The sequence below is a fragment of the Paenibacillus sp. MT124 genome, assembly GCF_058792755.1.
In genome coordinates, this window is the sequence record NZ_CM179500.1 from 6331339 (window position 1) to 6389009 (window position 57671).

A 57671-nucleotide genomic window follows, 5' to 3' on the forward strand; every position below is an offset into this window, starting at 1 on the left:
TCCAGTACCAATGTTATCAACAGCGCAGCTAATACAACCATCGCAATGCTCATAGTATTATTTCTTATTCCGAGTATCCGGGACGGCAACACACCTGGCTCCGCACTTATGCGCTTCCGGTATGTTCGCAGGCAGACAGGGAAACCTTCCATGCCGCTGCTGTTTAAACGCTGGCTCGCGCTTTATGTACCTTGGCTCATTTTTACCATGATCCGGCTCGTCAACGATTATGCCTTTGTCAATCATGAATCGGTGCTTGAGCCGTATAAAGTATGGATTTCGATCGGCATGATCGGTCTCTATATGCTTCTGTTCGGAGCACTCTTCATTCACGTCATATTGGTACTCTTCTCTAGAGGCAGCCGTTCATTCTATTGTGATCATGTATCCAATATCAGAGCCTCCCGTAAATGAATTACGCCCTACATCGGACACTTCGGACAGCAGCAGTGTATTGAATGGACACAAGAAAAGGCGTCTTCCATCAAGCATGACGGAAGACGCCTTTGATCTGTGTACCATGACGCTATAATTGCTCGTTTACACGCCAAGCAGTTCCCGCTTGGATGACTCTGGGTCATGCGCAAGTTCAATTTCATGATTGAAGATCAACGTCGCGCGATTCTCCTCATAAGGAGGCCAGTTTACACCAGCCGTTTCCGGACGGCCATTTTTGGCAAAGGAAATCCAGGCATCCTGCACCTTGCCCGCCAGTTCTGCAGCGGCTGCATCCGGTTCGGCGTTCATGGATTTCAACGCATGCAGTGTGTTAAAAGCAAAGAAGATATCAATGCTGTGGATCGACTTTCTCAGCAGTGGGTGTTCTGGCATGACCCAATCGAACCGGTACATCCACACCGGGGCATATTTCTGTTGAGCAGTTGCGTATTGAAGCGCAGAGCGCCAGAAGAACAGATCGGTCATGACCTGAGCCTGTCCATCTGCCGTTTTGGGATAGCTGTCCGCAATCGCTGCTCGGTTCTCCAGGTCAGGCGTCATGAAGTCGACGGCCTGTACCATATCGATCTCTTCCGAATAAGGGACATGCGGCTGAATAAACAGCGCACCTTCATGCAGGGTAGTTCCAATCAAGACAGGGATGCCTTGGGCAGCTCCCGTACGAACAGCTTCAAGTGGAGATTGCGGAAGCGTTACACCATCCAGCACGGGCTGAAATAACAATGCCATGGCTGCTCCGCTGTGTTTTTTGACCGTTTCGCCAGCAGCAAGGATCTGCTCTACCGGGAGATCTTTCAATTTATGCAGATCACCCTGGGTGACGCCCAGAACCTTCAATACACCGTTCCGGATCTCGACAGCCTGCTCTGCAGGCATGAATTGCGATGCTCCGCTTTGCATAATGGCACGGTGGAACAAGCCCTTGGCCGCCGGCATGGCCATCAATGCAGCAATGCTCATACTGCCTGCCGATTCACCGAATACAGTAACATTGCCAGAATCACCGCCAAAGGCTCCGATGTTATCCTGCACCCATTGCAGGGCAGCAACCTGATCCAGCAGGCCCACGTTGGTTGCGAACCCCTCCCCTAGTGGAGCCATATGCATGAATCCAAGAGGACCGAGACGATAGTTAATCGTCACAACGATGACATCGCCACGCAGGACCAGTTGGGTTCCATCATACAAAGGCTGGCTTCCCGCCCCCGAAGTGAATGAACCTCCATGAATCCATACCATAACGGGGAGAGGATGCTGGCTTTCTTTTTCCGGTGCCCAGATGTTCAGATAGAGACTGTCCTCGGACTCCACAGGAGGCTCCCCAAATATCCCTTCTGCTTGATGATGTCTTGGCTGTATATTTTCAGGTCCGAACTGCTTCGCTTCCCTTACTCCATCCCAGGATTCAGGAGGAATCGGAGCTTGAAATCGCAATTCGCCCACTGGCGGTTTGGCATAAGGGATGCCTTTCCATACACTCGCTCCATGCAGATGTTCTCCCTCAACTGTACCGTACCGTGTGTTAACTTGAAGTTCTCTCATGTGGCGTATACATCCTCTCTGCTATCAAATGTTCTACATACTATTGAGTATAGAGCCCCGCAAGACCAATTTACAAGTTTACCCAAAAGGACTCGGGTTGAGACGTTTCACGTGGAACTTTTATGCACACAATGAAGACTCCGCCAAGGGATCTGGCGAAGCCTTCTATGCTCTATTAACCTACATGTTGACATGTACTTTCACCGGATATGGGATCGTGTACTCTGCCCCCTCAATCCAAGTTCCCGTTACATAGTCACGTCCTCTGATGACGACCTGATCGGTATACACATCCACCTGCAAACCCTGGCTGCCCTCGAGATGCTCATCCTCATCCGTCCACAAGTACGCTACAGATGCAGCATTAAACATCGTTGGCAGATGACCACCACCTCCGTACATGGTGCGCGGTGCCTCCAGCTGCCAATGGGTATGCCCCGAGAACAAAATGGCCTGAGGGTAGCGACTTAAAATGGCCTTCACTTCAGCATCCTGGTTTACACCAAACCATCCCTGATCTTTCATTGAACCCGCTACTGTATCCATCAGTGGCTGGTGCAAAAAGACAAAGATCGGCTGGTCAGGGGATGCCTGTTCGGATAATGCTGCCTCGAGCCAATTCAGCTGTTCTGCAGACATATCGCAGTCCTTCGGATGGGGCTGCTCCGAACCCAAAAAGATATAATGATATCCTTCAATCCAGTGGTCATGATATGAATCCTTCATGCCTGTGATGGCGGTGAAATCATTCAATCGTTTCTGCCAGATGCCTTCCGTCGTCATGAGGGTATCTGTAATTTCGCTTTCCTTGTCCCCCACCTGATCTACATGGCCCAACACTTCACTGACCTCATGAGATGTCATTGTGGTTAGATTAATCGGGGGATCTTGCCAGAGGATGGCTCCTATATCATGATTGCCTACGGTATAATGTATCTCGGGTAGCACATTCCGGTACATGTCCAGAATACGCTCCAGTTCCTTGTATTCTTCCGGCAGACCACGATCCGTCACATCACCCACATGCATGATTCCGCTGCTGTCCTTGGCATACGATGTAATGTCGGCTAATGCCTTCTCCAAATGACGGTTGTAGATATGATCAGCTTGATCTCTCACATGGGTGTCCGTGATGACCTGGAAGCTGAATAGCGGTTGATCACGTTGTTGTTCATTTTCCATCAGGAATCACTCCATTTCAGTCCAATAATGCCAATCAGTATGAAGCCCATCCAGACGACGGACATCGCCTTCAGGCGTTCTCCCAGAAAGTAGTGGCCTACAACTCCAATCAGCGTAATGCCTACCCCCGACCAGATTGCATAGGCAACCCCTAGAGGCATATACTTCACTGCAAAATTCAGCAAGGTAAAGCTTGCTCCATAACAGACAAACATCAGAATGGAAGGCCACAGGCGGGTAAACCCATCCGAAACTCGCATCAGAATTGTACCGCTTAATTCCAGTCCGATGGCCAGCGCGAGCAATATCCATCCTATATAGGCATGGCTCGTCATCCAGTCACCCCAACTTCGAGCAGTTCATGAAATGACCGTACCGTCAGGTCGGAGAGTCGGATCTGTTCAGGATCACCTACAGCAATCTTCCATGCTGCCCTTGCAGAGCGGGCCATTTCCATATCCCCGTCCGTATCCCCAATCACAACGGATTCGCTAACCGAGACACCCATGCGCTCACAGGCCAGCAATAACATGTCAGGGAACGGTTTGCCCCGTCCAACCTGATCGGTTCCCACCACTACGGAGAAAAAGGACTCGATACCCATCCATTGCAGATGACGGAGAGCACTCTCCGTCTCATCTGCAGTAACTACACCCATCTTCAACCCCTTGTCTCGGCATTGCTCCAGAAATGCACGCACTCCCGGAAGGGGCTGAACGGGACGTGCCTTATTCATGGCATATTCCGCCTGCAAAAGACACTCCCTTACGATGATTTTGGCTTCTGCCCAGCTCAGCCCTGCTCGGTACCCATGCCACGTCAGTACAGCATAAACTTCCTCCATCGTTCCCATGGCAAGCGGCCCCCGCACATCATATCCATTCATCCGGCCATGCTCGTCGTGGCGCGTCCCCCAAATATGGGGGATCTCATCCTCAGCGAACGGAAGGCCCCGGGCGGCGAGCTCTTCCCTGAAGCTCTCCATTACACTATCCGTCCAGAATCCCCACATCACCGTAAAATCCAGCAGGGTTCCATCCTTGTCAAACAGAATGGCCTCAATCGGGATAGACAGGTTCCATAAATTTAATTCAGACATCTCGTTTAAGCTCCTTATTTCACCCGATCCAGTTCCTTCTGAGCCTTCTCTTTGGCTTCCTTTAGGGCCTGTTCAGCAGGCATATTGTTGATCTGCACCTGGTCTGCCGCATCCTTTAACGCTTCGTTGATCTTGCCACCCGTCGGATCCTGGAATGGAGCGGAAGCATGCGCTGCTTGCTGCAGCGGAACCTTGATCTGTGGATTCTCTTCACTGAACGCTTTGAAATCCGGATCTTCCTGCGCAGACTGACGAACGGCGATGTAACCTGTGTTCATGGACCAAGCCGCTGTATTGGCCGTCTCCGAGAAATACGTCAGCCATTGGTATGCCGCCTGCTGCTGTTCAGGACTTGCTGCAGCCGGGATTCCGGCCATGATTGCACTTGCTACCGGTTTGCCTTGTCCTACACCTTCCCAGCCCGGCTGCTCCATGGCTGCCACGATACTGAAGTCCAGGTCGCCCTGATCACCGCTGGAGCCGGTGTATCCTGCTGCTTTATTTTTCATGACATCATCAATTGTCTTGTACCAGTACTCCCATCCTTGTCCGCCAAAGTGAATGCCCATGATCTTGTCATCGTGGATCCATTTGCGGAACAGCTCCCATGTCTCTACCCACTCCGGTGAATCGATCATCACGGTCTTGCCGTCATCACTCAGAATTTGCCCGCCTTTGCCCAGTACGGCATCAACCATGTTTTCGTTGCCCCACATCGGTTCCCAGCCATAGAAAGTCGTTTTGCCGTTCTCCTGCTTGGTCATCTTCGCGGCAGCTTCCGCCAGCGCTTCCCATGTTGTCAGACTTGCAGGGTCGATCCCATTCTCCTTCAGGGTATCCATCCGGTAATACATGACTTGAGTGGTTCCGTACATCGGTAAAAAGTACTGCTTGCCGTCCACTTTCCCTTGATCCAGGAAGGTTTGGACGTAGTCCTCTTTATTGAAGTCCTGATCGGCAGCAATCATCTCGTCCATGGATGCATAATATCCTTTGCGAGCCCAGTCCATATTGGCACTGAGTACAGCTGCGGGTACCTTTTTGGAAGCAATTGCTGCCTGCAGCTTTTGTTCCGTCTCCGTATAGTCAGCTTGTACAATACCTTTCACGACAACCTCGTTCTGCGAGGCATTGAAGGCGTCAATCGTTTTCTTCATGTTATCTCCCAGGTTACCTCCGAGGCCATACCAGAACTCAATCTCAACCGGACCGCTGGATGACGAATCCGCCCCGCTTGCTGCTGCATCTGAGCCTGTACCTGAACCGCTGTCCGCTGTGGAACCACAAGCCGTAATGAGGGCAAAGCTCGCCGCCAGTACCAGTGACATGCCGCCTTTCCACCTGAGTTTCAATTTTTTCCTCCACACTGTACTCGCCAGACTCCAATTCATTGTGATTCCTCCTATATAAATATGTTGTAAAAATCAGTTTTTGTTTACACCAGCCGTCATGTTTACACTTTGCATGATCGTTTTCTGAGTAAACAGGAAGAGAATGAGCAGTGGTGCAATAGTGAACGCACTCGCCGCCATAATTTGTGGCCATGCCAGTCCATAGGCTCCGCCTTCTACAAAGAAACTGCGCAGACCTGCGGATACCAGCTGCAGATTCGGGTCTTTCGTAATCAGCATCGGCCAGAAGTAGTTGTTGTACTGGTCGATGAACGTAATCAATACCATTACGGCAAATGTTGAGCGAACCAGTGGAGCTATAATGGTCCACAAAATGCGGAAATGCGATGCACCGTCGAGCTGTCCAGCTTCCACAAGCTCATGAGACACCTGCATGAATGCCTGACGAATCAGGAAAATGGAAAACACGCTGACACAGTTGGATACGATCAAGCCTGTATAGGAATCCAGCAGTCTGAGTTCGCTGAGAACCAGATAACTGGGCAGATAAACTGCTGTGCTCGGAATCATATACCCGACGAGAATAAGTCCGGTGAGTATGCCCTTCATTCGAAAACGCATGTGAGTCAAGGCGTAAGCCATCATGCTGGAGTTGATGATCTGGAATAGACAGATTGCAGCTGCAACACCTGTACTGTTCAGCATGTAACGGGCAAATGGAGCCGACTGCCATGCGTCCACATAATTGTTCCAGCGGAACGTCTCGGGCCAGAAGGTCGGCGGGAATTGCCAGATCTCATCATTGGTCTTGAAGCCGCTGATCACCATCCAGTAAAAAGGGAAGGCCATGGCCAGGCTGATTGACGCCAGCAGCAGATATCGGATGGCGGTACCCAGTATTTTTCCTGCGCGGGGAACCTTTTCTTTTTGTGTATTTTCACGGCTCGAACCCTTACTTGTTTGCTTACTTATCGCGGTCATGTCCATTAGTAGTGCACCAGGCGTCTGCTGAGCAGGAATGATACACCCGACAGCAGTACGCAGATCAGAATAATGACAACAGCAATGGCTGATGCCTCGCCTACATTGAAGGATTCAAACGCAGACTGATAATACATATAGAGCAGTGTTCTCGTCGATCCGGCAGGTCCCCCCTGCGTCATTACATTGATCTGATCATAGGCCTGCAAGGACTGGATCGTCAGAATGATCGACAGGAAGAACGTGGTTGGCGAGATCAATGGCAGTGTAATGCTTCGAAACTTGTCCCAGCTGCCTGCACCATCAATGGATGCGGCCTCGAGCAGATCGGATGGCAGGTTACGCAGTGCAACCAGGTAGAACACCATGGACCAGCCAATGGATTTCCACAGTGTAACGATGAGCACGGCCACAAGTGCCCAGTCCGCATCCCTAAGCCAGCCGATGGGAGATACGCCGACCCAGCCCAGCATCAGATTGGCAAGCCCCACCTCGGGTTCGAAAATCCATGACCATGCAATGGATACAGCTACCGTTGGTGTAACCCAAGGGGAAAACAGCAGCGTCCGGAACAGACCGGATGATTTGATTCGGCTGTTCATGAGCATGGCCAGTGCCAGCCCGCCAACGATAGTAGGGATCACACTCCCTAATCCGAACAGCAGGGTCACCTTCAGCGACTTGTAAAACTCAGAGTTGGTCAGCAGATAGCTGTAGTTCTCCAGACCAACGAACAGTTTATCCGGACTCATAAAATCCCAATCCGTAAAACTTAGATAAACGATGTATCCCAGAGGCCCCAGCCAGAAAACTAGCAGCGGGACCAGAGCGGGAAGGGTGAACAGAATTGCCTCTGTTTCCCTCCATAATTTCACACGCAATTCATACACTCCTCGTCGTTCAATTTTTATTTAACATTAGGGATAAACTTGGCTAAAAATGCTCTCTATTCTCTTCTGTACAAAAATGATTGTATAATACATTTGAAAAATCAATTTCCGGGTTATGTTAAAATCACAGGAAGTCATGTAAAATATGAAGACGTAAAAGGAAATCCCATCCATATACTAGAGGTGAGATTGTGGGAAAAGAAACGGCCGGAGAACAGGAGCCTACGATGGTGTCCTATCGGCAGGAACTCAGGGAGAAAGTCATAGACGCCATTGCCCATACCATGGATTTATACGGGGTTAATCATTCCTTTGGCCAGCTGTACGGCATTATGTATTTCGAAGATCGGCCCATGACATTGGAAGAAATGAAGACATCGATGAACATGAGCAAAAGCAATATGAGCTATGCGGTCCGTTCTCTTACCGAGTCACAGATGGTTTACAAACTGGAGGAGAAGCGAGAACGGCAGGATCTCTATTTGGCGGAAACAGACTTTTTCCGTACCTTTCAAAACTTCTTTGGTGCCAAACTCCAACGGGAGATCGACGTTATGCAGGAAAGTCTTCAGGAGGTCATCCCGGAGTTATCCGAGATTATCCTTGCCAGAACAACCCTGCCAGAGGAGCGGGAAGAAGCTTTACGGGATTTGCATAAACTTCAGCATGCGGAGCAGTATTATCAGTGGCTGCAGGGATTTGTAAACCAGCTGCGGGATGGCGGGTTTTATGGCAATGCCCCAGTTGAACATGATTAGAGCCGTGTAAATGGAGTGGCTAAAGAGAGCAGACAGTAGGAGAAATACGGTTCGTTGCAGTAAGGTTATGTGGGATTTTGCATCTAATAAGATATGATTCGTTCTTTAGAATACAGATAAGGCCACCCGATGGGTGGCCTTATTTATTATTGATTTTACGGATGATTATTGCTGTGCTGCAGCTTCGATATCTGCGTATGCCCAATGAGACGCGGGTACGTCAGAGAACGATTGTGAACCTGTACCCACTGCTGGGGTACGCTTGAACAACACATTCAATACTTTTACTGCTTCAGCCCGGGTCAATTGGCTATCCGGTCTGAACGTACCATCGGTGTATCCAGTCATCAGGCCAGCAGATTGTACATATGCGATCGCTTCTGCAGCCCAGGAATCTGTAGACACATCCGTAAAGGATGATCTAGCTTCCGTTGCTACAGTTGCACTGCCCGATTGCTGCTGCATCCAGCGGTATGCAATCGTCGCCATCTGCGCACGTGTGATCGAACCTTCTGGTACAAATTGAGTTGCGCTCATGCCATTCATGATCCCTGCGGATTGAGCTTGTCCAATTTCGCTGTTTGCCCAGTGAGTTGCCGCTACGTCGGCAAAATTACCGGAAATCGCAGATTTAGATTCACCCGTCAGGTTACGCGCCAACATGGCTGCCATTTGAGCACGAGTCACGACTGCATCTGGACGGAACTCGTCACCAAAACCTTTGATGTACGGTTTATTTGGTGTTTCTGCCGCTTTCAGTCCATCGACCACAACCAGTGTGAACGTACTGAATTTGCTCACTGTAAATTCGATGCCTTCACTGCCATCGTTCAGCTGAACCAACTTGCCTTGCAGCAATTCTTTGGTACCGTCACTGTGTTCAATATAGATGGCCAGGTTGTCCAAAGCCTTCTGACGTGCTGCTGCATCTGTCGGCAGACTATCACGCAGTGGCAATGTCAGTGTTACTTCACGGCTCTGCATATTCGTTTCGATTTCGACTGGACGAGCCAGTACTTTGACATTTGCCTCAGGCGTAATTTGCTGAATCAATCGCTCTTGCTTCGCGCGTTCTTCCACTTGCTTGCGCTCGGTTCCCTGCTTCATTGGCACAATGCGGAAGTACAAGTCTTGGTCGAAACCAGCGGTCGAAGCTGTAGGAATCGAAATGATTGCACTCTCTGTCGAAATCTCCAGCTTAAGTCCGCCGTCATTCAGCTGTTTCACTGCTGCTTTTGGCAGTTCAACGCGAGTCTCGGATACGGAATCATTGGCATCCGGAATGACGATGCGTGCTGTATCCATGCCAAGCTGTTTTGCTTTTTCTACAGATTCTTTGGCTGTCGCTTCAGACATCGTTACGAGGTCCTTCACCTTACCATTTGGCTCTGTTGTGCGTGTAATTGTTGTTTTCACCAAGTTGGTCCCGTTGGTACCATTCACATCCACCGTAAGTGTTTCTTTGTTGGTTGCAGGCGTTAATGTTACAGGTGTAGATGAAGATCCACCACCGCTTCCGCCACTGCTTGGCGGAGTGACCACCGGGGTCTTGGGTTCAAAAAACTCGTCAAATGCCGATTGAACCTCGGTATAGCTTCCATAACCGTTAGCCGGTTTTTTATCCAGCATCCATTGTGCGAGTTTTTCGATCTTAGATTCATCACTCAATGCATCTGCTAATTTCGAGAAATTCAATGGGAAGTCATCCAATTTTTCATGATCCGATTGTTTGTTGTACTCTTCCACCTCTTGTTGAATCATCAGAAGTGTAAACAAGGTCTGGCTCATCTCGTCTGCTGTGTTTACATTAAGAGACGGAGAAATGGTCAAGATCATAACCATGCCGAGCACAGCCTTATCCACTGACATACCCTCTTCTTTGAAGATGAGGCGAGCCATATAAGCGATCAATTTTTGATCTACAACAGATCCCTCTACGTACTTTTTGCTAAGCTCACGGAATTCTTCGTAGTCTTCGAAGTCTTCCATCGAGATATATTCATTGACTTGAGAAAGCTTCAAATAGAAATTATCCAAATGATTTTGCATCTCGGCCTGACTCGTTGCCTTATAGGCAAGCACAGCTTCATATGCCAGCTCAACGGTGTATCTTACTTGTCCTTCATTTTCATAATCATATTTATCCGGAAGCAAATCAATCAAAGCTTGAGCTACAGCTAACTGCTCTTCAGGAGTAAGATCATTGAAACCCGCAGGAAGTGTTACAAACTCAGGGCTGTTGCGGATAATAGATAGAACCTCATCTACATTTTCTGCATCCACTGCATCGTTTAGTTGTTCCATGGGTGATAATGGGCCAAAGAAAGCATTGAACGTTTGTTGAATTGCTTGGTAGCTTTCGTAACCCTCTACTGGACGTTTATCAATCATCCACTGGGCGAGTTCTTGATAGGTGTTGTGCTCCAATTGGTCAACCTTATTTAGATTAAGTGGAAAATCCTCCAAATGTCCAAAGTAAGGATCATTGTTAAATTGCGCCGACTCCTTCTGTAGCAATCGAAGGTTTACCAATGCACTGTGCATTTCAAGCCCGTTACTTAAGTTATTGATCGGGATATAAGTTGATAATTCAGCAGTTAACTGATCTTTAAATTGATATAAAGGTGTTGAACTGCGCATAAGTTCAAAGGTAATATTGTACGCCAAAATCTGCTTATCTACTACCGACAGATTGTTATACTTTTTTCCAACACTATAAATGGTAGAGATGCTGGAATCCATATTCCCCTTGAATACTTCAGGCAGACCTCTCAGCATGTCAAAATACGTTGTAATCCTCTGCTCCACGCTCGGCAAATCACGCGTTTCAAGGAGGTTCCGAGGGTAAACAACCAGGTCAATCACATATTGCACTTGATCTTTACTTACATAACCTTTGCTGCCGTTCATAAGCGTTAGAAACTCAGCCATGGATTCTTTCTCATCCTTGGTCCAGTTGCCAAAATCCTGAGGGAGAATTACTCCGACTTGCGGGTCTTGAACTGCCACGAGTACACCAGCTACATCTGCATGGCTTTTTGCCAAGTTTAGTGCCTCAAGTGGATCTGCTCCTCTATTCTCGGTGTACGTCAATGTCTCGTAAGGACCTGCTGGGCTACTTCCAGTTGCCTTCACACGCACCCATACCGTTTGCACACCGTCAAATTGAGGCGGGTTAGTAGAACTGTAAACAAACCAATCTAAGCCAGCATTCGTGCTATATTCCATCGTATCGTCTGCACCCACGATTAAGTTGGTTTCATCGTCGGCACTCACAGAAGGTACGGCAGGTGCAAAAAATGCATCAAATGTAGCTTGTAATTCTTCTGGGGTGTTATATCCTCCAATCGGTCTTTGATCAATTATCCACTGCGCCAATTCCATCCTCTTTTGTACGTTACTATTAATGGCTGACATCTTGCTCAGATGCAATGGGAGAGGTAGAGCAGCACTGTTTGAATGAGAGGCTATATACCGATTCACTAAATCATCCAGTTGATAGAGTTTATTTAAAACATCTAACATCTCCCCAGAATTGAAAGCATCATTAATACCATGGTAATTAGACAGCTCATTGATCATATATTCAAGCTGCATTTCATAGTTGATCGTTTCATCCGGATATCTCGTCGCGTTTGCAAATTGCATCCAACTCGCAAATATTTCCTTATCCGCTCCTCTTAGGATGTCGTATTTCATACCAGCATCATTCATTCGAAAGAACATCTCACCTTGGAAATTCCTTGTTGCCTGTCCAAATAAACGATACAGCTCATCCAACCCTTCTTTTACAAGATAGGAGTCAGTTTGTTTGGTATAGAGCACTAAAGAATACAGCACATTGAAGAAATACTGAGCATGGCTATCGCTATCATAGCTGTACTCTCGTGGTAGCAAGTAAAACCATCCCTCTTGCAATTTCGAATTTTTGATTATCATCCATGGATGTATACCCATCTGGTATCGTTAGAAAACCATTTTCATCAATAATGCGTTGGACCTCAGCAACGTTTGCGTTCCTCTTAGCCTCGTTGAGATCCCCTAGAGGTGAAGCTGCATTCGCTACCCCTCCTACACTAACAACCTGTAACAACAGAACTGCAACTAATAAACAACTTACTAGCTTCCTGTAAAACATAAACCTATGTCCTCCCCTTCTATTCCATTCAAATGGTCCGCAATTTAGGTCTATTGTAGTACACAACTCTGAACGGATTCTGAACAATCAATCTAAAAAATGGAATAATATCCTCCTTAAAGGTAAAAACAAGGTTGAATATCTACATTTTTCGTCATTATTCATCATTTTTTTAATTAACAGATAATCTCGAAGGCCTACTCCCCTCTATGTCGAGCCTATCAAATCAACGTGGAGAGAACATCAACAAGATTGTAGTTCAAGGACCCTTAACGAATAAGAGCGGGAAATGGGACAGGATCATATCATCACTCGCGGAATCGAGGTGAATATGTCATTTGTGTAAGCCTTATCAATCATTTATAATTTCGTTCATATGAACAATGTAGATCGATATGCCAACATTCGAAATAACGGTTGACCTATATTTAAGCCAAATGAATAGAAAGGGGGAAATAGCGTTGCTGCAGCTCACCGAGAGACAGGCACAGGAAATCGTCGACAAAATGATGCAGGACATCCCGTATAACATCAACATCATGAATGAACAGGGCATTATTATTGGAAGCGGCCAGAGAGAGCGGGTCGGAACCGTTCATCAAGGCGCTGTTCGGGCACTGACAACCGGAACCCGAATTGAGGTCTGGCAGGACGGGAAATTAGAGAAAATGGGTACCAATGAACCGATTACGATCAACAACCAGCATGTGGGTGTCATCGGAATTTCCGGCCATCCGGATGAGGTTCGCCCGTTCTGTAACATTGTACGGACAACGGTAGCTCTCCTCATTGAACAACGCAACCAATTGGAGAGTCTGGCTCACGAAACATCGCGCAAAAAGGCCTTTCTGGAACGCCTATTGAATCATTACGGCTCCTATTCCTTGAAGATCAGGAAGGAAGCATTGCAATACAACCTGGATCTGCAGCTGCCAACGACCCTCCTCTACATCAAGGCCAGTGGAAGTACTCCTGAATTCAATGAAAGTATAGGCAAAGTATTGCTGCAGTTCCCCTCTTTCTCCATGGAGGACGAAGGTGACGCACAGATTATCATGATTCAAAGCGAGACGGATCTTGATTCACTCCTTGAGCGAATACGTCAAGAACAGCCTCACTGCTTGATTTCGGTCAGCCGTAAAGAACCCAACGTTGCCGTTTGTTATGAGCAGGCAAGATCCGTCATGAATATTCTGATGGCACTTCAGCCAGCTACTCCTCTCCTCTATTTTGATGATGTGCACTTTCTGGTAAGCTTCAGCAAGGCTCAACTGACGTCTCAAGCCAACATCATTAGCAGGCTGGAAGATCACGCAGATCTGCTGGAAACCTTGCGCAGCTTCATCCACCATAATGGAAGCATGACCCTGACGGCAACCGATCTGAACATTCATCGCAATACACTGCAGTATCGCCTCAAACGTATAGAGAGCATTACGGGCAGAGACCCTCACAACTGGCTGGAACTGATCGAACTTACCCATGGCCTGCTCTCACTCCATCAGTGACAACAGCCACCATAACAAAGAGAGACGGGCATACAGCATCTGCACGCTGGCAGATCCGCACCCCGTCTCCGTTATACTCTCATTTATTATTTCATAACTAAATCATCAAGATCACAGACCCAACTTCAGCACTCTTGCAATATTCTCCATGGTACGCTCCACATTCTCCGGCCCTTCACGAAGCAGCTTACCCAGATCAGCTGCACCCGGTACAATACCGAATACAGCATCAATACCTTCCGTGTACAGCGTATCAATCCCTTCACCAACATACCCTGCAATGGCGATCACCGGTTTGCCCGCTTCCTTGGCGGCCTGTGCAACACCGTAAGGAGTTTTGCCGAATTTCGTTTGAAAATCGATTCCCCCTTCACCTGTAAACACCACATCTGCATCATCCAGCTTGCCCTGCAAACCTGTATACTCGATGACAATTTCAATACCTTTACGCAGAACGGCCTGGGTAAATATCAGCAGACCTGCGCCCAGTCCACCGGCTGCTCCGGCGCCTGGAACATCCCGAATATCCTTGCCCAGCTGCTGGTTCACCACCTCCGCATAATGAGAGAGATTGGCATCCAGCAGCTGTACCATTTCCGGTGTAGCCCCCTTCTGCGGCCCGAATACCCTTGAAGCACCATGCTCTCCGCATAACGGATTGGTCACATCACAGGCTACAATGAGCTCCACTTCCTGCAAACGCGGATCCAGACCCGACACATCGATATGGGCCAACTTGTTCAGATCCCCACCGCCACGAGCAAGTGGCTGCCCTTGGGCATCCAGAAACTTCGCCCCGAGCGCCTCCGCCATGCCTGTGCCGCCATCGTTGGTGGCACTGCCACCAATCCCGATAATGATTTTGCGAATGCCAAGATCCAGACATGCCCGAATCAGTTCTCCTGTTCCATAAGTGGTCGTGCGGAGAGGGTCCCTGCTGTCCGGGGTTACCAGATGAATGCCGCTGGCTGATGCCATCTCAATGGCTGCCGTAGTGCCGTCGCCCAGAATGCCATACTGCGCCATGACCGATTGACCAAGCGGTCCGCTCACCTCTTTCAGGTGAATAGCACCATTCGAAGCATCCACCAGTGATTGCACGGTCCCCTCCCCGCCGTCTGCCATGGGCACATGGATGTAACGGGCGGTCGGGTAGATTTTACGCAATCCTTTTTCCATCGCAATACAGACTTCCTTCGCCGTCATGCTTTCCTTGAATGAATCTGGTGCCAGTACAAATGTCTTCTCTCCCATTCTTCTCACCCCATCCTTGATATTAGAGGATAAATCCGTATAGTAATGTGGCTACAATCGCCATCGTCCCACCTACAATAGCTTCATATGGAATGACACCCATCCGCTGCCGGATCGTCATTTTCATGCTGTCTGCCGAAACGTGGAAGTAATTCCCCTGAGGCAGAGAATCAATGACGGTTGCCCCGGTGTGTACCATAACTGCTGCAGCGAGCGGAGCCGTTCCCATGTTCAGAATCGCGTCGCCGAACGAGCCTGTTGCCAGAATGACACCGGTTGATGTAGAGGCAGTAGCTGCTGCCATCAGAATACCCGCAATCGGCGCCAGGAAAGTACCTGAGATGCCGGATGCTTCAATTAAACTAACCACCTGACCTGACAGGTCGGATGCAGAGATCAGACCCGCAATCCCGCCCGCGCCGATTAGAATAAGCACGGTCGCTGTCATTTTATTTAATCCGGAAGTTGTGTACTTCACAATGTTTCTACCTTGTCCCATCGCCAGCATGCCGATGATTCCGGCAAGCGGCAGAATATACATCGCATCCACTTTGAACGTGGATAGTACTTCTACCCCTGTTATTGAACCAATCGGGTTAATCATTAATAAAATGATAGCTACCAGAGGTGCAACAATCGCTTTTTTCAGCGGCGGGTACTGCGAGGTATCCACTTCCCCCTGCTCCGCTTCCTGATCAGTAACCATTACGCCTTTATTTTTGAGCATCGAAGCCACGATAACGGTTACAATTAATCCGCAGATGGCCGGAATCACACCTGCCAGCATGACATTGCTGAGATCCAGATCGAATCCACGTGCCGCTGCAATTGTATTGGGATTCGGAGAGATAATATTCCCCGCCTTACCACCGCCAGATAGCGCAAGAATCAGGGCCAGTTTGGAAATACCCATTTTGTTACCCACAGACAAGGCGATTGGTGCCACTATAAGTACGGCAACGGGGATGAACACCCCAACAGCTGTAATAATCATCGTGGCCAGTGCCAATGCCAGAATTGCCTTGCTTCCACCAAATTTTCGCACAATCGCCTGAGCTATGGTCTCTGCCGCTCCAGACTCCATCATGACACCTGCCAGAACCCCTGCCGCAAGGACGCGGAGCACGGTGCCCATGACGCTTTGCGTGCCATTCACCAATATGTTTACGGTCTCTTCCAGGTTTGCTCCACCAATTAAAGCGCCTACAATTGCTCCCAGAAACAAAGAATAGACCGGGTTCAGCTTCCTTAAGATCAATATGATGGCAATAGCAAGTCCTGCCAGTGCGCCAATCCAACTAATAGTTAAAGCCTCCATTGTGATTGCCCCCTTGCTCTTGTTGAACACGCTTTCATTATAGAGGCTGGCGCATTAAATAAATATTGATGAAAGGACGAAATTCATTGTGCATATGCACAACAGCCTGCTACCCAATGATTCGAGGCAGCAGGCTGTTGTGCGTTTAGGTGACTGGCTTATAGTCGCTTAACCTTCCTTCGTACACGAGCTTCAGGCGATCGCTTTGACGAAAATCATCGGGCGTCACCAGCGCAGGCAGCTTATTCCACAGCTTAATTCCTGAGCGTTGAAGGATTTCCGCCACGAACTGGGAGCAAAAGTAGGAGTTGCTGAATTCCACGGGCTCCTTCAGGGTAATGCCGATGACCCCCAGCAGATTATACATGTACTTCTGACGGCTGCGGATGAAAATTTGCAGCACACGTTTCATTTTTTCCACCTCGCGGTCCGTAACCTGAAGCTCATAAATGACACAAGTTGTATTTGGATATTTGCTATATGTACCCGTCTGAATATCCTCCTTCACAAAACCGCCATTCAGCGGATTGTTCGGGTGCTTGCGGCCGAAGCTGTACAGCTCGGATAATTCCCGGTTGAAAGAGATCGAGGCATGATTGTATGGTGCTCTGGTGTAACTCTGAATAACCTTGGTAAACAGTGTCCCTGTATTCGTAAGCAGGATGTAGATTGAACGGTCGGCTGTCATAACGAAATTTCCCCTTATCAAGTTGGCACTATTCCTTCATAATAACATAGGTACCCAATTATGGGATCTTACTTCTGGAATAAGCAGGTGATTGGTTCGTGAGCAGCTCGCTCTTCACATTAACGCTCATTTTTGCAGCATTACTCGTCATACATATCGTGTATAAAATCATTGCCAAGCTTCAGCCGGATAAGGATTATTCGGGCATCGGCAATAAAATCAAGACCTGGTGGGGCATGCTCGTCATCTTTTGTCTCGCTACGCTCTTCAACCCGATTGTTTCCCTCATCTCGTTGATGGTACTCGCGTTTTTCTCGCTCAAAGAGTATTTCTCCATGATCCGCAGCACCCGAAAGGCTGACCGCCGGCTGTTCCTATGGGCTTATCTCGCCATACCGGTGCAGTTCTATTGGATCTATATTGGATGGTATGGGATGTTTATCGTCTTTATTCCGCTGTATGTCTTCCTCGTGCTGCCGCTCCCCCGCTTGATTAATAAGGGAACAGTCGGCTTCCTGCGAAGTGTAAGTTCTACGCAGTGGGGATTGATGCTGATGGTATTCGGGCTTAGCCATCTGGCTTACTTTCCGTTCGCAACACCGGAATATGGGTCGAAGCTGGTCCTGTTCTTGGTCGTGTTAACACAGCTTAACGATGTGGTCCACTATCTGGTCTCCCTCTATCTGGGCAAACGAAAAGTGGTGCCCACAGCTAATCCATTTTTGACATGGGAAGGATTCGCCTGTGCATTCGTGATCACAACAGCAGCCTCCTATTTCATTCACCCTTATCTGACTCCGTTCGATTGGCAATTCGGGATCTTTATCGGTGTATTGATCAGCCTTGCCGGTTTCTTCGGAAGTCTGACGGTGTCTGTACTCAAGCGTGACCTGTTAATCGGGGACGACAACAAATTCGATGCACTCAAAAAAAGCTATCTGAGCCGGGTCGACAGCCTGACCTATACGTCTCCGGTCATGTTTCATGTCGTTCGTTATTTCTTCGATTTCATGTAGAGAAGACCACGCTTAACACAAGATGCCTTTTTAGATATTGTGCCAAACAAAAAAACTGCATCTCCAATTGTTAGATGGGTGTCCAACAATTGGGATGCAGTTCAATATCGGCTGCTTATACGTTATTTTTTCAACTGAACTTCCTGCTCAGCCAGGATTTCCTTACCCGCTTCATTCTTGTAGACAAGTGTGATCTTACCCCGTTCACCCTTCATTTCATCCGAGTACATAAAGCCGGAGAACTGTCCGTTCCCGCTAATATAGAAGCCTTCTTTACCGTCACCACCATGCTGAATCGCCTCTGCAGGCGAGTTAATAATGGTAATCTGGTTGGACGTCCACCGCAGTTCAGAGAGGGTGTAGCCCTCTGGTACCTGACTCACGGAGAAGTCAAAGCTTTGGTTATTCTCTGTCGGCTTGTCCGATTGGTCAATTTGAATGGTGATTTGTTCGTCATTTGTTGATGATTCGGATTGAGCAGACAGCTTCCCTCTATCACCATCCGCCGTATTCGCTGGGTCCTCATTGCCCTGTTTTGCATCCGAGTTCGGAATGGAGCCTTTTCCCGCTTCCTCGATAGGCTGCTTGGATTGCGGATAAGCGTGTTCCTGAACCGATTCATTGTTATTTTTCGCGCCACAAGCGCTGATCAGCAGCAGAATGCAAAGCACCGATGCCCAAAGAGCAAATGTATTCGTGTTTTTTTTCATCATTGGAACTCCTTCCTCTTGGTCTAATCCATCTAAACGACACATGCCTTATTAATCACTACACCATATCGTCCCTCATGAAGCTCCATAATATGTAAACCAACCGAATTTGATCATTACAGCCACACTTCGATGAGTTCTGAACTATTGACGTGTTACCTTGGTTAGACAAAGGCATTACCGAATTTAGGGGGGAACATATTGAAATATCTACATAAAAGTGTACATAAAGAAATATGTACATAATTCTCATTTATACCAGTGATCCCATATACCTCTTTAATGTTCGAGAGGTGTAGAACATATGTTGAATCAGTCAATTAAACCTATGTCGCTGTATCAGTTGCAGCCAAATCAAAAAGGCTGGCGTTATTTTGAGTCGTTAATAAGCTGCAATTCGTTCTCCCAAGTTTGAAGGATTCTGCACAACTACTTCTTTACAATGAAAAAGTTGAAGATATCCTTGATTTACAAGCTAAAAGATTTGTTTGAGTATTATTGTATAGGTGACTTTTGTAAACACTTTTAAAGGCAAAAGCAATTTGTACTACACTAATAGACGACCCAAGGATTTGTTGCAGTGAGGTTAACTATAGGTCCTTTTTTGTCTAATGCTACTCGCTTGTAAGATAATATTTATTAGCAGCTGTCCAAAAGATAGCTGCTTTTTTGTATTGAATCGATAATGAAAAATCACATTAGAAAGGACCTACGAGCTATCTGGGTCCCACTGCGCCTAGGTGTGGGATTGGCAGCTAGCGGATCTCCGTCTGGATCGATGCGGAACTGCGCCGGCTACCTATCCTCGAAGACCGTAGCGTCCAGGTAGCCGATCAACATAATGCTGGATCATTAGACGAATTGAGGGATACTTCCAAGGGGATCACGTTTATTGATTGTTTAATCTCTCATAATAAGAGGCCAACAGTTTTTTTGTGATTGGTTTGACAGCTAGCCGATGAGTTCGCCAGGCGACACTGCCGCGGCTCTGCATCTTGCATACGGTGAGTAGGTAAATAAAGCATAGAAAGAAAATATTTTAGTCGATTATTTTTCTTGGTAACTATTTGATGTTCAGGACCGTTTAAATAATAAGTGTAAATATTTTCTGGGGGGAACGGATGAAGAGATGGAAGATTATTTTATTTAGCTTTATTGGGTTTATTATTCTTTTAGTCATATTAGGAGCAACATACATCAGCAATATTGGTTATAACAATGTAAAGCTTATGTATAAGTTAAATACAACGGATGTATCTATTGTTCAGATGGAGGAAGAGGGACAGTATCTTGCATTAAGGATGAACGGTAATCAACTTCTTAAAGATCGAATGGAGAGGGAAGGCTGGCAGTTCAAGCAGCAGGAAGGGGCTGCATTTTTCTTTAAGAAAGACAATCAAGAAACGGTTATTTCTACGGGAATATGGAATAGTAATTATGTCCTTTATCGTGTAGATGATAATGTCGTCAATCTTGCCGACAAATAAGGAAAAAAAAACCAGCCTGTCCACTTATATGTGGAGGCTGGTTTTTATTTAATTCGTGGCTTTGTCTATTTCATAGCCATACACGCCATAGCCTTGGCTGAACATATCAGCAAGTGTTCTTTCTTCCTTATGATCCCAAGTATGCTGTGTTATATACTTGTTGGCACTACTACTACCCGTGTTTTTCGTGATGATAACTGTATGGTCGATGTCAGCATCAGTGTCAGTATTTATGCTTACTGCATCTCCGGTTTGCAAATCAGATACAGTAGAAGCTACTCCTGCTCGGGTTTTCCAATGTTTATAAAAGTTATGGGCACCGCCCCATGTATACGAAGGGATAAGCGAACCAAAATGCCAAGAATCTCCGCCGTGTCCTGGGCCATTGCTACTTTACTCGTAAAAAGGTGGGGTGCACGCTTCAGCACCTGGGTATTGACCGCTTATCAAATGTTATTCGGCGGCCTGCTCCTATTACTGCTCAGTTTAACGCTGGAGACACCACATCTGGAGTTTAACGCCATTTCCATTCGTGCTGTTCTATACCTGGCATTGCTTGGCTCCATTGTTCAGTTTGCTACATGGTACTACCTGCTGAGCAAAGGCGATCCTGGCAAAACAAGCGCCTTTCTTTTTCTAGCTCCGTTCTTCGGCATACTATCCGGCTGGCTGCTTCTTGGGGAGGTCATCCGGAGCTACGTTTATATTGGTGGGTTATTTATATTCCTGGGGATCTTTTTGGTAAACTGGACTGGAGGAAAGAAACACATTGCATTGAAATAAAAATATTCATGCCTGATTTTCGGCGATGCCATGCGCATCGTTTTTTTATAATAACAAAGACAGATGTGACTTCCGATAGGACTGCATCTTGCTGGCTGGAACAAAAATCGTAAGGACGTGCGTTTAATGATCTCTGCTGAACTGAAAGAACAATATTATCAGGCTCTGGTTGCCAAAGATTCGGAATACGAAGGTTTATTCTATGTTGGTGTCAAAACGACGGGGGTATTTTGCCGCCCTACCTGCCCTGCACGGAAGCCCAAATATGAAAACTGTGAGTTTTATGAGACCGCACAGCAGGCACTGCTGGCTTCATTTCGTCCCTGCCAGCGCTGCCGTCCATTATCTCACCCCAACCAGGTTTCCGATGTAGTCCGAATTCTGGTCGAGGCCGTGGAGAACAATCCGGAAAAGCGCTGGAAAGGTCAGGATTTCAAGGATCTATCCATCGATGAGTCCACAGCACGCCGCCAGTTCAAAAAGCGGTTCGGCATGACCTTTGTGGAGTATGCTCGCGCTCGTCGTATGGGACTGGCCTTGAAGAATATCCGCTCAGGCCGCACCATTATTGATGCTCAACTATCAACAGGTTACGAATCCAGCAGCGGCTTCCGGGATGCTTTCTCCCGAATTATGGGCGCCGCTCCTACTCATGTGGATGACGGGCGGGTGCTGAAGGCCTCCTGGATCGATACCCGTCTTGGACCCATGATGGCCGTGGCAGATGATACAGCCCTGTATTTGCTTGAATTTGTCGATCGTAGAGGTCTGGAGCGGGAAGTAGAGCGCCTTCGTAAACGAACCAAGTCCGCTATCGTACCTGGTGTAACTGAACCCATTCGGTCCATAGAAAGAGAACTGGCGGCGTATTTTGACGGGACTTTAACGGCATTCAATACTTCGTTGTTCTGTTTAGGAACACCATTCCAAAAGAGCGTCTGGGAGCAGCTTAGGGCGATTCCGCCAGGCGAGACAAGGTCATATCAGGATATTGCTATCGCGCTGGGTAAACCGTCCGCATGCCGTGCAGTCGCACAGGCCAATGGGGCGAATCAACTGGCCATTGTCATCCCGTGCCACAGGGTCATTAATGCAAGTGGTGATCTCGGTGGGTACGGCGGTGGCCTTACTCGCAAGAACTGGCTGTTAACCCATGAGAAGAATGCTTATGAACACATTCGTTAAGACATCGCCCAGTGAAAGTAATTGATTAATAACGATATAACGGAGGAGAATTCATTCTATGCAGACCCTGAAAGAACAAGCACAGCTATTTCACCAGCTGCACATCAAAGGTAATCCACTCGTGTTAATCAATGTGTGGGATGCCGGAAGTACAAAAGCCATTGAATCGATTGGAGCCGCAGCCGTAGCCACCGGAAGCTGGTCTGTTGCCGCGGCTCATGGTGAGCAGGACGGAGAGATCATGCCGTTTGAATGGGCACTTTCCAATCTGGCTCGCATCACATCCAGCACTAAACTGCCTGTTACCATCGATATTGAGGGAGGGCATGGCAGGTATGCGTCAGAAGTGAAGGAAAACGTTCTCCGGGTAATTGAGCATGGTGCTATCGGCATTAACATCGAAGATCAACTTCCTGGTGGAACAGGCCTCTATGCCATTGAGGAATTCGTTCTGCGCTTGAGAGCCGCTCGGGAAGCCGCTGAACGAATGGACATTCCCCTATTCATTAACGCTCGCACGGATATATTTCTGCAAACTCCCCCATCGCAGCATACCTCATCCCACCTGGAAGAAGCCCTGGTACGATCCCACGCTTATGCAGAGGCAGGAGCCAACGGGCTATTCGTTCCAGGTCTACAGGATCCACAACTCATTCAGGAATTGTGTGAACGCTCCCCTATTCCAGTCAACGTAATGGTGACATCTAATGAGCCAACACCAGCACAGCTCGCGAGTCTCGGGGTAGCCCGGGTAAGCTATGGACCTTATCCTTATCAGAGTGCCATGGAACACTTGAAAGAACTCGGACGAAGCATTTTGCTTGAAACAAGCTAAGAAGATTACAGGTGCAGGAATAATTATATAAACAGAAAAACACGAGGCAGTGATGCACTCGTGTTTGTTTACGTTTGATTTCATAGATCCACATATCCTTCTAACGGATACCGATAACCACTACTCTTTTCTGCCCTTCATCGTAAGCGGCGCATTCTTCATCATGGGATAGGTGCATAGAATTAACCCCCAGCTCAAAGCCCCCAAAACCGTGGCAAACACCAGGATGTTGATACTCGTGAACCACTGTACCAGAGCACTCAGATCGGACAAAACGAACGCCAGCGTAAGAATCAGGCCCAAGCCGAAGAACAGGATCAGGAAATTGCGCATTCCCAGCCGTATCCAGCACACCGTCAAAAAGATAGATAACCCGAGGACAAGAAATCCAATCATCAAGTCCATCCAGAGATAAGACAGGAATTGATAATGACCTGAGTGCAGCCTACCCAACTGATAAAAGGTTACACCAAGCCATCCAGCTTCATGAAGCAGATGCATGATAAGATAGATCACATTCAGAATGGTAATGGTACCAACCACCATCCATGCAGAGATGAGGTAGAAGGATTTCAGAAACTGAATCCGGGTGCTCCCCAGTCCAATTGCAACGGGGTACAGCGTAATTAGACCTGCCACAGCAAATGCACAGATCCCCCCATACATCGGCCCGAACAGCTGAGTGGTAAAAGCAACATCAAATATGAAGCCCACTGCCAGATATACGGCCGTAAGCATAAGTGTAATGAGTGAGAAGAGCATCAGATACCAACGCATATCATCCAGAATCAGTCGATTTGTACCTTTTACTGCATTCATCCCTTAAGCACCTCCTGTTTCCGCGTCAGGTTAACCAAATAGTCCTGCAGGGTCGCTTTTTCAATAGAAAGACCATGCGCCTGCGCTATATCTCTCCACTCCTTGGAGTAAGAGGCGTCAATCATCACCTTTTTTGTTGACCCGAGCTGTGCAGACTCCATGATGTTTTCGCCTTGGGTAACCTGATCTATATCTCGAATTAACCCTGTTAGAAGAATTCCCTTTTCGCGCATCTCTTCCATCTGTTCATGACACAGTACGCTACCTTGATGGAGCACGATGAGTGACTCACATAACGGCTGAATCTCTTCAATATGATGGGTTGAAACCAGAATCAAACGGGGATGCTCTTCATAACTTTCAAGCAGGGCATTATAGAAAAATTTGCGTTTCTCTGCATCCAATCCGTTGGTCGGCTCATCCAGAATGGTAACACTCGCATGGCTTGCGAGGCCAAGAACCATCTGGGCAGCTGTTTTCATCCCTTTGGAAAATTTGATGATCTTCCTTTTGGATGGTAATTCAAACAGATCAATTAACCGCTCCGCCAATTCCTGATTCCACTCTGGATGGAAATACTGACCGAATCGTACCAGGTCACTTATTGTCCAGTTCCTGCCCAGCGGGTGATTCTCCTGAACGTAGCAGAGATGCTTCTGAGCAGCCAGATTATTATAGGGGTCCTCCCCCATGATTTGAATGCTGCCTTGATCAGGACGGTTATGTCCAGCAAGCAAACTCATAAGTGTTGTCTTCCCGGCTCCGTTCCTCCCCCAGATCGCACTAATGACCGGCTCACTTTCATGCAATGTGACATGGTCCAAAACAGGTGTCTGATGATAACCGTAGCTTACCTGATCTACACGAATCATGACTCACTCTCCTTGTCTCTCTTGCCTTTAATCAGATCAATAATCATGTCTTCATTCATATGAATCCGTCTGGCTTCCTCGAGCAGTGGCATAATGTATTCTTCGTAAAAATGCTGTTTTCGTTCAACCAGCAGTGCATCTCTTGCTCCTTTGGCGACAAACATCCCAACACCTCGCTGTTTATAAATGATTCCTCTGTCCACAAGCTCCTGCAGCCCTTTGCGCGCTGTTGCCGGATTGATATTGTAGAAACGTGAGAGCTCATTGGTCGATGGAACCTGCTCTTCCGCTTGTAATCTGCCTTCCACAATATCATCCATAATCATCATGGCAATCTGATGAAATATGGGCTGTGATTCATCCAAAGTCGATTTCATGCCAATCCAACTTTCGTTATTTAGGTTAATTGGTTAGTTACTCATGTAACTAACTATAGTACACAGATATCCAAAAGTAAATAGCCGAATATCCCGTATTTACTTTTTTTTGAATCTGCAGGATCGAGTGAGTTCATCCGTTTAAGATGATGCCCCCTCCTTTGTCGTGGCAAAGGCAAACAAAAAAACGCCTCTGAATGAAAATTCAGAAGCGTTCCAAATATAAGGTGGTTAGGTACCCAATCCATGGTCTGTTACCTTCATAATTGATGGGTTGGGGACGTTATTATCAGCAACAGGTTCAGGAATCGGAGCTATAATGCTCAACACGATGCTACATGTAACTATCAGCAAAGACAGCTTTCTCTTCATTGAGTTTCTGCACCTCACTAATCAATATTTTGTACTGCTGTATAGCTGTATCGGTGGCATAATCCCTATACTGTTCAAATAGTCCGACACCTCTAAGCATACCTCGTCCATCACTAATTTCAATAGAAAACCTTATGCTATCCAGAACAAAATCAAGTCCTTTTGCAAACTCATTTTTCTTAAGATAGTAGGTGCCTAATCCTGCTAATAGACGGACGTATCGATCATCGGTAACCTGTCTGCTTACTTTTCCAATTCGGTTACTCTGCTCCTGATACGTAAAGTATGACTTATATTCCTCAAGTACAAAATCAATATTGATATCATAACGATTAGCTGCAGTAACAATATCACAGAGTGCGGGAAAAATTTCGTTTTCCTTCGTTGAGATATATTCCAAGTAATCAGGGAGTACATCAAATTGCCCAGCCATTAATTGATATATATAACGGTTACCCTCGGCCCATTCCTGAAACTGATTAATAACAACCATTTCATGTTCATCCGGTTCTTTTACCCAAGTATAATCCGTATATAAGGAAACATAGTATAAAGCAGTCTGATAATCATTCAGATGAAAGTAAGCACTCCCAGAAGCCAAGTAAGCATACATAATATAAAAGACAATGGGTCTTTTCGTCTCTTCCTGCTTTCTTCTTCCGTTCAACTCATAATGAATTGATGCTTTCAGCTTCAACTTCTCGGATAGCTCCAGAACCTTATTCCAACGATGTAGCGATGCAAAAGCATTGATCAGTTCATTAAGAGCGTCCAACTGATATCGTTCATCCAGGCGATCAACATAATACTCGAATTTGGCTGCGATGATCAGGTTTCTCTGCTGGTCATTGGTCAGACCCAACTTGAACAGCCGATACTGACATAGAGCGAGACGCTCCGAATGCTGCATTTTCTCACTCTCAGCGATCGTTTCATATAAGAGGATGGCTGGTTTAAATCTACCTTCGTGGTAGAATTCCTCAGCCAGATCAAATAAAAGGGGAATATACGATAGATTATCCATCATTAATCGGATAACCTCTTCAATACAATTTAGCTTGTCTAACTCCGCACAACGGTGAAGGAAGGGGCCCAGTCTTCGCCAATCGGGGGTAGCATGAACGAAACACTCATCTATATACAATTCATAGAAATGGCCTTCTTCAAGCTTCATGGCTGAAGTGATTCGGTCCAACTGCTGCATCGCAATCGGGCGGTTTTTGTTCAAAATATTGCTCAGCGTACCCGAATTAATACCCGATGCTTCCGAAAAAAAACTGATGGACATCTGCTCGCGCTTCAGATAATTCTCTAAATGATCGCGAATCGTGGTTGTCGGCTCCAAACGAACACCACCCTCCCAAATTAAAGCCATATACAGGATTAACGGTATGCAAAAGTAATTATATGTAATCCAAAAGAAAGGGTCAACATAATAATTTCAACTAATTTGTATTAATTACAATTTAATCCTTTTGATAAAATAAACCCCGTTCCCCTATTTTATACCGGGAATGAACTCGCATCAAATCAGGAAAAAACAAAAAACACGAGCCGAATAAATGCTCGTGTTTTCGTATAAGAGAGTAGACTCTACGACTCTATTTGTGAATCAGATTTAAGGCAGGATGTTGCCGGCAGCACGATAGATTTCATACCACTCCTGGCGTGTAAGATGAACATCTCCAGCTTTGACACAGTCCTTCAGGCGTTCAATATTCGTTGTGCCAGTTACAGGCTGCATTTGAGCTGGGTGACGCAGCAACCAGGCAATCGCAATGGTGGTGTTGCTCACATCATATTTGGCTGCAATCTCATCGATCTTGGCGTTCAGTTCCGGGAACTTGTCGCTGCCTAGGAATACGCCTTCGAAGAAGCCATATTGGAACGGAGACCATGGCTGAATCGTGATATCGTGCAAGCGGCAATAATCCAGAATACTGCCATCACGGTTCACGGCTGCATCGTTCTCCATGTTCACGTTGATCCCGCTGGAGATCATTGTTGTGTTGGTAATACTCAGCTGAAGCTGGTTGGCTACCAGTGGCTGTTTCACGTATTTTTTCAACAGTTCAATCTGGTTCGGATTCTGGTTGGATACGCCGAAATGACGCACTTTGCCTTCACGTTCAAGCAGATCGAATGCCTCTGCCACTTCTTCCGGCTCTACGAGAGCATCCGGACGGTGCAGCAGCAGAACATCAAGATACTCGGTTTTCAGACGCTGCAGAATGCCATCCACCGAATTCAGGATATGCTCTTTGGAGAAATCAAACATGCCCTTGCGGATACCGCATTTGGATTGCAAAATCATATTTTCACGAATCTGGGGATTCATCTGTACCGCCTCTGCAAAAATCTCTTCACATGCCCCGTTTCCATAAATATCAGCATGGTCGAAGAAGTTCGCACCGACTTCCATGGCGGAATGAACAAATTGTTCTGCCTCTTTGTTGCTGAGTGAATTGATGCGCATGCAGCCTACGGCCACAACTGGTACTTCAAGTGAGCTGCTGCCAAGTTTTATTGTTCTCAAGGTGATTTCCCTCCATATTCGGATATTGGTATATACTTGTCTTCCAGCTTTGATTGTGACACAGATCTGCAATCGGTTTCAATGGATTTTTAGACATCTTATATGGAAAAATGGTCGTTTTTTCTCCATTTCTAGACAGGCTTACGTTTCTTGAGGCACGATCACTTCAATATGTTGAGGCAAGACGCTGATCTGGATAGGCAGCGCAGGCCCTTCCTCCCCATCCACATTGGTGCGGACCGATTCAGTGCAGCTTACCCGGATATCTTTTGCCGTAAAATAATCCACATCCTTATGGTCCTTCAGATGCCCAAACAATAAGGAGGTTCCCAGTGTCAGGCTGTTGAACACACTGATATTGCGGATCACAAAACAATGAATCAGTCCATCGTCCACTACTGCATCCGGAGACAGCTTCTCAAATCCACCAACCGAATTGGTTAGCGCAGCGAGAAACAACGGGGATTCACCCTCCCACGTCAGCCCATCGTATTCAATCTTCAAAGGATAGGCGGGCGAGGACACGATGTCCTTCAATCCTTCCTTCAAATAAGCCAGGGAGCCCAGCTTCGACTTGTCTTCCGATGAAACGGAAGATAACGCTTCAGCCAAAGAACCGGCTGCCACCACGTTGGCGAAGAGACGATCATTAATTCTCCCCAGATCCACCTTGCGTACCTGATCTGAACCAAGCTGCTTAATGGCTTCATCAGGATCGAGAGACAGATGGAGCGCACGGGCAAAATCATTCACTGTACCTAGTGGCACAATACCCAGCCTGGGACGATGCTTCTGATCCATCATTCCATTAATGGTCTCATGCAGTGTGCCGTCTCCCCCAATGGATATGACCAGATCACAGCCACCTTGGCAGGCGTCCAGACAGTAACTGGTTGCATCACCCACCCCGGCTGTCTCATTAATCATCACTTGATATTGCTGCGATTCCAAAATCGCCTGAACTTGGGACACGTACTGCTGCGCCTCTTCTTTTCCCGATGACGGATTGCTAATGATCATGGCTTGACGCATAAACGCCTCTCCCCTCCACCTGCACATATTTACTTCTTCTATACCCTTTCTCGGGGTAGGATGAATAAGGCTCTCAGGCCAAAAGATTTTTTTGGTAAAGTTCACCTGAAGGAGTACAGATCAAGGCTTGTTTCATATAGAATAGAAGTAGAGTTGTTACCCGTCCCCTGAAATGGATGTTCCTTTTCTCGCCAGACGGGTTAATAACTAGAGAAATGTTGAAGATTCATTCCTGTTGACCTGACCTTTACAATGCGTGGATTACATAAAAGCTAGAAGAACTTTTGAATATCGGAGGGAATGCATGCAATGAAAAGAATGGCACTACTATGTCTAATATTCATTCTAAGTATCGGTGCGTCGGGGCAAGCCATGGCCTACGCAACGATGGACTCAGGCAAAGGCATCATAGAAGATCCTGCACTGGAAAACGGACTTAAACTGATCTTGAACAAACCGGTAGATTCACCCTTAACTTCCTCCGATCTGGAACAGCTTACCGTTGTTGATCTGAGTAATGCAGGGATACAGAGCCTGTCGGGACTCGAATATGCGACCAACCTGACACATCTCCGCCTATACGGCAATGAGATTGAGGATTTGACCCCGCTGAAGCATCTGGACCAGCTCCGGGAAATCGACGTAAGCAACAATTATATTACCTCCATTGAGGCACTCGCTGACCTGAAGGAACTCGGACGGCTGTACATCAGCAACAACTCTATCTCTTCTATAGAGGTGGTTCGTGGCTTTACCCGATTACATACGTTTTATGCCAGTGGCAATCAAATTTTCAGCTTATCTGCTTTGTCAGAACTAGATCATTTGAAATGGCTGGAGATTTCCAACAATGAGATCGCGGACCTGACTCCACTGGTTAATCAATCCCGGCTGCTGCAGCTGAACGTAGCAAATAATCGGCTGCAATCACTGGCCCCACTGGCTGATATGGACAATACATTATTGAGACTAAACGTGGCAGGCAATGCAATCTCGGACCTGTCACCCTTGCAGCATATGACGCGTCTTCAGGGGCTCGACATCTCGAGTAACCACATTCAGCACCTCAAGGCACTTGAAGGATTGGTGCGGTTAACCGAGCTTAATGCGGAATCCAATCAGATCTATGATCTGGAGCCATTACGACAGCTCACCAAGCTGGAAGTGCTGAAGCTTGCGAACAATCGTGTATGGGATCTGACGCCGATTGCCGACTTTAATTTTACACAGGCTATTCCCGTGAATACGGTACAGGACATTGGAGCTTCCACTTCTGTATCGCCTAACGTACTGACCCCGATGACGGAAGCGGAATCCGGCGGATTGACCGTGCAAAATAACTACCTGGACGTATCGAGTGGCAGCAATACCATGAGCCTCCTTAACCAGATGAATGTCCGGGAACAGAAACGCACACCGCAAGGCCGTTTTCAGCGTCTGATCGAAGGATCAACCACAGCCTATGTGGGTGATCGCACATACGCCCTGGAAGCTGCACCTTTTATCCATGAAGGGCGTACGTATGTGCCACTGCGATTTGTGTCCGAACAACTGAATGCCCAGGTGGGTTGGGATCGCAACAAGCAGGAGGCCGTAATCACACAAGATGATAAAACCATTCGCTGGACTGCCGGCAACAAACAGGTGGTTGTAGATGGTTCGCTCCTGATGAATGATGCTCCCTTGTTGATCGAGAACGGCACGGCTTTTGTACCTGTTCGCTTTGTTTCGGAGCAGCTTAATACGACAGTCGGATATATCGGGAGAAGCAAAACGATTCTGATTTTTGAAAATAAACAGGTGGACAACAGTATTGAATCTTAAAGGTGTTACGACAAATAAGCCTATCGCAGGTTCTTGTATGAACTACATGCGATAGGCTTATTATTTTCTTGCTATGTCTCTTGCAGAACAAGGGATAGAGCGGCGATCTCCTCTGAATGAAGGCCTCTAGCTGTGTGCTAGCTCCTTGATCTCCTGAATAAAAGAGTCCACCTGGATGCCATTTGTTTGTTCCGTAAATTCACGCAGCTCCTCAGATTCCCCTTCATATGCAGATAGCACATAATCCCCATCCACAATATAGTACGTTCCGTACCGGGTAAACGAATAACCTCCGACCTGCTCCCCTGCTGTCCCTTTCTTGAACACTGTGACGATTCTCATGCCTGGCTTGAGTTCCGGTTCCATACCTGCAAAGTCAGCATTATAAAAGAGAAATGTGTCCTCATTCACATCCTCGCCTGTTACAACCTGATGCACTTTCACCTTGTACGAAATGAACTCAGGCTTATAAGGAGCAATGCTGGTAGCCTGATCCTTCTCTGCGGAATCTCCCTCAGGTGTGCCCGGTACAGCGGTCAAATCGACGCTAAAATTTGGGAGTTCGCTCATCACCTCTGCAATAATGACCGCTTCCCCGAAATCCATCATCTCTCTGAAACTCACTTCCCTCATATTGATTGTCGGCGGGACGCCAGTGGAGAGTGGATATTCTTCTCTAAGTTCCGCTATCCGGTTCAGGGACAGTCTGTTTCCTGCATCATCGCGAGAGTTGGAGAAAGGGATAGAGCAACTCGTTAATCCAATCAGTAATACAACACTTATTAACCAATGCATGGCACGGACCCGTTCCACAACCCCACCTCCTCCCTGATCCAGCGTACTTAGGTTCATACAGTCCAGTTTAATCCTGAGGCACATCCCAGTTAGCCAGCATGCCTCTCGCCATCGCCATGGTCGACTCTTCCCCTGTGATTAGTGCGAATTGTGCAACCAGTACCGGGTAAGCAGCCCACTGCTCCCGAATATGATCAAACATCCGGGGCCATGTTTTTCCCCCTGCCTTTTCGTACCGCTTTAACAGATCGCGCAATCCAGCATCCTGGAAAAGCCCATACAAGATCACAAAATCTTTCCCTGGATCAGCGATCTCCGCTTCCGTCCAGTCGATAAGCCCGGTTACCCGCTGTGTATGATCGACGATAATATGCGGTGGATGCAGATCACCATGATTGAATGTGACGTGCTCAGGCCAGAAATGGTCTGTAGACACCCATTTTTCCCACCGCTCGGCGAGTCGCTCCGGCACCGTGAAGCTCTGCTTAATCTGCTCCATATTGGCGGCAAACTCCTGGCGCACTTCCCTAGGCGTCTTGCACCGCACTCCGCCTTGTACCGCTTCATTGGCATCAATGCCATGCAGTTGTACGAGTGCAGCAGCCAGCGAATCAAAAAATACATCCGATAGGTCTTCCTGCGGAAAGCGCCATGCATATCCTCCCCCAGCAGGATCGACCACAGCAATCGGTTCACCGTCCAGCAAGGGGTAAGCAATCAGCTCCGGTGTGCAAATTCGCCAATCCGGCACCTTAACAGACAAGTGCTCCTTCACAACCCCCAATACCTTGCGCTCATTCTCGGCACGCCCCCATACATCTCCACGTCTTGGCTGGCGCAAAACCCACTTTTGCCCACTCTCATCCGCAGCAAAGGCCACCCTGAAGTCCATCCCGGACTCATTGATTTCCATCGAGTCTTTGCGAATTTGAAGCCCATTCTGTTCCGCGAGCAGCCATATATCCTGTTGAAGTTTTACCTGTTCATTCGAAATTGGTCCTGTCATACCCATTTCTCCTCTTTTCCTCAGAAAAATAAAAAAACACAGACATTCACGCCTGTGCCTTGATCTCGGATTAAGGGATATGCCTCAATATGTGTAGTCCAATAGTGGTACATCAAAGAACCACTCTTAAATGAAAGAGTGTCCACTATGGATACGGCATACGTGTAAATAGGCAAACCTCTCCCGATTATCTGCACACAGGCAGCAAACAGCACGCGTAAACAAACGTTTCGCTACTATCTCAATCGGAAAAAATGTGCCACACGTATCCCTCCGTTCAGTAAGTTACCCCTATGCTAACATATTCCAATTCCTGGTTCCAGCATGAATTTCCTGATTTGCCCATGTACCTAGGTCATTTCCTCCACTGGCCTTCCTGCATATAGAGTATAATGAACAGGTATACGATATAGTTATGGTGCAATGCTTATATTAAGCATCCTGCACGTCTCTGGTCTAAGCATTTAAAACTAACGCAAAAGAGGTTAACAATGAGCAAGCAACAATTCAAAGATTATAAGCTTGGTGAAGAGATCGTCCGGGCACTGGATAGTCTGGGTTATGAAACGCCAACCGAGGTACAGACTGAAGTGATTCCGGTCGCTCTGGAAAATAAAGACCTCGTGGTCAAATCCCAGACAGGCAGTGGTAAAACAGCTGCGTATGGTATTCCGATCTGTGAGCTGGTGGAATGGAATGAAAATAAACCGCAGGCTTTGATTCTCACGCCAACCCGTGAACTGGCCTTGCAGGTCAATGAAGACATCACCAACATTGGACGCTATAAGCGGATTAAAGCCACGGCACTCTATGGACAATCTCCTTTTTATATTCAAAAAGCAGAGCTAAAACAAAGAACACATGTCGCCGTAGGTACTCCGGGACGTGTGCTGGACCATATCGAACGCGGCACGCTGCCGCTCGAGCGGATTGCCTATCTCGTCATTGACGAGGCGGATGAAATGCTGAACATGGGCTTTATCGAGACAGTACAAGCTATCATTCAGGCATTGCCTCGCGAGCGCGTAACGATGTTATTCTCCGCTACATTCCCTGAGGACGTTGCCCGTCTCTCACGCAAGTATATGGATAATCCGGTAGAGATCGAGATCAAAGCAAGTGGTCTCACAACAGCTACAATAGAACACGAGGTTGTTCGGGTATCCGAAGTCAACAAGACCGCTGTGCTAGAGGATCTGTTTATCGTAGAAAATCCGGACAGCTGCATTGTATTCTGCCGTACACAGGAGAACGTGGATAAACTGTTCCGGGTGATGGCTGACCTGGACTACCCAGCAGACCGAATCCATGGAGGCATGGAGCAGGACGAGCGGATCGAAGTCATGAATGCATTCAGAAGAGGCCAATTCCGGTATTTGGTTGCAACCGATGTTGCGGCCCGCGGGATCGATATCACGAATATCACTCATGTCATCAACTATGATATTCCCTTGGAAAAAGAGAGCTATGTGCACCGTACAGGCCGTACCGGACGTGCTGGTAAGACAGGCAAGGCCATCACGCTGGTAACGCCGAAGGATGGCAGACGCCTGGCCGAGATTGAATCCTATATCGGATTCGAGATTCCGGTTGTTCCGGCCCCATCTGAAGAGGCCGTTGATCGCCGCAGGGAAGAATTCGAGAAGCGTCTGAAGATTGTACCTGAACGCAAAAAAGACAAGCGTGAACAGCTGAACCAGCAGATCATGAAACTGAACTTCAACGGCGGCAAGAAGAAAAAGCTGCGTGCCGTAGACTTCGTAGGTACTATTGCCAAACTGGAAGGCGTCACCGCAGATGATATCGGGATTATCACCATTCTCGATAATGTGACCGATGTGGAGATTCTAAACGGCAAAGGCCCGCTTGTACTGGAAATGATGCAAAACACAACCGTCAAGGGTAAACAGCTGAAGGTCCGCAAAGGGAAGCATGTGTAAGCGGAAGATACGAATTTAATATACCTTAAAAAAGGGAGTGCCTTGAGGCACTCCTTCTTTGATTTATGCAGGTTTTCAGCAAGTAGATGAACACGTCTGATAAAAAGCTCCCCGCTCTCGCCGCTTTATATCGAAAAGCACTTCTTTGTTCAGCAATGGATGAATTGTTCACTTGAAACGAATGGAAGTTCAGCTAGAATATACATGAAAGCGCTCTACTTTTGCTCATATCCTTGGGGAGGTGCATGTAATGAGAAGCAGGAAGTATGCATGGATTCTGGTTCTGACCCTGACACTGACGATGTTTGGCCTCCATCCGGAACGAACGGACGCGGCAAGTGTGACCATTAACAACGGCTCCGATTGGCTGGATACCGCAGGTAACCCCATTCAAGCGAACAGCGGTAATATTCTGAAAGTGGGAAGCACGTATTACTGGTATGGCGAGCATGCGGTAGGTGGCAAGTTTGACAGTGTTAACGTCTATACTTCAACCGATCTGAGAAACTGGACATTCAGTAATGCCATCCTCACCAAGGATTCCGCAACGGAGCTTGCCTCCAGCAAGATTGAGCGCCCCAAAGTGATCTACAATCCCGCTACGCAGCAGTATGTGCTCTGGGCACATTATGAGAACGGAACGGATTATAATCTGGGACGTGTCGCCGTAGCGACCAGCAATACACCGAGTGGCAAATTCACGTATGAGGGCAGTTTCCGGCCGCTGGACTATGAGTCACGCGATATGACGGTGTTCGTGGATACCGATGGTACGGGCTATCTCATCAGTGCCTCACGCAAGAATGGCGGCGCGAACGATACGATGGCCATTTTCAAAATGAACGCAAGCTATACAGGCGTAGAATCCTTTGTTGGCTGGTTATTTGAGAACAGCTACCGAGAGGCTCCTGCCGTTGTGAAAAAGGGAACCCGCTATTACCTCTTCACTTCCCAGGCCGCTGGCTGGTATCCGAATCAGGGCGCTTACGCTACAGCCACATCCATGACAGGTCCATGGTCTGCACTTACCCCTTATGGCAATCCTTCTGCCTTCGGATCGCAGATTCATGATATTGCCACGATTACAGGCAGCAGCACTACGTCCTATATTTATATGGGAGACCGCTGGAATCCAATGAATCTGGGCGAGCATAAACATATCTGGCTCCCTCTGACCCTGAACGATACCAACGGAACGGCATCACTGGAGTGGTATAAGGATTGGAGTATCGATGCTGCTACAGGTACGGTAGCGCCGTCCTCTCTCGTCAACCACGCTCAAGGCAAAACAGCTAGGGCCATATCGACAGCCTCCGGTTCGTCCGCTGCCCATGTGAATGACGGCAACTACCAGACTTCGTGGGCGGCCTCTTCCAATACATGGCCTGCATGGTGGCAGGTTGACTTCGGAGCGCCGAAGACCATTACCGAGATCGATATCTCCTGGTTTATGTATAAGGGATCGGAGGGGTATTACAAATACAAGATTGAGATCAGCAACGATGGCGTCAACTATTCCACACTGGATCGAACCAATAACCTGACCTACGGGTTTACCACAGATGCAGTGCATTTTACGGCCCGCTATGTACGTATCAACATGGTGAATGCCGTGCTGTGGAACAACCCCGGTAATTGGTATACTCCAACGCTGCATGAGGTCAAAATGCTGGGTCCTGCTGCACCAGAAGCGACAGGCTACAGCCAGTTCAGCTCACATAACTATCCGGACCGTTATATCCGGCATTCCAATTTCACAGCTCGTGTTGATGCGAATATCTCGCCTATACAGGACTCCCAGTTCCGGGTTGTCCCAGGTCTGGCCAGCTCTACGGGCATTTCGCTGGAGTCCGTCAACTTCCCGGGATACTTCCTGAAGCGAAACAGCAGCAACAAAATCATCCTTGAAGCCTATGCAGACACAGCCGCTTATAAGGGAGATGCAACCTTTCTGAGCAGCCCCGGCTGGGCAGACAGCTCCAAAATATCACTTCAGTCGTACAGCCAACCCGGGTATTACATCCGGCACTATGACTACGTACTTCAGCTTGATACCATTAATGCATCCAGCAGCTCTACCGTGAAAAGTGATGCCACATTTGGGCGAACCAACTTCTAGTTTGACGTGGTGAAGCCTGATCTGATCCGTAAGATCCCACTGTTATAAAGGCTGCATCTTAGAATCTGATCTAAGACTGCAGCCTTTTGTTATTTTGATCGGATCGTATCACGCTACTCTTTTACTTCATAAGCGATATCTTGCAATTCTTTGATATTATAGGTGTCGTCCTGAATACGCCATTCGCCTTGGTCCTGTAAAAAAGTGATATCACCTGATAATGGAATGTTCTTTAACTGTTTGCCTTCGCGATCAGTAAAGACCAGATTCAGTCTATATTCTACAAGGATCCAATCGTTCTTGCTCTCTTTGATTTCCACGAGTATATTTTCGGGATGCAGTAGAGCCTTCTCCTTGTCTGCCACCATTAGAGGTAACGTTGCATACCGATTAGCCATGTAGGCCTCATAGTTCTTCTCCGTCAAAAATGGTTTCATGGTCTCCCCTTTGGCGAGCAGCCCCTCTACGGTTAGAGTATCTTCATAATCGGCATAATCCACGGTCAATTCCTTTTTTTTATACTCCAGTGACATATCGAGAGCCTTCTGTTCATCCTGAGCCGTTGCCTTATCGTTCGTTACCATACTCGGATCGCTGGTTGGGGGTGGTATCTCCTGAACAGAATCACTCGTCTTCGATTCAGTACATCCCATAATCATCCCTGAAAGTAATAAAGCACTCATTACACAGACTAACTTGCGCATCTTACCAAATCCTTTCGCATCTTCATTACTTTCAATTATCACCTTTATTTGGTTAATTTGTCCAGTATTTAGACGCATTATCGGATTCTAATTAGATTTCAAGTATCCAAACTTCAGTTTAACGAACATTTATAACGATTGTTTGCATAAAAAAACCACACTAGATTTCTCTAATGTGGCTCTTCATCCTTATTCTTTGGAATACACAATTTTCTTGATACTGTCGATAGATAAAAAGAAACGTTCGGTCAGCTCATGCACGGTTAAGCCTGCGGCGAATAGGCGGCGGATCTGCTTGTTACGCTCTCTGACAACCGCTCTGCTGCCCGAATTTTCGCCCCACTTTTTGTGGGCTTCCTTAGGTTTGGGAATGTAGACCAATCCGCCTGGAATGAGTCTCTGTATCTCTTTTAATAATTCTTCCGGCAAGATGGCATCTGCATTGATATATTTCATGCTGCTCCGCTCCTTAAAATTAGTCTTTAAGGCAGCAGAGTCATACGACGTACGTTTACAACTTCTATAGTGGCGGAAAGGAAAGACATGGCTCTATGCAAACAACCGCCGTTGTTCATCGCATGGACTCTGCATAGAGCGGATCTTGAAACCTCTTATGAATTGAATCATGGTAGCCCCCCATTCGGCACCCATATATAGGTGCTGTTTGATCCCTTCACATGAACCATTCGATCAAAGCACAGCAATATCCTCTTATTAAACAAGCATCATGAATACTGGCTCAAACTCTTCTCCAGCATCTCCCGGACGGCATGCTGCAAGGTTGCTGGCGAGACCACCTTGACTTCCGGGCCATAGGCAAGCAGTTTGCGGGCGGTGAACGGGAACTCCTCCAGAGGGACCATCCCTCTCCATTCATTGCCTTGAATCGAATTGAACAGCACATCGGAACGTGCGAGCCTGGACCCAAATTCGGTGAAGTGCAGCACCACTTCTACTGCCTCCCTTTCGTCTTTGGACTTAAACCATGCTTGCAAACTGGGAATGGACTCATCTGTGGAATCAAGCAATCTCAGCTGCTGCATGCGGTCCACACGATATAACAGCACCCGCTCCTTATGGCGTGCGGGCATGTACCAAAATCCACCGTCATAATAGATGCCGATCGGGTAAGCCCTTGTTGTTTTATTGCCATTCCGGGAACGATACGTGAATTCAATCTCTCTTTTATCTACGGCAGCATTCAAAATCTCTGTCGTCAGCATATCTAAATGCTCGCCCGGATGCTGTACAAACGTCACATGTTCTCTCATTCGTACAATCAGATCCTGTACATCCTGCGGCAAGCTGGAGAAATACTGCTCTGCCAAATGCTCTCGCATCGATCCATACGGAAAATCAGGAACCCGCTGCAAATATTCAATCATCAGAAACAGGCCCAGTGCCTCATGCTGTGTCAGTTGCAGTGGCGGCAGGATCCGATTAGGCAGAACCTTGTAACCCCCATTCACGCCGACCTCCGTGTACAAAGGAAAACCGAGTGTCTGCAGCGCATCTAAATCGCGCTGAATGGTACGGACGGATACACCGAATCGTTCTGCCAACTCACGGGCTGTGAACTTCTTTCTGGAATCCATCAATCTCATAATGGCGAGTTTTCGGCCATTCATGGGTTCACCACCTAACTACGTCAACTTTTGTCATAGTTTAAGTGTATCATACGTAACAGAAGGGAGCGATAAAATCATGTCCAATAAAGTAGTGCTGTACATTGCGATGAGTCTGGATGGTTATATTGCAAGAAAAGACGGTTCGGTAGATTGGCTGTTTGACGTGGAAGGTGACGGTGGAGATAACGGGTATGCTGCATTTTATCAAACGATTGGAACGGTAGTCATGGGCCGAACCACGTACGAAGATGTACTTAAGCTATCCGAAGATTTTCCTTATGCAGACCGGCCCACCTATGTACTCTCCCGTTCGGAGCAGCCAACAGCACCACATGTGCAATTTACAACCGAGCCTGTAGAAACCCTTATTCCTCATTTAAAACAGGCTACCGATGACGATCTGTGGATTGTCGGGGGTGGTCAACTGGTTCAGGCTGTGTTGGAGAAACAGCTGCTTGATGAAATTGAGGTTGCCGTCATTCCGAAAATTCTTGGGGAAGGCATTCCCCTATTTCCCGAGGGAACGGTACCGAGCAACCTGAAGATGATCGGAACGCAGACACTCGGTCAGATCATCTCCATCCGGTATCAGGTTCAGGTATAACCCAACTCAGGATATGAAAAGGACCACGCTGCCCACGAGGGGTTAAGTGTGGTCCTTGTTTCTATCCAGGCCAGGGCTAATACAACATTCTGCGTTAAGCCAACATTCCTTGCAGGTATCCTTTTAACGTCTCTGCTGCCCGCCGGTGGGACAACTCGCCAGGATGCGCCCTCGCTCCCATGGTCTCTTTCGTTGTATCCGGGAGCTGCAGAACAGATACCTTTCGGTCGCCTGTCCGCTTCATATAACCATCCACTGCACGATAGATGGCAGGCATCATGGGAAAACCAAGCATGCCATAGGCCCAAACAAGCTGAGCCTTCGGATTGTACTGTCGAAGTTTGGCCAGGAATCGGTCTACCGCAACCTCAAAAGCAGCCAAATCCTCTTCATGATAACTTCCGTCTTCGTTTAAACGCTGCTTATGTACCTTTCCGGACACCGGATCTCTCCATTCCGCTGTCTGAAAAGCACCTCCATCGTTACTTCCCAGATTGATCACTACCACGTCCGGCTGCCAGGACTCAAAATCATGCAGTTCCCCGGCCCCGAGCGCCTGGTTTTTCTCACCCGTGAGCAGGCCGCAGACTTGTTCATAATAATCGGGAATATTATTGTTCGGGTTGTTGTCCCAGCTTGTGAGTGTACCCCAACCACTCTGGGATATCACCCTGTATTCCGCGTTCATTGCCTCTGCTGTCATGTACGTATAGTTATGTATCGCACTGAACCACATTGGAATCCAGTCTTCTTCCGCTCTGGCCCCTATCGCGCCTTCTCCAGATGTTATACTATCACCAATAAATTCAATCTTGTACGGCTTCTCTTCCACAGGCAGGAATGTGCCATCCGACTTCAAGGCATGAAGCTGCAATGTGGAGCCCGGGTCTGCACTCATCGCTTGCACGTCCTTGACGACTTTTACGTTTTTTACTGTATCCTCGCTCATGCCCCGGAAGATACAGATCCAATACCGTTCTGCAGTGACCATCTGCCTGCTTACAGGAACACCATTGATCAGAATACTGATCCACGGTTCATAGATATCGTAGTCCGACTCCACTTCCACCCACAGCTCAGAGCCTGTGACTTGAAGTTCGATTGCGCTGCCTGTCCAAAATAACGTCAGAGGTGCCCGCTGCTCTGTTGTCCTGCCATGCACCTTCAGGTTCTGTATCTCTGACAGGGCAAGCACCTGTAACTTGTCATTCGTTTTCACCATGTATTCCTCCCGCCTGTTTTGACCCACTTGAGTAAGTGGGTTTCATCATCCTATTCTTTTAGAAAACGATCCACATGCTCCTGGTACTTCTCGTACCATGATCTCCACTCATCCTTGCGTGACTCCAGCGTGCGGTCGTCCAGCAGCGCACCTATCACATCCAGACAGACATGCCATCCGGCAAGGTCTCTTGGTGTATGGCTTGTCATGGAATGAATGATCTCTGTCAGAACAAGACGGCAGCCCTCCTGTACAGGATGCAGCTCGAACCTCACCTCATCTTCTCCCCAGGTGTATGCAAGAACGGAGTAAGGCTCCAGATGTGTGATTCTCATTTCTTCAAATGCCCCATCGCCCATGTCAAACTTGATCAGTCCGCCCTCTCGCAGATCTTCAATTCGCAATTCGGGGAACCATCCATGCAGCTTATCGTTTTCCGTTAAAAAGGACCATACCTTCCGTACATCATGCTGCCACAAGCGCTCCAAACGGGCCACAACGTCATTCGAAACCAATTTCAACTCAGCTATCATGGGTAGACCTCCTCCAATTGATTAGCTCAATTCATGCAGGATATGAAGCGCTTCCTCTTTTGTTTTTACGAAGAACACATGCTTGCCATTATTGCACTCATAAATGAAATCCTTCAGACTTTTGCTGCTGTAGCCGTCAAAATCACCAATGATGGCAAGCTTCACCTGGTAGTTAACGTACTTTTGCAGAATCTCACCGGCCAGCTTCGTCTTCAGATCGAAGAATTCTTCCGTAATGTTGGATTTGTCGATGATCAGCTTGTATGCCTCGTTCAGATAATTTACCGATGCCATCAGATCCAGAGCATCTTGCACTTCGCTGATGACGATGTCGTTACTCTCAATAATAGCAACCTTGGAGTTACCCTGTTGATGGATCGTAATATCCATTTCACGTGCTCCTTCCATATCTCATTTCCCTATACTATCTCGCATTTCCTTCGCTAAAAGCAATGTGTTTTTCACAATCAGAATGGAAATTTTCGCTCCTCCGACATTCTGGGTTTGCTTCTTATTTGTAATCACTCGCTGGAATTTCTCTGCTATAATGGATTTATTTCCTACAAGGAAATATATTTTGAGATTTGCCTAAGAAAGAGGGATGCTAACGTGGACATGAAGTGGCTCGATTGGGCTAAACAGATTCAGGCTATTGCTCAGACCGGTTTAACTTATGGCAAAGATGTCTACGATATCGAACGCTACGAGGAATTGAGAAAGATTAGCGTGGATATCTTGGCTAACTACACTTCTGTAAACAAGGAGAAGATATCACTCACTTTCGCGAGTGATACTGGATATGCAACGCCCAAAGTCGATATTCGGGGTGTTGTTTTCAAGGATAACAAAATCCTTTTGGTGCAGGAAAAAATCGATGGAGCCTGGGCCTTCCCGGTGGATGGAGCGACATCGGCCTCTCTCCATCGGAGGTTGCCGTGAAGGAAATCAAGGAAGAGTCCGGATTCGATGTTGTTCCCTTACGCTTATTAGCTGTACTAGATAAGAAATTCCATGGCCATCCACCCGAACCTTATCATATCTACAAGATGTTTATTCAATGTGAGATTACAGGGGGTACAGCTGAAACCGGTGTGGAAACCAGTGCAGTCCAGTTCTTCGACAGGCATGATCTGCCTGAGCTTTCGCTTGAAAGAAATACAGCAGAGCAGGTGAAGACCATGTTTGAATTTTTGGATCATCCCACCAAAGACGTTATTTTGGATTAAAATTCACCACATAAATATAGCGACTCTCCCTCTGTGGTTAAAGTCGCTATCTCTATGTTTGTGTTTGTGTTTGTGTTTGTGTTTGTGTTTGTGTTTGTGTTTGTGTTTGTGTTGGTCATGACTTTCCATCCGGGTGGAACGTGTTCTCCGCTTCCGCTCCTTTAATAAGATTCCTCTTGGGGATGGACACAACAAAGGCTGCTCCCTTCCCGTTTCGCTCGGCCGATTCGACGGTAATGTGCCCTTCCAGAGACTGGACTATATCTCGAACATGGGATAGACCAATTCCTGTTGCGGCAATGCCTGCCTGATTGAATTTTGTCGTATAGCCAGGTTCGAAAATAATATTTCGCTTGGCTTCAGGTATACCTTTGCCCGAATCGATTACTGCAAAATGTACATCCTCATCCTGTTCATACACCTGTATCCGAATAGTCCCTTCGAGCTCGATCACTTCCACAGCATTAGCGATCAGATTGTTCATCACCGTTAAGAGTGGAATGTAAAAAGGCGATTCGCAATCATACTGCTGCTCCATTTGAATTTGTATTCTTTTATCCAGCATCTCAGCGTATTTAAGATTGCCCTTCACCGCGAAATTCAGAACCTCCGACAGGCTCATGTTGACTGCCTTCTCGCTGTCATATAGTTTCAGCAGTCCGGCCAGAATGCGCTGCGAGTCTTTCTTCACCTCATGGATCTGCTGAGCAATCCCCAGTGTCCTCTGACTGTATTGATTCATGTCCTGTTCCCTAAGATCCCGATAGAGGTTGTAGCTATCCGCCGTTATGCCTTCGATTGTCTTCATGGCCTTTTTAAGATAAAAGACCTCTCCGTAGAGGCCTGAGTTTACATTGAGCATCTGCTCCATTCGCTTCTCCTGCTCCGCATGCATGAGCCTCATCTGTCTTACCGCGATACTGTTATACAAACCGATGATAAAATAACTTCTTAGCCCACCCACAACGAGCAGATACAGCCATTCTCTCATATCGAAGATGCTGGTCCCATTCAATACACCGCGAATGAAAAGCTCAATGAGATTGGAGGAAAAATCAACACATGTAATTAAGCCACCCAGGAGAAGTGGTTGGATCACGTGAAACCTGTTCTTGAACTTGCTAAGACCATAAGAGAAGGCGATATAATAGATGCCAGCTCCAATGTTGTCATGCAAACTTTCCAGGACCGACATCGAATTTACATCGTACAGTAAATCAACGGATTGCACGAGAAAGCTCACGATGCCCGTCAGAATCCCCGTTTTCACGTAAGACAGATGCGGCATGATCATAAGCAGGAATAATAGGATACTCACGCCCAAGCCGATTCGAAAATAGTCTTCCTGAAAAGGATTTATCTTAAATTGCGCACCAATGGCTGTAGCCAGGGCGATCACTATCATTTGTACATTCTCATTTTTAAGCCAATTACGCATATCTTTCTCCTACATGCCTCCGATTAGTGCTTGCAAATACCGTTCGGGCTTCTAATGTTGTATATAGTATCATACGTATTCATCTTTAGAAAATTAGCGATGCAGCATAGCAACATCCGAGTCTTTTTACTACATTTCAAAAGCCCGTGAACCTGCCTAACAGCTGATTATTACTTTCAAGTGCGTATATGACTTTGAGGTGCGTACTTCACACCTTCCTTTTGCTGGCTCACAATAATGTACAGGAAAAGAAAGGAGCATGCCCATTGAAACCCGATCAACTTATTTCACGCCACACTGCTCTCGTTATTGGTGCGGGCGGAGTCATTGGAAGTAATCTTATTGATTATCTGACGACACTTCCGGAATGGAATGTCATTGGGGTATCACGCCGCGGAGGGCAAAACTCTCCGAGAGTGCGTTATATATCGGTGGATTTATTGAATGAAGCGGATACTCAGGCCAAACTGAGTCCATTGACGACGGTCACTCATATTTTTTATGCTGCTTATCAAGATCGCCCTACATGGTCCGAATTGGTACAACCCAACCTGGCAATGCTCGTCAATGTGGTCAATGCCATCGAGCCCATCGCTCCCAACCTCCAGCATATCAGTCTAATGCAAGGTTATAAGGTATACGGTGCTCATCTGGGTCCGTTTAAAACACCTGCACGGGAAACGGATGCACACCATATGCCGCCTGAATTCAATGTGGATCAGCAGCAGTTTCTTGAGAAAAGGCAGCCCGGAAGCGGCTGGACTTGGTCGGCCCTGCGTCCGTCTGTTGTATGTGGTTTCGCTCTCGGCAATCCAATGAATCTCGCCATGGTTATTGGGATATATGCGTCCATCTCCAAGGAACTTGGGCTGCCACTTCGCTTCCCCGGTAAGCCAGGCGCTTACCACTCCCTGCTCGAAATGACCGATGCTGCCCTGCTGGCTCGCGCTACCGTTTGGGCGGCAACCGACTCCCGCTGCGCCAATCAGGCGTTTAATATTACCAATGGCGATTTGTTTCGCTGGAATGAACTTTGGCCCAAAATCGCTGCCTTTTTTGAACTGGAAACGGCACCTCCACTTCCGCTCTCACTCGCAACGGTGATGGCAGACAAAGAAAGTCTGTGGAAATCCATGATTGAGAAATATGGCTTGATGGAAACCTCCTATGATGACATCTCTTCCTGGGCCTTCGGCGACTTTGTATTCTCGTGGGATTATGATTTCTTCGCAGATGGTTCCAAAGCCCGCCGCTTTGGCTTTCATGATTTTGTCGAAACCGAATCGATGTTTATGGATATATTCGCGAATTTGCGTGAGCGCAGGATCATTCCGTAACGGAATATTAAATGCATAACAAGCGCATTCCCAAACCTCGGGAATCCGCTTGTTTAATTCTAACCATCCGAGGTGGGAGGCTTAAACAGAATTTTCGCTCGATTACCGTATACTTTTTCAACATGGGTATCTCCCCATCTGCACATCGAATGGAGAATCTCCTTAAGAGTCCACCCATATTCCGTTAGCTCATATTCAACCTTCGGTGGAATTTGATGATGGGAAATACGGGATATGATTCCCGCCTCCATCAGTTCACCGAGCTGCTGGGTCAATACTTTCTGAGCAATGGCAGGCATGAGCTTCATCAATTCGCCATTACGTTTTTTGCCAAAAGTAAGATGGAACAGAATAACGGGCTTCCATTTGCCGCCGATCACTTCAAGTAAAGCTTCGACTGCAGTATTATATACTTTTATCGGTTCTTGCATTTATCTCCTGCCTCCCTCTACACCCATTTTCCCTTCTAGTCTACAATACAATCCAAGTTGCAATTTAATTATAGACCATGGTGCATCGTTATGAGCCAATAAAAAAAGGCAGCCCTCGGGGCCGCTGGACATTCTTCATTTCAAGCTCTGCAGAATGTTTTTCATTTTGTTGTAATGCCCGCTTACCCGGTCAACCATATAGTTATACATGAGCTGGTTCTCCGACAGGTTCGCCATTTCGGCATCAATGTCCACATTATTGCCGTTGTTGTTCATCGTTGTTTCGTTGTTCTCCACAATCCGGTATGGAACGACAGAAGAATTGAGATCTTTGGCAGGCAGATGCTTCGGATGTGTCCGGTGCATATCCAGCTCCCGGGTTGTACCATTTTCCACGATACGTCTCAGTGCTTCTTCAAACTCCACCGATTTCTTTTTGTAATTGGGTGTGTCAGCATTGGCAATATTGTCAGTGGTGACCTTGTGCTGCACGTTCAGCACTTGCAAAAGAGATTCATTGCGTCTTGACGTGTTGGTTTCAATCACGGCTCAGTCTCCTTAAGAGCAAAATGGTGCAGTCCCAATTATCATAAGAAAAAAAGTTGCCCTCTGTCAACATTCACTCAATTCTTACATATAAAACTCAACACAGCGTTAGCGATTCAGCTTCTCAAAAATCTCCGCCAACTTCTCCCGGTCCTGTGCTGTTAACTTTTCAAATAACGCTCTGCGCAGCTTTTGTCCCTCCATGGATGCTCTGCCAAGAACTTCGGAGCCATCCTCGGTGATATCCAGGTAACTATTGCGGCGATCGGATTCATCAACGACCCTGACAGCCAGTTTCTTTCCTACGAGCTTGTCCGATAAATAGCTGAGAGTCGGCGGGGTAAGCCCCAGTATTTTCGCAATATCCGATGGTCGACTTTTTCCGTTTTGCTTCAAATGGGAAAGCACAAGAACATGAGATACGCCCAGGTCCTCATTAAATGATTTGTTCCACTGTATAATCAACTTGTTGGTGAAGGTATCCATATTGTGTATGATTTCAAAAATTGTTTTCTCTTCCATAACTGCCTCCTCATAAAAAAGACAGCCCCTAATGAAAATTAAGAGGCTGTCATTATTCTACACACTATTGTGCGGAGTATCCACCATCAATAACCAGCTCGGAGCCGGTAATATAGGAGGAATCATCGGAAGCCAGGAACAGTGCCGCTTTGGCAATATCCATAGCTTGACCCAGACGCTGCAGAGGCGTTGCCTGAATCAGCCGACCAAGCAGTTCTTGGGACGTGCTCAGGGATTCGGTCATAGGGGTTTCAATAATCCCTGGGAAAAGAGCATTGACACGAATGCCCTGACGTCCGAACGTCGTAGCCGCTGCTTTGGACAACGCACGTACCGCGCCCTTCGACGCCGAGTAGTGATTGAAGCCCTGCCCAATCATTGCAGTATACGATGAAATATTAACGATAGAGCCTTTCTTCTGAGCGGCCATGTATGGAGTCACATGCTTCATGCCCGCAAACGGGCCAAATCCGTTAATGGAAAGCATCTTCTCCCAGTCCTGTGCGTTGATCTCCTCAAATGGTTTTTCGGATGAGATACCAGCATTGTTGACCAAGATGTCTATTTTGCCAAAGCGATCGTTGACGACCTTCGCCAGTGCCTCCCAGTTCTCGTCTGACGCCACGTTTAACTTCATTCCATAGACATTCTGCTTCTGGCTAGCTGTCTCCAGCGCCGCCTCATTAATATCTGCTGCAATCACGATGGCACCTTCCTGTGCAAAAAGATCCACCATACACTCGCCAATGCCTGAAGCTCCGCCTGTAATAATAGCTACTTTACCTTCTAATTTTCCCATGGAATATGCTCCTCACGTTAATTTAATGAATTGTTGTGTAAATAGATCCGGCAATCAGCAGCTCAACGTACCTCAAAAATTATTATTTAGATATAAAACTATTAGATGTCTAAATAATAACATCGGACAATCCCATATGCAATGCCAAAGCCCGGATTAACTTATTTTGGGTGATGTCAAAACTAAAAATACCCTATTCTGTTCTTCCACTGAAAGAGCAGATAGGGTATTGGGTGAAATGAACTTAGATTGAATCGGTGATGTCCGGACGGCGATTGTCCTCATTGACCAAACTGCGAACAAAGGTATCAAAGTCTGGCGCAAGCCATGTGATCTTATAGTTATTTTCCTTATCCACATGGACAACCTCAGGCTCACCCGCATTATCGGAAGCACGGTAATCCAGCATGATGACCTCAGACTCCGATGGACACTTACATAGAACCACACCGATTTCCGGATAGCCGCCTTGCTCAATGATAAACCTGCTGCCTTCTTCACCGCACAGTGAATGCTTCTTCTCTTGGCCAATGCCCAGCATTCCCGAGATTTCAATGAGCCTCTTCTCAGCGGATCCTGCCTCGCTAACAGGGATATACCGGTAACGAGGGACCCCACCATTATGTATTTTCATCATGTCAACGTAGGCTCTTGGCAATTTGAAAACCAGCCGCTCTTCCACAGCCTCAACTTGTTCATCCGTGGGTGATAGCATTACCCAATTCTCCAACGCTTCAGCATGGTCGTTCCAGAAATCCGTGGAATCCGGATCACTTACAATTGATTGCTCCATTGAGATTGCCGGGACGGAGTAAACCTTCTCCTGAGCTGTCTCCTCAGCAGGCTTCTCAGCTGTTTTACTGCGAATCCATTCAAGAAACTCCTGTGTATCTTCATCTCCCGGGTCCAGTCGGTCTGCATTCTCAAAAGCAGCACGTGCCTTCTCATACTGCTCCAGATAATAGTAAGCCAGTCCGATGCGATAATGCCACAAGGGGTCGTCCTGGCCCTCTTCAGCAACTGTCAGGAATTGTTCAACTGCCTCTTCATAACGTTCCAGATTGTTCAGCGCTCTACCCAAATGACCGATCAGCTCATAATCGCGCTCTTCCACATCAATGGCTGTAATCGCATCCACAATCTCTTCGAATTCGTCCTGTTCATGCCACTCTTCCAGCTGCTCCAGTAGCTCGTCTCTCATCCCGCTTGCCTCCCTGTTCATTCGCTCTACATACCTTGCTAAAAATTATACCACTTATCAGATCACTTTCTCCAGCAATGCAGATGCCTAGAACTTTATAATGAAATAGGTGTCATTCAAGTCTATTCAGACGACTTGGATGACACCTACAATGTCTTGGAAAATTCAGTTCCGTTTATCCCATCTAAGATCCTGCTTCATCATGGAATGAACGAATATTGCATTATCGCTTACGGATCGGGATCCATATCTCGCTTCTGTAATCCGGTAAAGTGACATCCTTGTGCTCATTCCACAGGATTTCCGGCCCTTCGCTAAGTTCATAATCTGACGAAGGAAACCACTCGGAATAGATTCGTCCCCACACGTTCTGAAGCGTCTCCGGAAAAGGACCAATGGACGTAAATACTGCCCAAGTCGATGCAGGTACTTCCAAGGATGCCAGACCCTCGGGGGCCACTTGGGTGGTGGCAGCACCGATATAATGATCCAGTTCCCCCTTCTCCTCCATCCGTCCTTCGCTGAAGTGAGCCGAAGCACTGATGATCCCCAGCGGCTGAACATTGGATAGCCCTTTAATCGTCTCGATCAATTCCGGGGTGAGCAGTTGATACATCGCAGCAATATCCGGATTCACCCCATTGAATACAATCGGTACCCTTTTACTAATCCCCACAATTCGAAAGGCTTCTTTCTCTTCAATACGATAGTTCATTTCATTTCCTCCTTGAATGGTCAATTGGAATGTCATCCGGGGGAAGGCCTTGAGGGATGGACCATGATTCCGCGCTTCGGAGGGTGTGACCCCATGCATGCTTTGAAAAGCCCTGGCGAAGGAATCCGGCGAGGTATATCCATATTTGAGCGCAATATCGATGACCTTGCTGTCATTGCTGCTCAGCTCCAGTGCGGCCAACGTCAAGCGCCGGCGACGAATATATTCCGACAGGGTTATCCCGCTAAGAAAGGAAAACATTCGTGTAAAGTGGTATTCCGAACAGCAAGCAATGCGTGCTACTTCTTTCATATCAATTGTCTCCGACAAATTCTCCTCAATATAGGCCAAACCCTCATTCAGCCGTGCCAGTGTATTCATCATCATTCCCTCCCCCATTGATCCAAGCATAACAAAGCGTTTCTTCCGGCATCCGACATTCCCTGCACCATTCTGCAGGTAGCAATCTAATGACCAGCTAGATGTCCAGCATAGACGGCGAATTCTCCATTTTACAGCTATGCCGTTCCTCTTACTTGTCATGTACATATTTTATAGAAAGATAGTTTTGAATTTTACGGATAAGGAGCGCGATTGAATGGGAGCCAGTTCGGGAACATCACTAAACAAGCAAGGCGTGTCCATTATTGCCTGCACCAAGCGCCATAACTATATTCAAAACCTGTTTAGGAATTACAATCGCCAGAAGCATCTCAAGAAAGAAATGATCATTATCGTCAACAACGATAACATCCCTCTTGCCCCTTATCAAAGCTTAGCCAAAAAGCACCGGAACGTACACGTTTTTCGTCTGCCGGAACGGACCTCTCTCGGTGCTTGTCTCAATTACGCAATCAAGAAAACAAAGTATGGCCATATTGCCAAGTTTGATGATGACGATTATTATGCTCCCTATTATTTGACGGAAAGCCTGCAAACCTTCAAGAGAACGGATGCCGATGTCATTGGGAAGCGGGCCCACTATCTGTATTTGCGCGGATCCAGGAACTTGCTCCTTCGTTTTCCCCAGGATGAACACCGCCCGGTGACCCTGATCCCCGGCGCCACTCTTGTCTTTAAAAGGCATGTAGTACGTCATGTTCAGTTTCCGGATCGAAACGTCGGAGAGGATGATCTGTTTTGCATTAGAAGCAAGCAAATGGGGTACAAGGTTTATTCGGGAGGAAGACATAACTTTGTTGCGATCCGCAGGAAAAACTCATCCGATCATACATGGATCATCAGCGATAACGAACTCATCTCACAGAGTAAAAAAATTCGAACCAGGAAGCATTACAAACGATTTGTACAGAAAAAACCAAGGGGCAAATTCTGATGGCCGCCCCGGTTCAGAGTCGTAATCAACATGCCGTCTCCATCATTGTTTGTACCAAACGGCACGAATGCATGGACAACCTTTTTCGCAACTACAACAGGCAGAACTACAGGAATAAGGAGCTTATCGTCATATTAAACAATGACAAGCTGAAGGTGAGCAACTATATGAAGGCCGCTAGCTCATATGAGAACGTAAGGGTAATCTCCTTACCACAAAATCTATCCCTTGGCTTTTGCCTTAATCACGGGACTGCACTGGCCAGATATACCCTCATTGCCAAATTCGATGACGACGATTATTATGCACCGAGCTATCTAAGGGATAGTGTACGTACCCTGGTAAAAACCAATGCAGATATTGTAGGCAAACGAGCCCACTATATGTACCTAAACAGCAAAAAGCTCCTTCTGCTCCGTTATCCTACGAAGGCGAACCAGTATGTCCCCCTGATCCAGGGCGCAACCCTTCTTGTTAAACGACAGGTGGCCACTGAGGTTGGATTTCGTGATAAAAATCGAGGAGAATGCGTAGCATTCTGTTCGGACAGCTTGGCAAAAGGCTACAGGATCTACGCGGGGAGTCCGTCCAACTTCCTTGCGATCCGTAGAAGGAACTCCGCAGATCACACATGGATTGTGAGTGAGAGAGATCTTTTGACGAAAAATGTGAAGGTGCTGAAAGTGAAGAATCCAAGAAGATTCGTACGTGCTCACTTATCTAACAAATAGTTTCACCTGATCTCTGTGAATTTAAAATGAAATAACACAGCAAAAAGAGCAGCGATCAGCTGCTCTTCTTCAATGTATATCTGTAGGTTTCTCTATCTTATCAAGCCAGGTACTCCGCCATAATCTGCTCGATATCGAAGGGCGTAACCCCTTGCTCCACCGAATAGACTGTGTCCGCCTGATCCCGCGTATCCACAAGTTCACCTCGGGCCTTTGCATGAAGCATGAACAGGTCGTATAGATCTGGCTTGCGCAACCCGGTCATGGCTTTGCCCATCAAGACCATTCCCTTTTCATTGCCCTCTACATTGTTGTAGTAGTGTGGATGGCTGGTTAGGGCAAGATCGGTCCAAATGACGATGCGATCTACGAGATCAAGTATGACAGGAATTGTAATCTGTGTATCGGCTGTAATATCAATTTTGTTAGCCACCGTAGACGGTTCAAAAATCTCACCCGATCCTGGCTTCTTGCGCATCATCCACCCCGCGAAGCATTCCGGAAGATCGCAATATGGATGACTCGTGAACGACAGCAATGAAGCAACAACATATCGGCCGCCATAATTAACGATCGACGGAATATGCAGGTCAATGAACTCGCATGCCCCCTGCGGAGCCGATACGATATCTCCGCTGTGAACAGCCTTGTACTTGGTGGAACGCAGATTCGTATAGGAGATGTGCTCAACATAATTCCAGTTCTCGTCATACATCACCGCAGACAGGTCAATATCGACGCGTCCTGTGTCCTGCCCGTTGACCATGCCTTCCTTCCACCAGTTGAAGAAACGAATCGTATCTCCTTCGCCCATGGGTACCCGGCTGCCTCTCACGAGGGTACGCAGGGCCTTGCTCGCGGAACGTTGGGAAAAAGGCACAAGATAGTCATGGAGCTGTTCATCGATATACGTCTTACCCAGTGGGGGAAGAGCTGCGAACCGTTCGACCAGAGCCTGCTCGCACAATTGCACAACTTCCCGGCATGTCGCCTCATCCAGCTCTGGCAGCTGATTCGGAATGCCAAATGCCTTTGCCACGTTGCCTTTTGGGAAAAAGACACGAAGATCCTGTGGTTCATTACGCTGGGCAAAATGTTGTCTCACCTGCAGCAGCACCGGCGTCGATACCTGTGCAGTTACCTCACTAAATGCCAACAATACATAGGCCTCATCCTGGGTGATTCGCAGTACATGGTCCAGTCTTCTGGCAAATTCGCCCGGACGCTGCGACAGCAGATCGATCAGGCTCCAGGTGTTGCGATACTGGAACGCAAGCTCCACGCTTCCGTTAAAGGTGGCAAACGACTTGTTATTGCGCAGAATATCAAAGGCTTCCTCGCAGCGAGGATACCGAAGCTTATATTCGGAAGGATGCAGCATCTCCCCCAGACGCACCCAGCGATCCTTATACCGGGGCATATCCTCGGTGATCTGTCCGCATTGCTCCAGTAGACCCAGCAATAGACGTCTCTCACGACGTTTGAATTTGCGGAAGCGTGCAGGCGCAGCCAGACTGACATCACCGTTCGACCAGGCAGCAGCCAGACGCAGGACGTCGGTTGCTGTTTTGAAGTACAGGCCGATTCGTTCTATACTCGCCTTTTCATGTTTCAACAGCGAAGCCACCACGAAGCCAACATTCTCCTTGAACGGAATTTCAGCAGGCAGTATCGCATCTACCTCATCCGGTTCCGCATGTTCCAGTACGGTATCGATGTCATTCTTGTCCGTCTCCGAAATGGAACCCTTTGCTTCAATCAGCTGGCGGATGAGTGTTCTGAACCCTTCCTCACTTCCCAAGTGGATCACTTTCAGATCTGTCTTGTCAGACAAAGGCTGTCTATCAACAGGTTCACGATCAGGATATACAAGGGTTAGGTAGTGAATGATGGCATTGAGATACAGCTCCGCTTCATCTTCCTGCATGACCTGCATGGGAAATCCCGGATACATCGGATTGTACTTCACATGTGCCCCGACCATCACTCTCAGATCCGCTACCAACTGAAGAACGAATGCTTCAAACTGTTCCTTGGATAGTCTTCGTACGGCTCGCATCAGTTCATCGGAGAACGTGTATCCCAGCGTTTCAATATTTTTAAGGGCAGTAGCCAGGTAAGACTTGGGCAGTTGTTTCTCCCCTTGATGTTCGATAATCAGTTTGTTTGCTCGTCTTAAATAAATGGTGTTATGGTTCATGATAAAAGAGTCCAGGAAAGCTATATCCCTATATAACGTGGAAGGTTAGCTTGAGAAGGAAGGAATATAATAGCCTGGACGCCTCCTCTCTTGAATAGAAATCCTTCAGGAGAGCTGCGACCCTATTCATCCAATTGAGTTAGAAGGAAGGATCGCAATAGCCTGAAGGCCAGAGGTCCGAAGTTCGTGAACCGAACCTTTGGTAGACCCATCATCTCAGATTCCACGATCTCCCAACAGGGTGAAAGTATTACGACTGCATCAATCGTTTTCCAATATCACCCGTAATCCATACAGCTCGCTTGATGGAAGGCCGAATAGGAACAACCCCATTGGCGTCGAATACCACTATGTAAGACTTAGAATAGAACTATGCATGAATCGAGGTTGGGATAGATGGAACTTCAATCGATATATAACGAATATCTGAATATCAAATTCAAACGCGGATTACCGCCTGTACGGACGAATTCGTTCGAATATGGCCTGTATGAAGATGACAGTGCTGATCTGTTTCTACCGAATCACCCTGAGGTGACCTTTACGAATTGGATGTATGACTTGCAACCGAGGGATCCCCATTATGTATCCGAGCCAAACTGGCAGCCTGTTCTCGCAGATGTTTTTCAACAGATGGATATATATGATGAACAGGTCCTGTATCATCTTCTGTTCACCATAAACACCACACTGTCGATCCATTCGTATAATGCATACAGTGCCATGAATGAATGGATGAAGAGCTACAACTTCTTCCAGCTGTCTCACTTGAGTGAGATCACTCGTTTAAACGAGGAGCAGAAGCACCAGCTAAGAGACTTTTTCTTCTTTTTCTATCTCTATGCACATCCAGTTAACGAAGAAACGCTCTACGCGTGTTCATTTGAAGGCCAGAACTTGGTGCATACCAAAACCGATATCTCATTGGAATATTATTTTACGGCATTTCATGATCACTATAGTACAAATATTAATGAGTTCAGCGAGCAGATTACCATTGCTCCACACGACATCCAGGCCTGCAAACATCTTACACTGGAGTTGTTGCGATCGATTGAGGGTAAGACAGTCAAGCTCAGCATGCCTTCCGAGGAAGGGTTAGAAGCGGTACTACAGCTTATTAATAACGTGGATCAAATGCTGCAAATGCATGACGAAAATACAAGCGCGTTGTTTGATATCATTGAAAATTTCCTGACGGAAGCTCGTTCCACTCCCTATCGAGACCACTGTTTCACGACGCTGCTTCAGAACTATGCTTCGTATATTTTGTTTTTCAGGTTTGACGAAATTCATGGATTGGTGGAATATTTCGAAGACACCCCTGTGTGGTGCAGAACGATTATCAATAAAATCTTTATGGACACAATCTTCATGGAGCGAATATTGCGACAGAAGTGCATCGATATATCGGCGTACCCGAATGTTACTCAGTTCTTTGAGGACGGAGCGAAACGGATCTATCTGTAGCTCCGGAGGGAGTGCCGCGCACTAATCCAGAATAGTACGTCAAAAAGCCTTCGCCGACGTTCATGTTAGCAAAGGCTTTTTACACTTTATTCTTGTCCATTGTATTAATTACAGTAAATATGCAATACGTTCTATCTCTGATGCCTCTTTACACCGAAGCAACCTTCTTCTCAACTGTCAGCCCAAGTGCCTTAGCTGTCGTCGTGTGAACTTTACGAAGAAGATCCGGATTCTCCACCAGGGACTCTCCGTAGGAAGGGATCATTTCCTTAATCTTCGGCTCCCATGAATCCATATGCTGCGGGAAGCATCGCTGCAGAATCTCCAGCATGACTTGCACCGCAGTGGAAGCCCCTGGCGAAGCGCCGAGTAATGCCGCTATTGAGCCATCGGCAGCAGTAACGACTTCTGTACCAAACTGAAGTGTGCCTTTGCCGCCCTGTACCGTATCCTTAATGACCTGCACGCGCTGACCTGCCAGAACCATATCCCAATCTTCGCTTTTGGCACTTGGAACAAAATCACGCAGTTCCTGCATACGCTGCTCTTTGGACAACATCAGCTGTTGAATCAGATATTTGGTCAGTGAGATCTCTTTGACCCCTGCAGCAAGCATGGTCAAGAGGTTATGTGTTTTGACCGACGTGATGAGATCGGTATTCGAACCGGTCTTCAGGAATTTGGGAGAGAATCCGGCAAATGGGCCAAACAGCAGCGACTTCTGATTATCAATATAGCGGGTATCCAGATGCGGAACAGACATCGGCGGAGCACCCACCGAAGCTTTACCATACACCTTGGCATGATGCTGCTCCACAACCTCCTGATTTTTGCACACCATGAAGAGTCCGCTGACCGGGAATCCGCCGATATGTTTACCTTCCGGAATACCGGTTTTTTGCAGCAAATGCAGGCTTCCGCCACCCGCACCGATAAAGACAAACTTGGCTGTATGGCGCTCTACTGCACCGTTGCTCAGATTCTTCACCGTTAATTCCCAAGCTCCGTCTTGCTTGCGTTTAATATTTTTCACACTATGTTGGTAGTGGATATCCACGTTTTGATTCTTCAGGTTATCGAGCAGCATGCGCGTTAAAGCACCAAAGTTAACATCCGTACCGGAGTCGATTTTGGTAGCTGCGATCGGTTCTTTCCCCTTGCGGCCTTTCATCATCAGAGGAATCCATTTCCGCAATTTTGCCGGGTCGTCCGAGAATTCCATACCTTCAAATAAAGGGTGGTTCGATAAGGCTTCAAAACGTCTTTTCAAAAACAGGACATTGCTCTCTCCATGCACATAACTCAAATGGGGAAGCGGCATAATGAAGTCCCGCGGATTACGAATCAGATTGCTATTAACGAGATAGGACCAAAATTGTCTGGAGACTTGAAAATGCTCATTCACCTTAATGGCTTTGCTGATATCTACGGTTCCGTCCGGTCGTTCAACGGTATAGTTCAATTCGCAAAGTGCAGAGTGGCCGGTTCCGGCATTGTTCCATTCGTTGGAGCTTTCCTCTCCTGCACTGGCGAGCTTCTCATAAACCTTAATATTCCAATCTGGTGCCAATTCCTTCAGCAAGGTTCCCAATGTTGCACTCATAATTCCGGCACCAATCAAGATAACATCTGTACTCGTTTGTCCCTGGCTCATGTCTACCGTCCTTATATCCTATATTTGCCAAAAGGATGTAAGCGTTATCGATTTGGCATTTGCAGCGAGCCCGTTCTCGAACTGGCCCAAACCTCTTCTGAACGAAATTAAACCTTGGTCATAGTGTATCAATATTACGGTTAGATTGAAATATGCAATTTTAAGTTACTTGGTTTACCTGTTAGTATACTTTAGTTTCAACCTTACCGCTAACCCGCTTATAGGGGTGAAAGATTTATTTTTTCAAGATAATAGAAAACATGGCAAGCCATAACGCCACTCTAGTCAAATTTCTAGGTACGTATTTCTCCTCATGAGGAAAATGGGATTGAATCAGCCGGCTCTCGGCAAGGAAAAAGCCTATTCCAGATGATGAATTCCTGGAATAAGCTTGTTTTACTGTGGCCTCTTAGAGCAGAACGTCCGATTAGGATGTTTATTTGCTAGCATCTACATGATATCTTCCCCGGGGTACGACCAAAGGGGAGCCTGACAAC

At 47.1% G+C, this 57671-nt stretch carries 52 protein-coding genes and 2 pseudogenes (2 of these 54 only partly in view); 17 read left to right on the forward strand and 37 right to left on the reverse strand.

Annotation, left to right across the window (positions count from 1 at the left end):
• Positions 1-414, forward strand: the 3' end of a protein-coding gene (locus AC3RCI_RS28610; protein ID WP_492527192.1) for a VanZ family protein. It extends 753 nt beyond the left edge of the window; 414 of the gene's 1167 nt are visible here — the last part of the coding sequence; its start codon lies off the left edge, out of view; its stop codon occupies positions 412-414.
• A gap of 126 nt (positions 415-540) precedes the next feature.
• On the opposite strand, the gene AC3RCI_RS28615 is transcribed toward AC3RCI_RS28610, so the two are convergent.
• From AC3RCI_RS28615 to AC3RCI_RS28645, 7 genes are all read right to left on the reverse strand, one after another.
• Positions 541-2001, reverse strand: coding sequence for a carboxylesterase/lipase family protein (locus tag AC3RCI_RS28615; protein ID WP_492527193.1), 1461 nt, complete (start codon positions 1999-2001; stop codon positions 541-543).
• 180 nt (positions 2002-2181) lie between these two features.
• Positions 2182-3183: a metallophosphoesterase family protein gene (locus tag AC3RCI_RS28620; RefSeq protein ID WP_492527194.1), complete on the reverse strand. Its 1002-nt coding sequence runs from the start codon at positions 3181-3183 to the stop codon at positions 2182-2184.
• Positions 3183-3518: a DMT family transporter gene (locus tag AC3RCI_RS28625; RefSeq protein ID WP_492527195.1), complete on the reverse strand. Its 336-nt coding sequence runs from the start codon at positions 3516-3518 to the stop codon at positions 3183-3185. The genes AC3RCI_RS28620 and AC3RCI_RS28625 overlap by 1 nt, the downstream gene beginning before the upstream one ends.
• Positions 3515-4282: an HAD-IA family hydrolase gene (locus AC3RCI_RS28630; RefSeq protein WP_154894495.1), complete on the reverse strand. Its 768-nt coding sequence runs from the start codon at positions 4280-4282 to the stop codon at positions 3515-3517. Before AC3RCI_RS28630 ends, AC3RCI_RS28625 begins: the two co-directional genes overlap by 4 nt.
• A 14-nt stretch (positions 4283-4296) precedes the next feature.
• Positions 4297-5673, reverse strand: coding sequence for an ABC transporter substrate-binding protein (locus AC3RCI_RS28635; protein ID WP_492527196.1), 1377 nt, complete (start codon positions 5671-5673; stop codon positions 4297-4299).
• Between the two features lie 33 nt (positions 5674-5706).
• Positions 5707-6621 carry a carbohydrate ABC transporter permease gene (locus AC3RCI_RS28640; protein WP_261779984.1) on the reverse strand — a complete coding sequence of 305 codons (915 nt, stop codon included), beginning with the start codon at positions 6619-6621 and terminating at the stop codon, positions 5707-5709.
• Positions 6621-7496, reverse strand: coding sequence for a carbohydrate ABC transporter permease (locus AC3RCI_RS28645; RefSeq protein WP_336782517.1), 876 nt, complete (start codon positions 7494-7496; stop codon positions 6621-6623). Before AC3RCI_RS28645 ends, AC3RCI_RS28640 begins: the two co-directional genes overlap by 1 nt.
• 236 nt (positions 7497-7732) lie before the next feature.
• On the opposite strand from AC3RCI_RS28645, the gene AC3RCI_RS28650 reads away from it, so the two are divergent.
• Positions 7733-8263: a GbsR/MarR family transcriptional regulator gene (locus AC3RCI_RS28650; protein WP_336782713.1), complete on the forward strand. Its 531-nt coding sequence runs from the start codon at positions 7733-7735 to the stop codon at positions 8261-8263.
• Positions 8264-8428: 165 nt separating this feature from the next.
• Here the strand turns inward: AC3RCI_RS28650 and AC3RCI_RS28655 are convergent, their stop codons facing one another.
• Positions 8429-12160: a DUF4073 domain-containing protein gene (locus AC3RCI_RS28655; protein ID WP_492527197.1), complete on the reverse strand. Its 3732-nt coding sequence runs from the start codon at positions 12158-12160 to the stop codon at positions 8429-8431.
• Between the two features lie 702 nt (positions 12161-12862).
• Here AC3RCI_RS28655 and AC3RCI_RS28660 point away from each other — a divergent pair.
• Entirely contained in the window at positions 12863-13909 is a 1047-nt protein-coding gene (locus AC3RCI_RS28660) for a CdaR family transcriptional regulator (protein WP_492527198.1), read from the forward strand.
• A gap of 111 nt (positions 13910-14020) precedes the next feature.
• Here the strand turns inward: AC3RCI_RS28660 and AC3RCI_RS28665 are convergent, their stop codons facing one another.
• The 3 genes from AC3RCI_RS28665 to AC3RCI_RS28675 all read right to left on the reverse strand — a co-directional run bounded on the left by AC3RCI_RS28665 (position 14021) and on the right by AC3RCI_RS28675 (position 17169).
• A complete protein-coding gene (locus tag AC3RCI_RS28665) occupies positions 14021-15163 on the reverse strand; it encodes a glycerate kinase (RefSeq protein WP_492527199.1) in 1143 nt (380 codons plus the stop codon).
• A 22-nt stretch (positions 15164-15185) separates the two neighbouring features.
• Positions 15186-16511: a GntP family permease gene (locus tag AC3RCI_RS28670; protein ID WP_343226060.1), complete on the reverse strand. Its 1326-nt coding sequence runs from the start codon at positions 16509-16511 to the stop codon at positions 15186-15188.
• Positions 16512-16626: 115 nt separating this feature from the next.
• A complete protein-coding gene (locus AC3RCI_RS28675) occupies positions 16627-17169 on the reverse strand; it encodes a hypothetical protein (protein WP_153980426.1) in 543 nt (180 codons plus the stop codon).
• A gap of 98 nt (positions 17170-17267) precedes the next feature.
• Here AC3RCI_RS28675 and AC3RCI_RS28680 point away from each other — a divergent pair, with 98 nt between their 5' ends.
• Positions 17268-18185, forward strand: coding sequence for a phosphatidate cytidylyltransferase (locus tag AC3RCI_RS28680; protein WP_154894488.1), 918 nt, complete (start codon positions 17268-17270; stop codon positions 18183-18185).
• A gap of 122 nt (positions 18186-18307) precedes the next feature.
• Here AC3RCI_RS28680 and AC3RCI_RS28685 read toward each other — a convergent pair whose 3' ends face one another.
• On the reverse strand, positions 18308-18898 hold the full coding sequence (locus tag AC3RCI_RS28685; RefSeq protein WP_492527200.1) for a hypothetical protein: 591 nt from the start codon (positions 18896-18898) through the stop codon (positions 18308-18310).
• 1118 nt (positions 18899-20016) lie between these two features.
• On the opposite strand from AC3RCI_RS28685, the gene AC3RCI_RS28690 reads away from it, so the two are divergent.
• Positions 20017-20382 (forward strand): hypothetical protein, encoded by a 366-nt coding sequence (locus tag AC3RCI_RS28690; RefSeq protein WP_336782528.1) that lies wholly within the window; start codon positions 20017-20019, stop codon positions 20380-20382.
• A gap of 48 nt (positions 20383-20430) precedes the next feature.
• Here AC3RCI_RS28690 and AC3RCI_RS28695 read toward each other — a convergent pair whose 3' ends face one another.
• A complete protein-coding gene (locus AC3RCI_RS28695; protein WP_419720050.1) occupies positions 20431-20724 on the reverse strand; it encodes an amidase domain-containing protein in 294 nt (97 codons plus the stop codon).
• Between the two features lie 24 nt (positions 20725-20748).
• On the opposite strand from AC3RCI_RS28695, the pseudogene AC3RCI_RS28700 reads away from it, so the two are divergent.
• From AC3RCI_RS28700 to AC3RCI_RS28710, 3 genes and pseudogenes are all read left to right on the forward strand, one after another.
• Positions 20749-21165, forward strand: a pseudogene (locus tag AC3RCI_RS28700) (DMT family transporter); the annotation flags it as partial.
• Positions 21166-21291: 126 nt separating this feature from the next.
• Positions 21292-22350, forward strand: coding sequence for a bifunctional transcriptional activator/DNA repair enzyme AdaA (locus AC3RCI_RS28705; RefSeq protein ID WP_492527201.1), 1059 nt, complete (start codon positions 21292-21294; stop codon positions 22348-22350).
• Positions 22351-22408: 58 nt separating this feature from the next.
• Positions 22409-23185, forward strand: a complete 777-nt coding sequence (locus AC3RCI_RS28710) for an isocitrate lyase/PEP mutase family protein (protein ID WP_492527202.1) — start codon at positions 22409-22411, stop codon at positions 23183-23185.
• A 120-nt stretch (positions 23186-23305) separates the two neighbouring features.
• On the opposite strand, the gene AC3RCI_RS28715 is transcribed toward AC3RCI_RS28710, so the two are convergent.
• The 6 genes from AC3RCI_RS28715 to AC3RCI_RS28740 all read right to left on the reverse strand — a co-directional run bounded on the left by AC3RCI_RS28715 (position 23306) and on the right by AC3RCI_RS28740 (position 29193).
• Positions 23306-24004, reverse strand: a complete 699-nt coding sequence (locus AC3RCI_RS28715; RefSeq protein WP_336782532.1) for a hypothetical protein — start codon at positions 24002-24004, stop codon at positions 23306-23308.
• Positions 24001-24876: an ATP-binding cassette domain-containing protein gene (locus AC3RCI_RS28720; RefSeq protein ID WP_336782534.1), complete on the reverse strand. Its 876-nt coding sequence runs from the start codon at positions 24874-24876 to the stop codon at positions 24001-24003. The genes AC3RCI_RS28715 and AC3RCI_RS28720 overlap by 4 nt, the downstream gene beginning before the upstream one ends.
• Complete coding sequence (locus AC3RCI_RS28725) at positions 24873-25253, reverse strand: GntR family transcriptional regulator (protein WP_095290679.1); 381 nt, start codon at positions 25251-25253, stop codon at positions 24873-24875. The genes AC3RCI_RS28720 and AC3RCI_RS28725 overlap by 4 nt, the downstream gene beginning before the upstream one ends.
• Positions 25254-25587: 334 nt before the next feature.
• Positions 25588-26970 carry a helix-turn-helix domain-containing protein gene (locus AC3RCI_RS28730; protein WP_336782536.1) on the reverse strand — a complete coding sequence of 461 codons (1383 nt, stop codon included), beginning with the start codon at positions 26968-26970 and terminating at the stop codon, positions 25588-25590.
• A 273-nt stretch (positions 26971-27243) separates the two neighbouring features.
• On the reverse strand, positions 27244-28161 hold the full coding sequence (locus tag AC3RCI_RS28735; RefSeq protein WP_095290677.1) for an aldo/keto reductase: 918 nt from the start codon (positions 28159-28161) through the stop codon (positions 27244-27246).
• 141 nt (positions 28162-28302) lie between these two features.
• Positions 28303-29193, reverse strand: coding sequence for a diacylglycerol/lipid kinase family protein (locus AC3RCI_RS28740; protein WP_492527203.1), 891 nt, complete (start codon positions 29191-29193; stop codon positions 28303-28305).
• A gap of 309 nt (positions 29194-29502) precedes the next feature.
• Here AC3RCI_RS28740 and AC3RCI_RS28745 point away from each other — a divergent pair, with 309 nt between their 5' ends.
• Positions 29503-31017 carry a leucine-rich repeat domain-containing protein gene (locus AC3RCI_RS28745; RefSeq protein WP_492527204.1) on the forward strand — a complete coding sequence of 505 codons (1515 nt, stop codon included), beginning with the start codon at positions 29503-29505 and terminating at the stop codon, positions 31015-31017.
• A gap of 126 nt (positions 31018-31143) precedes the next feature.
• Here AC3RCI_RS28745 and AC3RCI_RS28750 read toward each other — a convergent pair whose 3' ends face one another.
• Together AC3RCI_RS28750 and AC3RCI_RS28755 are read right to left on the reverse strand one after the other, a co-directional pair.
• Complete coding sequence (locus tag AC3RCI_RS28750) at positions 31144-31830, reverse strand: hypothetical protein (RefSeq protein WP_492527205.1); 687 nt, start codon at positions 31828-31830, stop codon at positions 31144-31146.
• Between the two features lie 49 nt (positions 31831-31879).
• Entirely contained in the window at positions 31880-32818 is a 939-nt protein-coding gene (locus AC3RCI_RS28755; RefSeq protein WP_492527206.1) for a macrolide 2'-phosphotransferase, read from the reverse strand.
• A gap of 491 nt (positions 32819-33309) precedes the next feature.
• Here AC3RCI_RS28755 and AC3RCI_RS28760 point away from each other — a divergent pair, with 491 nt between their 5' ends.
• Both AC3RCI_RS28760 and AC3RCI_RS28765 read left to right on the forward strand, forming a co-directional pair.
• Complete coding sequence (locus AC3RCI_RS28760) at positions 33310-34758, forward strand: DEAD/DEAH box helicase (protein WP_095290673.1); 1449 nt, start codon at positions 33310-33312, stop codon at positions 34756-34758.
• Positions 34759-35008: 250 nt separating this feature from the next.
• The gene (locus AC3RCI_RS28765) at positions 35009-36877 is read left to right on the forward strand and encodes an AbfB domain-containing protein (RefSeq protein ID WP_492527207.1); all 1869 of its coding nucleotides are present in this window, start codon (positions 35009-35011) and stop codon (positions 36875-36877) included.
• A 113-nt stretch (positions 36878-36990) separates the two neighbouring features.
• Here AC3RCI_RS28765 and AC3RCI_RS28770 read toward each other — a convergent pair whose 3' ends face one another.
• From AC3RCI_RS28770 to AC3RCI_RS28780, 3 genes are all read right to left on the reverse strand, one after another.
• Positions 36991-37581 carry a hypothetical protein gene (locus AC3RCI_RS28770; RefSeq protein WP_492527208.1) on the reverse strand — a complete coding sequence of 197 codons (591 nt, stop codon included), beginning with the start codon at positions 37579-37581 and terminating at the stop codon, positions 36991-36993.
• A 189-nt stretch (positions 37582-37770) separates the two neighbouring features.
• Entirely contained in the window at positions 37771-38037 is a 267-nt protein-coding gene (locus tag AC3RCI_RS28775; protein WP_492527209.1) for a CD3324 family protein, read from the reverse strand.
• A gap of 269 nt (positions 38038-38306) precedes the next feature.
• On the reverse strand, positions 38307-39209 hold the full coding sequence (locus AC3RCI_RS28780) for a helix-turn-helix transcriptional regulator (protein WP_492527210.1): 903 nt from the start codon (positions 39207-39209) through the stop codon (positions 38307-38309).
• A gap of 76 nt (positions 39210-39285) precedes the next feature.
• On the opposite strand from AC3RCI_RS28780, the gene AC3RCI_RS28785 reads away from it, so the two are divergent.
• Positions 39286-39813: a dihydrofolate reductase family protein gene (locus AC3RCI_RS28785; RefSeq protein ID WP_336782550.1), complete on the forward strand. Its 528-nt coding sequence runs from the start codon at positions 39286-39288 to the stop codon at positions 39811-39813.
• A gap of 94 nt (positions 39814-39907) precedes the next feature.
• On the opposite strand, the gene AC3RCI_RS28790 is transcribed toward AC3RCI_RS28785, so the two are convergent.
• From AC3RCI_RS28790 to AC3RCI_RS28800, 3 genes are read right to left on the reverse strand one after another with little or no spacing between them, the layout of a single operon-like run.
• Positions 39908-41035, reverse strand: a complete 1128-nt coding sequence (locus AC3RCI_RS28790; protein ID WP_492527211.1) for an SGNH/GDSL hydrolase family protein — start codon at positions 41033-41035, stop codon at positions 39908-39910.
• Positions 41036-41085: 50 nt separating this feature from the next.
• Positions 41086-41568 (reverse strand): SRPBCC family protein, encoded by a 483-nt coding sequence (locus tag AC3RCI_RS28795; RefSeq protein WP_492527212.1) that lies wholly within the window; start codon positions 41566-41568, stop codon positions 41086-41088.
• Positions 41569-41589: 21 nt separating this feature from the next.
• The gene (locus AC3RCI_RS28800) at positions 41590-41958 is read right to left on the reverse strand and encodes a DUF4180 domain-containing protein (protein ID WP_492471133.1); all 369 of its coding nucleotides are present in this window, start codon (positions 41956-41958) and stop codon (positions 41590-41592) included.
• 219 nt (positions 41959-42177) lie between these two features.
• On the opposite strand from AC3RCI_RS28800, the pseudogene AC3RCI_RS28805 reads away from it, so the two are divergent.
• Positions 42178-42794, forward strand: a pseudogene (locus tag AC3RCI_RS28805) (NUDIX hydrolase).
• 115 nt (positions 42795-42909) lie between these two features.
• Here the strand turns inward: AC3RCI_RS28805 and AC3RCI_RS28810 are convergent.
• Positions 42910-44232 (reverse strand): ATP-binding protein, encoded by a 1323-nt coding sequence (locus AC3RCI_RS28810; RefSeq protein ID WP_492527213.1) that lies wholly within the window; start codon positions 44230-44232, stop codon positions 42910-42912.
• Positions 44233-44498: 266 nt separating this feature from the next.
• Between AC3RCI_RS28810 and AC3RCI_RS28815 the strand changes: the two genes are divergently transcribed.
• Positions 44499-45569 carry an SDR family oxidoreductase gene (locus AC3RCI_RS28815; protein ID WP_492527214.1) on the forward strand — a complete coding sequence of 357 codons (1071 nt, stop codon included), beginning with the start codon at positions 44499-44501 and terminating at the stop codon, positions 45567-45569.
• A gap of 59 nt (positions 45570-45628) precedes the next feature.
• On the opposite strand, the gene AC3RCI_RS28820 is transcribed toward AC3RCI_RS28815, so the two are convergent.
• From AC3RCI_RS28820 to AC3RCI_RS28845, 6 genes are all read right to left on the reverse strand, one after another.
• On the reverse strand, positions 45629-46000 hold the full coding sequence (locus tag AC3RCI_RS28820) for a winged helix-turn-helix transcriptional regulator (RefSeq protein ID WP_183523119.1): 372 nt from the start codon (positions 45998-46000) through the stop codon (positions 45629-45631).
• Positions 46001-46135: 135 nt separating this feature from the next.
• Positions 46136-46546 (reverse strand): flagellar basal body rod protein FlgB, encoded by a 411-nt coding sequence (gene flgB / locus AC3RCI_RS28825; protein WP_095360296.1) that lies wholly within the window; start codon positions 46544-46546, stop codon positions 46136-46138.
• A 108-nt stretch (positions 46547-46654) separates the two neighbouring features.
• Positions 46655-47068 carry a MarR family winged helix-turn-helix transcriptional regulator gene (locus AC3RCI_RS28830; protein WP_492527215.1) on the reverse strand — a complete coding sequence of 138 codons (414 nt, stop codon included), beginning with the start codon at positions 47066-47068 and terminating at the stop codon, positions 46655-46657.
• A 64-nt stretch (positions 47069-47132) separates the two neighbouring features.
• Positions 47133-47867 carry an SDR family NAD(P)-dependent oxidoreductase gene (locus AC3RCI_RS28835; protein WP_492527216.1) on the reverse strand — a complete coding sequence of 245 codons (735 nt, stop codon included), beginning with the start codon at positions 47865-47867 and terminating at the stop codon, positions 47133-47135.
• A 244-nt stretch (positions 47868-48111) separates the two neighbouring features.
• Positions 48112-49068: an SMI1/KNR4 family protein gene (locus AC3RCI_RS28840; RefSeq protein ID WP_336782563.1), complete on the reverse strand. Its 957-nt coding sequence runs from the start codon at positions 49066-49068 to the stop codon at positions 48112-48114.
• A 223-nt stretch (positions 49069-49291) separates the two neighbouring features.
• Positions 49292-50164 carry an AraC family transcriptional regulator gene (locus AC3RCI_RS28845; RefSeq protein WP_492530045.1) on the reverse strand — a complete coding sequence of 291 codons (873 nt, stop codon included), beginning with the start codon at positions 50162-50164 and terminating at the stop codon, positions 49292-49294.
• 217 nt (positions 50165-50381) lie between these two features.
• On the opposite strand from AC3RCI_RS28845, the gene AC3RCI_RS28850 reads away from it, so the two are divergent.
• Both AC3RCI_RS28850 and AC3RCI_RS28855 read left to right on the forward strand, forming a co-directional pair.
• Positions 50382-51119, forward strand: coding sequence for a glycosyltransferase family 2 protein (locus AC3RCI_RS28850; RefSeq protein WP_336782567.1), 738 nt, complete (start codon positions 50382-50384; stop codon positions 51117-51119).
• On the forward strand, positions 51119-51850 hold the full coding sequence (locus AC3RCI_RS28855) for a glycosyltransferase family 2 protein (RefSeq protein WP_492527217.1): 732 nt from the start codon (positions 51119-51121) through the stop codon (positions 51848-51850). The genes AC3RCI_RS28850 and AC3RCI_RS28855 overlap by 1 nt, the downstream gene beginning before the upstream one ends.
• A gap of 100 nt (positions 51851-51950) precedes the next feature.
• On the opposite strand, the gene AC3RCI_RS28860 is transcribed toward AC3RCI_RS28855, so the two are convergent.
• Entirely contained in the window at positions 51951-54050 is a 2100-nt protein-coding gene (locus AC3RCI_RS28860) for a TerD family protein (RefSeq protein ID WP_492527218.1), read from the reverse strand.
• A 396-nt stretch (positions 54051-54446) separates the two neighbouring features.
• Here AC3RCI_RS28860 and AC3RCI_RS28865 point away from each other — a divergent pair, with 396 nt between their 5' ends.
• The gene (locus AC3RCI_RS28865; RefSeq protein WP_492527219.1) at positions 54447-55520 is read left to right on the forward strand and encodes a hypothetical protein; all 1074 of its coding nucleotides are present in this window, start codon (positions 54447-54449) and stop codon (positions 55518-55520) included.
• 148 nt (positions 55521-55668) lie between these two features.
• Here AC3RCI_RS28865 and AC3RCI_RS28870 read toward each other — a convergent pair whose 3' ends face one another.
• On the reverse strand, positions 55669-57174 hold the full coding sequence (locus AC3RCI_RS28870; RefSeq protein ID WP_492471120.1) for a malate:quinone oxidoreductase: 1506 nt from the start codon (positions 57172-57174) through the stop codon (positions 55669-55671).
• A gap of 436 nt (positions 57175-57610) precedes the next feature.
• A protein-coding gene (locus tag AC3RCI_RS28875; RefSeq protein ID WP_492527220.1) for an ABC transporter ATP-binding protein crosses the window boundary here: on the reverse strand, positions 57611-57671 show its 3' end. 749 nt of this gene lie beyond the right edge of the window; the window shows 61 of its 810 coding nt (coding positions 750-810); the start codon falls outside the window, past its right edge; it ends in the stop codon at positions 57611-57613.

Coding starts and splice junctions, on each gene's coding strand:
- AC3RCI_RS28615 (WP_492527193.1), bottom strand. CDS start 2,001: ATGAGAGAACTTCAAGTTAACACACGGTACGGTACAGTTGAGGGAGAA.
- AC3RCI_RS28620 (WP_492527194.1), bottom strand. CDS start 3,183: ATGGAAAATGAACAACAACGTGATCAACCGCTATTCAGCTTCCAGGTC.
- AC3RCI_RS28625 (WP_492527195.1), bottom strand. CDS start 3,518: ATGACGAGCCATGCCTATATAGGATGGATATTGCTCGCGCTGGCCATC.
- AC3RCI_RS28630 (WP_154894495.1), bottom strand. CDS start 4,282: ATGTCTGAATTAAATTTATGGAACCTGTCTATCCCGATTGAGGCCATT.
- AC3RCI_RS28635 (WP_492527196.1), bottom strand. CDS start 5,673: ATGAATTGGAGTCTGGCGAGTACAGTGTGGAGGAAAAAATTGAAACTC.
- AC3RCI_RS28640 (WP_261779984.1), bottom strand. CDS start 6,621: ATGGACATGACCGCGATAAGTAAGCAAACAAGTAAGGGTTCGAGCCGT.
- AC3RCI_RS28650 (WP_336782713.1), top strand. CDS start 7,733: ATGGTGTCCTATCGGCAGGAACTCAGGGAGAAAGTCATAGACGCCATT.
- AC3RCI_RS28665 (WP_492527199.1), bottom strand. CDS start 15,163: ATGGGAGAGAAGACATTTGTACTGGCACCAGATTCATTCAAGGAAAGC.
- AC3RCI_RS28675 (WP_153980426.1), bottom strand. CDS start 17,169: ATGACAGCCGACCGTTCAATCTACATCCTGCTTACGAATACAGGGACA.
- AC3RCI_RS28685 (WP_492527200.1), bottom strand. CDS start 18,898: ATGATGAAAAAAAACACGAATACATTTGCTCTTTGGGCATCGGTGCTT.
- AC3RCI_RS28690 (WP_336782528.1), top strand. CDS start 20,017: ATGAAGAGATGGAAGATTATTTTATTTAGCTTTATTGGGTTTATTATT.
- AC3RCI_RS28705 (WP_492527201.1), top strand. CDS start 21,292: ATGATCTCTGCTGAACTGAAAGAACAATATTATCAGGCTCTGGTTGCC.
- AC3RCI_RS28710 (WP_492527202.1), top strand. CDS start 22,409: ATGCAGACCCTGAAAGAACAAGCACAGCTATTTCACCAGCTGCACATC.
- AC3RCI_RS28715 (WP_336782532.1), bottom strand. CDS start 24,004: ATGAATGCAGTAAAAGGTACAAATCGACTGATTCTGGATGATATGCGT.
- AC3RCI_RS28720 (WP_336782534.1), bottom strand. CDS start 24,876: ATGATTCGTGTAGATCAGGTAAGCTACGGTTATCATCAGACACCTGTT.
- AC3RCI_RS28725 (WP_095290679.1), bottom strand. CDS start 25,253: ATGAAATCGACTTTGGATGAATCACAGCCCATATTTCATCAGATTGCC.
- AC3RCI_RS28740 (WP_492527203.1), bottom strand. CDS start 29,193: ATGCGTCAAGCCATGATCATTAGCAATCCGTCATCGGGAAAAGAAGAG.
- AC3RCI_RS28745 (WP_492527204.1), top strand. CDS start 29,503: ATGAAAAGAATGGCACTACTATGTCTAATATTCATTCTAAGTATCGGT.
- AC3RCI_RS28755 (WP_492527206.1), bottom strand. CDS start 32,818: ATGACAGGACCAATTTCGAATGAACAGGTAAAACTTCAACAGGATATA.
- AC3RCI_RS28760 (WP_095290673.1), top strand. CDS start 33,310: ATGAGCAAGCAACAATTCAAAGATTATAAGCTTGGTGAAGAGATCGTC.
- AC3RCI_RS28765 (WP_492527207.1), top strand. CDS start 35,009: ATGAGAAGCAGGAAGTATGCATGGATTCTGGTTCTGACCCTGACACTG.
- AC3RCI_RS28770 (WP_492527208.1), bottom strand. CDS start 37,581: ATGCGCAAGTTAGTCTGTGTAATGAGTGCTTTATTACTTTCAGGGATG.
- AC3RCI_RS28775 (WP_492527209.1), bottom strand. CDS start 38,037: ATGAAATATATCAATGCAGATGCCATCTTGCCGGAAGAATTATTAAAA.
- AC3RCI_RS28780 (WP_492527210.1), bottom strand. CDS start 39,209: ATGAATGGCCGAAAACTCGCCATTATGAGATTGATGGATTCCAGAAAG.
- AC3RCI_RS28785 (WP_336782550.1), top strand. CDS start 39,286: ATGTCCAATAAAGTAGTGCTGTACATTGCGATGAGTCTGGATGGTTAT.
- AC3RCI_RS28790 (WP_492527211.1), bottom strand. CDS start 41,035: ATGGTGAAAACGAATGACAAGTTACAGGTGCTTGCCCTGTCAGAGATA.
- AC3RCI_RS28795 (WP_492527212.1), bottom strand. CDS start 41,568: ATGATAGCTGAGTTGAAATTGGTTTCGAATGACGTTGTGGCCCGTTTG.
- AC3RCI_RS28800 (WP_492471133.1), bottom strand. CDS start 41,958: ATGGATATTACGATCCATCAACAGGGTAACTCCAAGGTTGCTATTATT.
- AC3RCI_RS28810 (WP_492527213.1), bottom strand. CDS start 44,232: ATGCGTAATTGGCTTAAAAATGAGAATGTACAAATGATAGTGATCGCC.
- AC3RCI_RS28820 (WP_183523119.1), bottom strand. CDS start 46,000: ATGCAAGAACCGATAAAAGTATATAATACTGCAGTCGAAGCTTTACTT.
- AC3RCI_RS28830 (WP_492527215.1), bottom strand. CDS start 47,068: ATGGAAGAGAAAACAATTTTTGAAATCATACACAATATGGATACCTTC.
- AC3RCI_RS28835 (WP_492527216.1), bottom strand. CDS start 47,867: ATGGGAAAATTAGAAGGTAAAGTAGCTATTATTACAGGCGGAGCTTCA.
- AC3RCI_RS28840 (WP_336782563.1), bottom strand. CDS start 49,068: ATGAGAGACGAGCTACTGGAGCAGCTGGAAGAGTGGCATGAACAGGAC.
- AC3RCI_RS28845 (WP_492530045.1), bottom strand. CDS start 50,164: ATGAATACACTGGCACGGCTGAATGAGGGTTTGGCCTATATTGAGGAG.
- AC3RCI_RS28850 (WP_336782567.1), top strand. CDS start 50,382: ATGGGAGCCAGTTCGGGAACATCACTAAACAAGCAAGGCGTGTCCATT.
- AC3RCI_RS28855 (WP_492527217.1), top strand. CDS start 51,119: ATGGCCGCCCCGGTTCAGAGTCGTAATCAACATGCCGTCTCCATCATT.
- AC3RCI_RS28860 (WP_492527218.1), bottom strand. CDS start 54,050: ATGAACCATAACACCATTTATTTAAGACGAGCAAACAAACTGATTATC.
- AC3RCI_RS28865 (WP_492527219.1), top strand. CDS start 54,447: ATGGAACTTCAATCGATATATAACGAATATCTGAATATCAAATTCAAA.
- AC3RCI_RS28870 (WP_492471120.1), bottom strand. CDS start 57,174: ATGAGCCAGGGACAAACGAGTACAGATGTTATCTTGATTGGTGCCGGA.